Origin of the sequence: Corynebacterium sp. HMSC14B06 (genome assembly GCF_001807075.1) — a bacterium.
Classification (GTDB): Bacteria; Actinomycetota; Actinomycetes; order Mycobacteriales; family Mycobacteriaceae; genus Corynebacterium; species Corynebacterium jeikeium_D.
Genome location: NZ_KV787370.1, coordinates 1 through 57,671, shown reverse-complemented (window position 1 = coordinate 57,671; position 57,671 = coordinate 1). Strand labels below are relative to the sequence as shown.

Sequence of the window (57,671 nt, the reverse complement as noted above, 5' to 3'; positions counted from 1 at the left end):
GCGATCCGAAGGAATTCGACAAACTACTCGAACACGTTCGTTCTGGAGTCGCCTCAGAGGTGCGCCAATTGGTCGTCGGCGTTGCCCAGGCAATGCCTCGTTATGTCTCGGTGGTAAATCAGCTAAACAAGTGGGAAGGCGATGCTATTGACGATATGCGTCGCCAGCTGGAGTTCATGTTCCCTAAGGGCGCTGTGGCAAGGCACGGTTGGCAGCACCTACGACATTTGCCACGTTATCTCCAAGCGATGGAGATTCGGCTTGAGGAAATGAACCGTGACCCGGACCGTGATGCCGAACGTGAAGATGAGGTGACTGAGGCCCGCGAATACTTGGCGGCAAAGCTTCAGCAGCTGCCTAAGGCACGTTCGAATTCCGCGGAGGTACGGGATATTCAGTGGCTCATTCAAGAGCTGCGCGTCAGCCTTTTCGCACAACGGCTGGGTACCGCCCAGAGCGTATCCCTGACTCGAATAAAGAAACGTGTGGATAAACTGCGTTAGTTCTTTTTAACCTCGTTGCCATTAGCCTGCGGTCCTTTCCCCTTGCGCATGCTGGCAATCTCTTGCGCGAAATCGTCCGCGGAGGAAAAGGACTTGTACACCGAAGCGAAGCGGAGATAGCCAACTTCGTCCAGTTCTTTGAGCGGCTCAAGGATGGCAAGGCCGATATCGTTTGAGTCCACCCGGGGCGTGCCTTTCTCGCGGAGGCTCTCCTCCACTTTTTGTGCAAGTTTCTTCAGCTGAGACTCTGATACTTCGCGCCCCTGGCACGCACGTCGAACACCCTGGATAACCTTTTCGCGGTTGAATTCCTCAGGGATTCCATCCCGTTTAACGACCATCAGCTGCGAGCGTTCAATCGTAGAAAAACGTTTGCCGCAATTCAGGCATTCCCTTCGGCGACGAATCCCCATACCGTTATCTATCAACCGTGAGTCCAAGACTCGTGTCTGATCATGATGACAAAACTGGCAATACACGGTCTCCAGTCTACGTCCCACCCCAACACCGGAAACTGGAATGATTATTGCGCGGAGTAGGAAGCGTACGTAGACGTAAAGGTGCTTTCGACCGCCTCACTTTGTCCCTGTTCAAAGACCATGCTGCCGAAAACTCCGAAGAAAGCACCAAGCCCTAGAGCCCATACCGCCATCAGGCGAGTCAGGTTAGTGCCTGCGGATACATCACTACGATTGGACTGCTGCGCCCTGCTAACGGATAGAGACGGACGCCCGTAGTTGACCGAGACATGACTGGGCCGCGACCTGTCCCTCCGCATTCGCGCCGATGAAGCCCCATTTCGATTGCGCTGTGCAATACGTGCACGCTGACCGGGCCGAACGATGTGCTGTGTGCAAGACGCACTACGTTCACCCCACACCAACGGGGCTTTCCGTGTCGTCCGAGCAGGGAGCTCGGAAACTTGAGAAAAGTCAATATCAGATGTGCTGCTAACACCAAGTGCGGTTGAAACCGTAGACATCATGTTTTCTCCCTTTCCAACGTTGACTCTCCCACCGTTGCCGGCCTGGAGAGAATAAGAGTTGTACGACCGTTTCCCGACGCTGTGGAGACTATGTCCAAGGGCGGATGCGGAGAATCCGTCTAGACCCTTTCATCAAACGACTGTTCGAGTAACTTGTCATGTTCGATTTATAACACCATGTTCGAATATTGTCTACTGCTATCCGGATTTATTTTCGATTTTCGACATCATCACCGCCTCCGAGCACGGATAATGTACACGTTTTCTAAAGAATTCAAGGGCGCACAGTGTTCGATGCTCGACGATTCGAACAGTTTTGAGTTATGATTCATTCGAAAGAGTTTGAGAAGGGATGTTCCATGGCTCAAAAGAAGAAAGCGAACCCTAAAACACTCACCGATCGGCAGCGTCGGATTCTTGACGTCATTTCGGATGCCGTCGTACTTCGCGGATACCCACCGAGCATTCGAGAAATTGGGGATGCTGTGGGCTTGAATTCCACCTCGTCGGTGGCATACCAACTCAAGGAGTTGGAGAAGAAGGGCTTTCTCCGCCGCGACCCACACAAACCCCGCGCGGTAAACGTAAGGGATTCGAAGTCCTCCGCTGGCACTTTCACTCCGGTAAAGCCTGGGCCAAAGGCTACTGGCACCACCCAAACTCCCGAGATGCCAGAGGACATGCCAGAGCCAATCTTCGTTCCTATCGTTGGACAGATTGCGGCTGGCAACCCTATTTTGGCGGAGCAGCATGTGGAAAGTCACATGGCACTTCCGATGGAGATTACGGGCTCTGGTCAGCTATACCTACTCAAGGTCGTGGGTGATTCCATGGTTGACGCGGGCATTCTCGACGGAGACTGGGTGGTAGTCCGTTCCCAAGACGTGGTCGAACAGGGAGATTTCGTTGCAGCCCTGTTTGAAGATGAAGCAACAGTCAAGGAATGGCACGAAGACGCTGCTGGCAAGTGGCTCATGCCCCATAATCGCGCCTTTGACCCACTCCCCGCGGAGCACGCCAAAATCCTCGGCAAGATTGTCAGCGTCCTACGCAGCCTCTAATTTCCCACATTTTCGTTGCCCGAAACAGACATAAACGGGCATACTGGGAACAGATAGTAAAGCTGAAATTTCTTAACAGCTAAGGAGCGGGGAATGTACGCAGAGGAACGCCGCCGGAAGATTGCGTCTTTGACAGCAGTCGAAGGGCGCGTGACGGTCGCTGATCTTGCGGAAGCTTTCGATGTCACAGCAGAGACGATTCGCCGTGACCTAGCTCAGTTGGATGCAGAGGGCGCAGTTCACCGCGTACACGGTGGCGCTGTGGCTACTCGTTCTTTTCAGACTGTTGAGTTTTCAGTTGCCGCTCGAAAGAACGCGCAAAAGGACGCGAAGCTCTCTATTGCCCGCTGTGCTGCGGATTTTCTGCCTGACTCTGGTGGTGGAATTTTTCTCGATGCTGGAACTACCACCGAGGCTCTTGCAGAGCTGATGGTCCACTCCCCTGATAACCGCCGTTGGTCGGTTGTCACAAACTCTCTTCCCAACGCCATCACACTCGCAGGATCGAACCGCATTGAGCTTCAACTCCTTGGCGGCCAAGTTCGCGTCATTACTCAGGCGGTTGCTGGCGATACGGCACTCCGCACTCTCGCGGTTATGCGTGCCGATGTCGCTTTCATTGGTTCTAATGCCTTGACAATTGACCACGGTCTTTCTACTGCTGATCCGCAGGAAGCGGCGGTAAAGCGCGCGATGATTACGAATGCGCGCAAGGTCATCGTTATGGCGGACTCGACGAAACTTGGCCGCGACTTTCTCGTCAGCTTTGCAGCATTGGAAGATATCGACGTCGTGATTACAGATTCCTCTGCCCCGGAACAGTTCGTCAACGATCTCAGGGAGCAAGGTGTCGAGGTTGTGGTTGCTTCATGATCCTGACCTTGACTGTAAATCCGTCAATCGATCGACTTGCTCGACTCGATACGGAGCTCAAGCGAGGTGGCGTGTTCCGCCTACCAATGGCTGAGGACATGGCTGGTGGCAAGGGAATTAATGTGTCCAAGGCGTTGCACTACGCCGGAGAAAAGACGCTCGCGCTCTACCCGGCATCGGACTCCGGAAAATTCACGCGCCTGTTGGAAGTCTCTGGCATACCCCATGAAGCCATCAACACGACTAACGAAGCCCGCGTTAATCTCACACTCGCAGAGCCAGATGGGACGACCACCAAGCTCAATTCCCCTGGCATGACATTGACGAAAGCGCACCGTAGGCGTGTCCTGGAGAAACTTATCCACCATGCTAAACACGCCACGTGGGTAGTTTTCGCAGGTTCATTGCCCCCTGGTGTCCCCAGGGATTTTTACGTTCAATGCACCGAGGCGGTGTATTCGGTCAACCCGAATATTCGTGTTGCTATGGATACGAGCGACGGCCCACTGACTGAGGTCGTTCGCGCATTTCCAAAGGTGCGACCTTTTTTGATGAAGCCGAACGCCTACGAACTTGGTCAAATCATTGATCAGGACGGCGAAGAACTTGAGGCCGCTGCAGCCGAAGGGAACTATCTTCCCGTAGCGCAGGCTGCTCGTGCGCTGAACGAGCTTGGCGTTTCCGAAGTCCTGGCCACTCTCGGCGAAGCAGGGGCGGTGCTTTCAGTGAAGTCAGGCGGTTGTTTCGCTGCTACCTCCCCCTCGATAGTCGCTCAGTCGACGGTCGGTGCTGGAGACTGTGCTTTGGCCGGCTACGTTATGTCCCGCGAACGCGGTGATAGCTACCAAGATGCACTAACCACCGCCGTAGCTTATGGGGCGGCGGCAACCAGTCTTCCCGGTACGACCATCCCCTATCCAGAACAGGTTCACCCCGAGGCCGGCCGGTTATGGCAGCTCGACACTTAGCTTTTCGATGCCTAGATAAGGAGCATTAGAAAACCATGTCTTCTTCGGCAGATTTTTCCGCTATTGCATCAGACCTAGCCGATGAGTCGACAGTGTTCCTTGACCTAGATATCGGTCCGCAAAAGGAGAAGATCCTTAACTATCTCATCGCTAAAGCTGTAGAGACCGGCCGCGCCACCGACAGCAACGGCATCGTCGCAGCAGCCCTCGAACGCGAAGAGAAGGCCCCGACAGGTCTGTCGGGAGGGATAGCCATCCCCCACTGCCGCCATGAGGACTGGTCGAAGCCGACCCTGATGTTTGCCCGCTTAACCAGCGCTACAGAATTCACCACACCAGATGGGCCGGCGGACCTGCTCTTTTTCATTGGTGTCCCATCTAGTAACAGCGATGTCCACGTCGATATTCTGGCCGCACTCGCAAAAGCACTTCGCGATAAGGGGTTTCGCGCAGCTCTTCGCGGTGCTGAAAGCGATGAAGAGACTGCCCGGATCATTAGCGAGCACGTCACCAAAGCGCCTCGTCGGAAAGCGAAAAAACCTCCGGCGAAGACCAATATCGTCGCCATCACGGCCTGCCCCACGGGCATCGCACACACTTATTTGGCAGCCGAAGCGCTTACTGGCGCGGCAGAAAGCATGTCTGATGTCACACTAACTGTAGAGACGCAGGGCTCGGCAGGAACCCAGGAAGCCCCCGCAGAGGCAATTGCCCGGGCCGACGTGCTAGTAATCGCAGCCGATATTGGGGTTACGGGGCTTAAGCGCTTCAGCGATAAACCACAGGTCAAAGTGCCAATTCGTAAGGCAGTCAATGAACCTACTGCGGTTATTGAACAAGCGAAGGCAAAAGCAGAACAATCACGGGTTCGCGCCTACGACCGAAAGGCGCCGCAACCTAAGGATGACCACGACAAGGAGGCCGGTCCGCAAACCGGTACTACCGGCGCGGACCCTTCATCTGAGAGGGTACAAGCAACTACCAAGGTGGGGGCACATAAATCATCCTTAGGCGGTGACAAAGCCTTCGGACACTGGGTTCGTGATGCCATTATGACCGGTGTCAGCTATATGGTGCCGTTCGTGGCCGCATCGGGGTTGTTGATTGCGCTGGGATTCCTCGTCGGCGGTCATCAGGTTGGTGTAGTAGCTGACGCCGTGACTAGGGATTTGCGGCTGCCGGAGATTATCGGACTCGATGCCCCGATTGCTGTGCCGACAAAAGATCTCGGCACCGTGCTAATTGATCGTAGTGGGCTGTGGCTGTATCTCGGCTCGGCGCTTTTTGCCATTGGCAACCACGGCATGCAGGTCATTGTGGCTGTAATGAGTGCTTATATCGCCTTTGGCATGGCTGGCAGAGCCGGCATTGCACCAGGCTTTATTGGCGGTGCCATCGCGGTCACGGTTGGCGCCGGCTTCCTTGGGGGCCTGGTGACAGGCATCCTGGCGGGACTAGTTGTAGCCCTACTGTTGAGGATGAAAGTCCCGGACTGGCTGCGACCGCTGATGCCGGTTGTCGTGATTCCTATGCTCGGAGCTATGGCCGTTGGGCTCACCATGTACCTGCTGCTCGGGATGCCGCTGGCTTGGCTGATGACGGCTCTGCAGCAGTGGCTGCAATCACTGGATACGACGGCGGCGTTCCTGTTCGGTGGTCTTCTCGGCGCAATGATGTGCGTGGATATGGGCGGAATGATCAACAAGGCTGCTTATCTTTTTGCCGTCGCAAACATCGCCTCAGCAGATCCCGCATCATGGAAGGTCATGGCCGCTGTGATGGCGGCGGGCATGGTACCTCCATTGGCTACATCTCTGGCAGTTGTGCTCCGACCAAAGCTGTTCAGTTCGGCGGAGCGTCAAAACGGCAAAGCGGGCTGGGTGCTCGGTGCGGCCTTCATTTCAGAGGGAGTAATTCCCTTCGCCGCCGCAGATCCGCTACGTGTGATTCCGCCGATTGTGATTGGCGGTGCCGTCACCGGTGGCACCTCAATGGCTTTGGGTGCGGCCACACGTGTTCCGCACGGAGGTATTTTTGTGCTGTTTGCAATCGACAACCCTGTCGCATGGCTTACTGCAATCGTCTTGGGCAGCATAGTGGCAGCAATTCTCGTTGTGGCAGCTAAAAGCCTGTGGCCGCGGCAAGTCAGCACCGATAATCAAAACCTAGAAGCGGACGTTTCAGCGGAAGCGTAGTTTTTACCGCACCGGCTGGTTTATCCCAACGAGCATTTCTACGATTTTCAGCAAACATTCCCCAACCCATCCGGGCAACCTATTAAGCTCAGAAATGGCATCGAGGAAATCGAGAAGCAGAAAGGCAGGATGCCGCTCGCATGGTTACTCAACATGTCCACGTCGGCTCCAAGGTGGGTATTCATGCCCGCCCTGCAACGGTCATCGCTGAGCGTGCCTCCCGTTTTCAGGAAGAAATTCTGGTCGAGCTCCTTGACTCAGACGAGCCCGACAACGAACCGGCCGATGCTTCATCCTCGTTGATGCTCATGGCACTCGGTGCCGAATTCGGCGATGAAGTCACTGTGACCAGTAGCAACGCGGTTGCGGTAGAGAAAATCGCCGAACTCATCGCCCAAGATCTGAGCGATTAAAAAGCAAAAGAGCTTAACGACGAAACATCGTGGCAACGGTCACGTGGTTCCGTCGTTAAGCATTCGTGCGAGATTCTGCCCTGGACGGGTGGCCTACGAGCGGTTCTCGCCGATGCGGTTGTAGAGCCAGTTCAAAATTGGATAGCCGATAATAATGCCGACCGACCCCCAAGCAATGCCCTCCAGCGTCAGCGAACCAATGTCGAGGGTGAGGTTGCCGATACCCGCGATCAGCGCGGTAGCGGCAGCGGTGAGATTAACCGGGTTGTTGAAGTCGACCTTTTCGTCCATCCAGATGCGCACACCGAGCAAACCGATTAGGCCGTAGAGCACCATCGTTGCCCCACCGAGCACGCCGGTAGGAATGGTCAAGATGAGTGCGCCGAACTTTGGAATGAAAGCCAGTGCAATGGCGGTGAAAGCTGCCACCCAGTAAGCTGCGGTCGAATAGACACGGGTAGCGGCCATAACACCGATATTTTCAGCGTAGGTAGTGGTACCAGAACCACCAGCTGAACCGGCGATGGTGGTGGCTAGACCGTCTGCAATAAGAGCATCGCCAGCGATGTCATCGAGGTTTCGGCCGGTCATGGCAGCAACAGCCTTGACGTGACCGACATTCTCTGCGATGAGTACTACGATGACGGGCAGACCAATCAGCATCGCATTGAAGTGGAACTCCGGCGCGTGGAATGCGGGCAGACCGATCCAGGCGGCATTGCCGACAGTTTCTGTAGCCTCGGGCGAGAGATTTCCAGTGGCAGCGGCGAAGACCCAGCCGATTAGTACGCCGATAAGGACACCCAGACGGCTGACCATACCGCGGCCAGCGACGGTTGCGAAGACAATGGATGCCATCGTGACAAATGCGACCAACGGCTGAGTGGCGAAGTTCTCCGTGGCGGCAGGCGCCAGGTTAAGTCCGATGAGAGCGACGATGGCACCGGTTACTGCAGGTGGCATCACTGCATCGAGGACACGCTTGCCGGCGAACTTTACAACGCAGCCAACGAGCATGAGCGCGATGCCGGCGCAGAGCACGACACCGAGCTGAACACCAATACCCTGCGCCTGTGTCGCGGTCAGTGGTGCGATGAAGGCAAACGACGAGCCCAGGTAAGAGGGCAAGCGGTTTCGGGTGATTAGCAGGAAGACAATCGTGCCGATACCCGAGAACAGCAGTGTGGTATTGACTGGGAAACCAGTCAATAGCGGCACCAGAAGAGTTGCACCAAACATGGCAATGACGTGCTGTGCGCCAATGCCAATTGTACGAGGCCAATCGAGGCGTTCGTTGGGAGCCACCACGGCTCCCGGTGCAATCTTTCGACCGTCACCGTGAATATCCCAACCGAAAAGACGGCCACGTTCGGCGTTTTCAGCAGGCGGATTTGCGGAGGTTCCCTGTTGGGTCTCCGCGTCAGAAGTAGAATTCATGGTTGTAATGCTAGTGGATGCCCACCGCAGATCACGCCACGGATACAGCATTAAACCCAGGACTGCCGGAGCTCTTTGTCGCTCTCCCTATTCCAACTCCGCTCGCCCTATTCCGACTAGCCGTCGTTGCTACTATCCTCATTCGCGTCGGCCGAGAAGTCAGTATTCTCTGCAGGTTCGATGTGGTATGCCGACAGTTCATCCGCGAGGCTAGTGGGCAAACGCACATCCATCTGGGTGCCTTGCTCTGTCCATGTCTCCGACAGCACGGTCGCATCTTCGTGGAGCATGGAGACAATATTGCCCTTGTCATAGGGGATCAACATGTGGACGTGAGACTCCAGCTCATTGAGTGCAAGCTCGAGTCGGGTCTCCAGTTCACCGATCCCCTCACCCGTTCGCGCAGAGACAAAGACCGCATCATCGAGCTGGTGGCGCAGTTGCGCCAGAGTGATGCCATCGGCCTTGTCCACCTTGTTGACTACCAACAGCTCGGGCGGAATCTCGGCCTTTTCTTCCTCCGCGATTTCGTTGATGACTTTGTTGACAGCCTTAATCTGCTCCAGCGGGAATGGGTCAGAGGAGTCTACGACGTGCATGATGACGTCGGCTTCGAGCACCTCTTCCAAGGTCGAGCGAAAAGCTTCAATGAGCTGCGTCGGCAAGTGGCGAACAAATCCGACCGTATCGGTCATAATCACCGTGCGACCGTCGCGAAGCTTGGTGCGACGAGTCGTCGGGTCCAGCGTGGCAAACAGCGCATCTTCCACCAGCACACCGGCACCTGTCAGTGCGTTGAGCAACGAAGACTTACCCGCGTTGGTGTAGCCGACAATTGCCACGCGCGGCAGGTGTCCAGCCTTACGACGTGCGCGCTTGATCTCACGCGCAGTCTTCATGCCAGCCAATTCCTTGCGAATCCGCGCCATATCTTGGCGTAGCCGCTGACGATCGGTTTCGATCTTAGTTTCACCCGGACCACGCAGACCCACGCCGCCGTTGGAGCCCGCGCGACCACCAGCCTGACGCGATAGGTTGCCACCCCAGCCGCGCAGACGCGTGTACAGGTACTGCATCTGCGCCAGCGAGACCTGCGCCTTGCCCTCCTTGGACTTCGCGTGCTGAGCAAAGATATCCAGAATCAGCATGGTGCGGTCAATAACCTTGGCGTCAAGGCGATCCTCCAGCGCCACCAATTGGCCGGGAGACAGCTCACCGTCGCAAATAACTGTATCTGCGCCGGTAGAGGCGACAATATCGCGAAGCTCGTTGAGCTTGCCGGATCCCACGTAAGTACCAGGGTCCGGCTTATCACGACGCTGCAGCACCATCTCTAAAACTTCCGAACCTGCAGTCTCTGCCAGTGCGGCGAGCTCCTCCATCGCCACTTCGGCTTCCTGAAGGGTCCCGGATGTCCAGACACCGAGCAACACAACGCGCTCCAGTCGGAGCTGACGGTACTCGACCATCACCTCTTCGGATTCAGTATGTGCTACTGACCTGGTCAGCCGGCGCAGAGAGGAACGCGCCTCCAGATCCAAATCACCGACGGTAGGTTCCCTTTGCGTGCCGACGTCCGTTGCGAACGCATCCCCGGAGGCACTATCGGCGTTTTCGCCAGCATCGTTAGCGTCGATGAAAAAATCGTCCATCTCGTGCGAGGTGCGAGCTTGCTGCGACGTTTCGTCGCTGACCTCATCAAAGTTGTTGGAAAAATTCGTCATACTAGCTGCTATTGTCGCATGACAAGCCAAATTCTCCGCATTGTGTGCGGAGAATACCGAGCCGAAGCTCAAGACTTAGGCTGCAGAAGGTGGCCTGCGTGTCAGAACCAGTGCGACCGGACCACTCTTAGAACTACCACCAGTACACGTACCGCTGTCGGACATTCCGCAGTTGGAACAACCTCCGCCTGGGCACATGCCACCGAGGGATTCCCGGCGCAGTTGGCCGGTGTGTTCCATGCGGTCAAGGATGAGGTCTACCGTTGCTCGCTGCAATCCGGTGATTTCGCAAATCTTGCGTCGGGAGCTAATGCCCTGCGCAATTGCATCCTGAACGGCTTCTGAAGGCCGACGAGTAACCGTCGTATTCTTCCTGGCTCTAAAGAGTCCCACGGCGATAGCTCCTTTCCGTGTCGCGATTCTTGTTGGATCTGATTTCTAGTTCGCAAGTGTGACTTAGTAGCTTTGCCGAAGCTACTAGGAATCAACGAGGCTTTACAGGAACAGCTTCAACCCTTGGAAAACAATCACGGCCAGTGCCCATGCAACGACCAGCTGCGCTAGCAAACCGAAGCCCGTCCACTTCAAGCCGATCTCTCGACGTTGTGCCGCGAGCGTAGCCACGCACGGTGTGTAAGCCAGCAGGAAGATCATGTAGGCCCAGACTGCTGCCAATCCATGTCCATCGGATGCATTGTCAAAGTCACGTCGAATATTCTCCGCGAGCGGGCTGGAGGCCTGTTCGCTCGAATCGGAGTCGGTGACGTCCTCCACTGCATAGGTCTGTGCCCAGGTAGAAATGACGGCTTCCTTGGCCACAAAGCCCGTCACCAACGGACCTGTCAGAGACCATGTACCGAAACCTGCCGGGTTAAACACAGGAGCAATAGTTTCGCTGACTGCACCGTATGCGGAGTCCTGCGGTGCCAGGTCTTCATCGGCAAAGGAGTGCCCGGAGACAACCGGGATAGACATCAGAAGCCATACGACGATGACGGTGCTGACGATGATTCCACTAGCGGTCTGCAGGAAGCCCTTCAGACGCATCCACATCACAGATAGTGCCAGCCGTGCGGTCGGAAGCTGGTAGGTTGGCAGGTCAATGACCAGCGGTTCCGACGGCATGGTGCGCCACAAGGTCTTACGCAGTGCAAGGCCGGTCAGAACGATCAGCAGAATCGAGATCACGTACATAGCGAAGACGACTGTGCCCGCGTGTTCCGGGAAGAACACCGCACCCAACATGACATACACGGTTAGACGCGCCGAGCAGGAGGTAAACGGAACCAGTAGTGCCGTCAAAATGCGGTGGCGCGGATTACTCAGCACACGTGTTGCCGAAATCGCTGGCACGTTACAACCAAAGCCAACAATCAGCGGAATAAATGCCTTACCCGGAAGACCAATTGCACGCATGACACGGTCAGCCACCACGGCTGCACGCGCCATATACCCTGAATCCTCGAGTACTGCGAGGCACAGGAACATGAGTGCCATCAGCGGAACGAAGGTCAGCACCATGCCGACACCACCGATGATGCCGTTTACAAGCAGCCCGGTGACAATCGGATGGTCCCATCCCACCGCTTCTAATCCACGAGTAACCAAATCTGCGAAATTACCGGTAATAAGGGTTTCCAAACCGTCCTGCAACGGTGCTGCTACCGTCGTCGTGATTTGGAAGACTGCCCACATAACTGCCAGGAACACAATCGGTCCGAGCACCGGGTGAAGAACCACGTTATCAATGCGGTCGGAGAAAGTCTGGCGATCTTCCACCCCGCCCGTAGATGCCGCAACCGCCGCATCAATCGCGGCAAAGCGTGCGTCGTCCAGGCGTTCAATCGATTCACCATCGACCTGGCGAATCGGTGACGACACCGAACTACATCCGTCCAGAGCCGCTGCTACCGCGTCGGCCAACCGCGCCATTCCCGCTTTACGACGGGGATCCAGCGCCACCACCGGCATCCCCATAGCTGACTGCAATGCGTCCGGATTCACATCGATGCCCTTGGCCTTGGCAACATCTAGTTTGGTCAGAGCCAGAACGATGCGCTGGGGCTGTTCCGCCAATTCCGCGGCCATGTAGAGACCACGGCCCAGTGCCGTGGCGTCGACAACGACAACGACGAGATCCGGGCGTTCTTCTTCCGGTTTCTCGATGAGCATCTCGCGAGTGAGCTCTTCGTCCGGACTCATGGCATCCAGCGAGTAGGCACCCGGGAAATCGATGACATCGTACTCAGCGGCATCGGTCTTCCACGCGCCGCGGCTGACCTCTACGGTCGTACCAGGCCAATTGCCCATCTGCGCTTTCGCACCAGTCAAACTATTGAACAGTGTTGACTTACCGGAGTTCGGTGCGCCGACTACTGCGACAACAGGTGCACCATCCTTTGCTGGTGCTCCGCCACTGCATGCATGGCAGCTGGGCGTGGATGCGAATTTTCGCGTTGAGGAATCCGTAGGTGTTGTCATTGTTTACTTTCAGGAGGGAGGTGAGAAAAGAGATGTAGGGGACCTAACCCACGACGGACATCTTGTGCAGCGTGCTGGCATCGATGGCGTAGCGCGTTGCGCCAGCATGGACGATTCGCCCACCGCCGCTGGTGCTCCGTCCCACAGTGACACTCATTCCAGGGCGAAGCCCCAGTTGCGAAAGCCTGCGGCACAGGCGCTCATCCACATGCGACGCTCCCAGAGTGACGGTTACCCCCACCGGGACGTCGGCAAGCGACTGAATGTCATCCGACTGTTTTCGAGACCGCAATCCGAGCATGAGAAACCTCGCTTATATAGATAAGAATTAAGCTAAGCAAATCGTGTTTACGGAGATGAGCTTACTCTTAGGCATGCCTAAATGGAATAAACCGGGCACACCTAAGGAAAGTTATTTATGCCACACTTAATATTTGCCTATTTAGCGTGGCAGAATTGTTAGTCCCATCCGAATAGTTGCCGCGGCGTGGAGGAATGGTTCTAGGTACCCCAGAGCACAATGTGCTCACGTGCGATTCGTTAGTTCGCAGATGAAGATATGGGAAGTATCATCGAAAAGTATGACTACTGACTTGCGAAGCATTGGCATGGACTACCCCAGCTGGCGAGACGCGATGGAAGCCGCGATTGCCAGTGACAATCTGTCGGTCATCGGCGAGGTCCGCGGTGGCCAGCTGGTCCGTTTCGAAGATTCCTCTGGTGCGCGTCTGCACATCCTGGGTGTTGAACCATTTTCTACCTACGCCGGCTTCGCGGGCAGCCCGACCGTCACTGCCCATGTATCCAGCGTGGACGATGTCTTGGCGCTCGTGGAAATCGTCGAGGATGATCCCTCCTCGGATAACTTTGACAAGGTCATCGAGGTCGCTACCTGCCTGCTGTCACAGGGGCCAATGATTGTTGATGCCGGAACTCAGACTTTTGAGCATGTCGCGCTATCAGCTCTGGCAACTGATTTCACCCTCGACGCATCCGCTGAGGAGTACGAAAAGCGCACTGGGGCAACCCCGACAACATTGGACTTCGAAGGTGCTAAGGCAATTGTCGGAGATCAGGTCGGCAAGGCATCGCCTAGCGCAACCGTCAAACTGGCTGGTGTTATCAATAACTCCCGCAAGCATGTCAATGAGCTGACCGGCAAGAAGTTCTGGGTGCTCAACCTTGCTCTTCCGACCCCCATGGACGTACTTGTCCCCGGCGGCGACGAAGCTCCCCAGCCAGGTATGGTCGTCTCCGGCACTTTCTCACTGACCGGTGAGATCATTCCGCCTCAAGGTTGCGGAGGCGGCTGTGGCGATGGCGGCTGTGGTTGTGGCGACGGTGGCTGCGGCGGACACTAGTCCGCTAACTCCCCACCGCTTCCACTACCCCGCTAGGGCTCCTGCTGCACTAGCTACCAGTCACAGGGCTTCCAGCTCAATATCGCCGAGCGTGTGAATCACGCTCGGCCCGGTCAAGGTCGCCGAGAAGTCCCCATCCGCATTGCTGGCCTTGTGGACATCCACAGTCACCACACCGCCAGGCACCTTGACTGTCACAACCCCCTCAGTCCGGCCGGCATCGGCCAGCGCGGCAATAGCTGCCGCAACCGTACCGGTGCCACACGAGCGGGTCTCACCAACTCCACGTTCAATTACTCGCATGGACACCGAATCAGAGGCATCCAGCGGGGTGACAATTTCCACATTGAGGCCGTTCGGGAACATGGCTTCGTCGGCACGCACTGGCTTCGCGACACTACCCGCCGCTTCCAATTCCAGCTCCGCCAGAGCGGCGGCATTTAGGCCAGGCATGACGCAGGCCAAATGCGGATTTCCCACGTCGACACCAATCCCGGCGAATTTCTGGGCATTGTTGCCCGAACCAATGAACGCAGTAGCGAGGCCGAGGACTTCCGGCTGGCCCATATCCACCCCAACGACCGCGTGCCTGCGGCTGAGCTCATCAATCGAAACAGCGCGCAGCCCTGCTCGAGTGCCCACCCGCAAAGTTCCGTCGACGACACTGTCCGGGCTGTGAATCGCGGCAATATAGTGTGCAAAGACGCGGACACCATTCCCGCACATCTCGGCAATAGAACCGTCACTATTGCGGTAGTCCATAAACCAATCGTCGGCTTTAACGCCCTCCGGCAATGCCGCCAAAACACCGGCATCGACGAGTTTCCCCGCACGGGCAACCCGCAGGACGCCGTCAGCGCCAAGACCTCGCTGTCGATCGCACACTGCTGCGACCAGTGATTCGGTCAAATCAATCGACACCAAATCATCTGGAAAAATCAAGAAATCGTTTTGCGTACCGTGGCCTTTGGCAAATGAAACCATGCCCTTGATGCTAGCGGGAGGTCCGAATCTCTTACAGACCAAGTGCGGAAAACGCCTGTCCCGGCACGTCACCGGCAGCGTCTAGCCACATGATCCGATGATCACGGTTGAACCAGGAGCGCTGACGTCGCACATACCTGCGCGTACCAGTAATCGTGCGTTCACAAGCCGTATCCAGGTCGTAAACCCCATCGAAGTAGTCCAGCACCTGCGCATAGCCGATCGCGCGACTAGCGGTCACACCTTCGCGCAACCCTTGCGCAATCAAACTCTCAGTTTCTTCCACCAGGCCAGCGGCAAACATGCCCCGCGTACGCTGTTCAATCCGCGGATTTAGCCATTCCGCCTGCGTGCGCAACCCCAATATGCGAGTGTTCCACCGCGGTGGCTTATCAATCGACGGCTTCGACGCTGCAAAAGGTTTGCCCGTGAGCTCGATGACCTCCAGGGCGCGGACGGTGCGCCGCGGGTCATTGGTCTCAATAATTGCCGCCGCATCCGGATCAATCTCTGCCAGCCGATCATGCAACGCCGCCGGACCGATCTCGTCCTGCACTGTCTCCCACTTCGTACGTACTTCAGGGTCCGTAGGTGGGAACTGCCAGTCGTCCACCAACGCCTGCACATACATCATCGACCCGCCGACAAGGATGGGGACTTTCCCCCGCGCGCGAATGGCCTCAACATCCGCGACCGCCTCACGCTGATACGTCGCCACACTCGCCGGCTGCGTCACGTTCAGCACATCGAGTTGGTGGTGCGGAATCCCCCGCCGCTGGTCCACCGACAGCTTCGCTGTTCCGATATCCATTCCTCGATAGAGCTGCATCGAATCAACATTGACGACCTCACCGCCAAGCTGCTCCGCAAGTACCAGCCCCAAATCCGACTTTCCCGACGCCGTCGGCCCTACCACCGCAATCGGCACCGGCAAGCTCTCACTCTCGAAAGCCGTCACTACCCAGTTCACACTCCTGCACAAAAACTAAAAACGCGCGCTCTTACTTCGCAACACACCGCCAGCTGGCCACGTGGTAGCCGATTCCATAAGGCGCCCCGTCATAGTAAGAACGCTTTACGACGGTCAATCCAGACCCCTTCCAGCTTTCAGCAGCTTTACTCAGCTGCTGCCATAACTCGGCTGCGTACGCGCCGGGAGCTGGAAACACAATATTTTCCACGTTAATACTTGAGCAGTCCTGACCAGCAATCAGACTGCACAGCGCATCAACCTCCGCTGCACCTTCAATTACGCCGACCGGGGAATCGTCCGCAAGGCCGAATGCGCCGTCGACAAGCACAAGCAGACGCGTGTGACCGGCAGCGAGTGCCTCAGCGATAGAGTCGAAGCACGTTGCCTGAATGACGCGGCCAGTGGGTCCTTCAGAATTCCGTCGCGCGTAGTCTTCGATAAGCCAGCGTCCCAGCAGCTCAGGTAATTCGGTTCCGCCTGACACCGTGACATCAACCCCATACGGAGAAAAACTGCCGGGTGCGCTGGTCTGGTGCGGGGACTTCGCCTGCATCCTGCCAGTGATAATAGCGACCGCGCCGGGCTCCCCGGGTTCGTCATCTGTCCACAGCGTCGCGACGGTTTCACGGGCATGACGGCGCAATTCCGTGGCGATAGGTGCAAAACCACCCAGCTCCTCGACGATGAGGAGCGCACGCGGAACGATAACAAGCCGAGGCAAACGCGAATTCACGTCCTCAACGCTACCGTGAGGGGCTAGTCGATGCCTTAATCCGGCGGTGTTACGCGCGCTGTGCCAAAATTTTTGGGATACTCGAGCACATACCGTAAGTGTTTGATGGCAGCCGTGTCGCGCGGCAGTTCTGCATGAAGATTGGAAGAGGTTTACCCACTATGACCGGTACCAGCAATTCCCCTAAGCCAGGTCCACGCCCGGGTCCACGTCCGGGACCTCGACCAGGCTCAATGCCGGCTCATCGTAAGGCCCCTGGAGCTACTCCAGCGCCTGCGGGGTCGGCCGCTGTGGCACATGCCGTCCACAATGATCCAAAGAAGTTTGGCCGCATTGACGAAGACGGCACTGTTTGGCTGGTCACCAGCGCCGGCGAACGCAATATTGGCTCCTGGCAGGCTGGCACCGTAGAAGAGGGTTATGCCCACTACGGCAAGCGCTACGAGGATCTGGCCACCGAGGTCGAGCTACTGGAATCTCGTGTAGTCTCCCACCCGCAGGAGGCAAAGACCATTTCTCACAACGCAGTTGAACTGCGTGAGAGCCTTGCCACCGCCACGGTCCTCGGCGATATCGATGCGCTGGATAAGCGCCTTGCAGAGGTCATTGCCACCTCCCACGTCGCAGAGGAAAAAGTCGCTCACGACAAGGCAGAGCGCCGTAAGAACGCCATCGCACGTAAGGAAGAGCTCGCCGCAGAGGCCGAAGAGCTCGCAGAGAACTCCACCGAGTGGAAGGTCGCCGGCGACCGTATCCGCGAGATTCTCACGGAGTGGAAGCAGATTCGCGGCATCGACCGCAAAACTGATGATCAGCTCTGGCGCCGTTACTCCCGCGCGCGTGATTCTTTCAACCGCCGCCGCGGTGCCCATTTTGCGGAACTGGACCGCAACCGTGCGGCTGCTCGCCGCGTTAAGGAGGACATCATTGAGCGAGCTGAGGCCCTGAAGACCTCCACTGATTGGGGTGGCACCGCTGCTGCCTTCCGTGACCTGATGGCTGAGTGGAAGGCCGCTGGTCGAGCCCCGCGCGAGGTCGATGACAAGCTGTGGGCGCAGTTCAAGGCCGCCCAGGATGAGTTCTTTGGTGCTCGCAACGCGGTCAACGAAGCTCGAGACAGGGAGTTCGAGGAAAACGCTGCGGCCAAGGACGCACTGCTGGCTGAATACGAAGACCGCATTGATCCGTCCAAGGGCCTCGATCACGCTCGCAACGAACTGCGTCAGTTGCAGGAGAAATGGGAGGCCATCGGCTTTGTGCCGCGTGGTCGTGTGCGTGAGTATGAAAACCGCATTGGCGCACTGGAAAAGCGCGTCTCCGATGCTGCCGATTCGCAGTGGCGCCGTACCGACCCCGAAGCACAGGCTCGCGTCCAGCAGTTCGCCGACCGCGCAGCGGAGTTTGAGCAGAAGGCCGCCGAACTCGAGGCGAAGGGCAAGGCTTCTCAGGCAGCCAAGGCTCGGGAGCAGGCCGAACAGTGGCGACAGTGGGCAGAGCAGGCCGCGGAGACTCTCAAGGAGCTCTAACAGAAGCTAGTTGTGTGTCGGGGAAGCATGTTCTCGCTCTCCGGCTTCCTCAACCGAATCTGGCTCAGCTGGGCGCTGGCAACGCGTCGATGGTTAAAAGTAAGGGGCTCTCTTCCGGAGTGGAAGAGAGCCCCATACTTACTGCGCTAGTTAAAAAGTCTCACTACTCGTCGCTGACCTGTTCGTCCTTTTCGCCGGTCTGCTGAGAGACATTATCCGCGCTACTGCCCTGCTGGACACGATTGCGTCGGCGAGCGCGTTCACGGCGGTCGTCGACGACCTCAACATCCGTAGTCGTATTCGGGGTCAGGCCCGCCCGCAGGTAAACCTGCTGCGCGCGCAGTACCGGATCGGTGTCAGCGTGCTTGCGACGTTTCGTCGCGATTGCGAGCTGCTCCTTACTACGTCGGAAAGCGATGAAAGTCACGGAGATGGCCAGTAGAAAACTGCAGAAAATACCGAGCATCAGGCCGAAGGAAATACCCTCGCCGGCCAGTTCCTGTGGACGAGACTGACGCATCCAACCAGCGAAGACTGAGTAGACCATCTGAATACAGGCAAAAAACCAGGTGACGAATGCGAGAATCGTCGTCCGCGTAATCAGCGTGGCAATAGCTAGCAAGACACCTACCACCACGAGAATGGAGTAAATTCGCTCCGGTCGAGTCGTGAAGTACTGATGCGCAACATCCGTATCCAGCAACACATCAAAGCCCAAAACAACGCCCGAGTGCGGAAGGAAGAAACTCGTAATGAGGCCGATGACGGCAACCATCATCGGAATCACCGCACGGCCGAGGTCCAGCTCGCCAGCGGCCTTGCGCTCCTGAACCCGCAACGCCTGCGCGGATTCCACCGACTGCTCGCTAGTGGATTCCATATCACTTTCCGGCGAAGCCTTGTCACTACTCACAGCCGCATCCCTCACTTACACTCGTTTTCTCCGGGCGTCCAATCTTTGGCAAGCCCAGACCAACTCCAATCGGAGCGGTCGTCGGAGTCTGACCGACCTCTACATTATCCCCCGCCTTAGTGCGGCGGTGTGTGAGCACACCGGAGTCAGCAATGAGGAAGTGCGGTGCGGAGTCGGTCACACGCACTGTCACGTAATCACCTGGGCGAATCTTGCGGTCGACGACGCCTGGTTCGCTTTCCGACGGGCTGAAGTGCACCAGGCGGCCATCCCGACTCCGACCTGACATGCGATGAGTCTCCGCATTTTTACGCCCATCGGACTGGCTGACCAGCAGCTCAACTTCCCGACCGACGAGCTTGGCGTTTTCTTCCTCGGAAATACGCTCCTGAAGCGCTAGCAGCCGACCATAGCGTTCTTTCACAACCTCTGGTGGAACCTGATCAGTCATGGTCGCCGCCGGAGTTCCCGGGCGAGGCGAGTATTGGAAGGTGAACGCCGAGCTAAAACGAGCCTTTTCCACCACGTCGAGAGTTTGCTGGAAGTCCTCTTCGGTCTCGCCTGGGAAACCGACAATGATGTCAGTGGTAATGGCCGCGTCCGGCATTTTTTCCCTAACCTTCTCCAGAATTCCCAGGAATTTCTTGGTGCGGTAGGAACGGCGCATGTCTTTCAGCACTCGGTCGGAACCGGACTGTAGTGGCATGTGTAGCTGATGAACCACATTCGGTGTCTCCGCCATAGCGTCGATGACATCATCGGTGAACTCAGCTGGGTGCGGAGACGTAAAGCGCACGCGCTCCAACCCCTCAATCTGGCCGCAGGCGCGCAACAACTTGGAAAAAGCCGAGCGGTCGCGTTCCATGTCAGGGTCGGCGAAGTTAACACCATAGGCGTTGACATTCTGTCCGAGGAGGGTGACGTCAGTAACGCCCTGCTCCACGAGTGCCTGTACCTCAGCGAGAATCTCGCCCGGACGACGATCGCGTTCCTTACCACGCAAACTGGGGACGATGCAGAAGGTGCACGTGTTATTGCAGCCTACGGAAATACTCACCCAACCTGCGTAAGTGGATTCACGCTTGGCCGGCAGCACCGAGGGAAATTCTTCCAGCGCGTCCTTAATCTCGACTTCAGCCCGGTCATTATGAGCGGCGCGTTCCAACAAAGCTGGCAACGAACCCAAGTTATGCGTGCCGAAGACTACGTCCACCCATGGGGCCTTCTTTACGACGACGTCCTTATCCTTCTGGGCCAAGCAGCCACCGACGGCAATCTGCATGCCTGGGTGAGCATCCTTGACCGGTTTGAGCTGTCCCAATGTGCCATAGAGGCGATTGTCCGCATTCTCTCGAACGGCACAGGTGTTGAAAACGACCAGATCAGGATTATCGCCTTCTGCAGCCGCTACATAACCGTTTTCTTCCAGCAAGCCAGACAGTCGTTCCGAGTCATGGACGTTCATCTGACAACCGAACGTACGTACCTCATATGTGCGAGGCGAAGACTGCTGCTGAGAGTTCAAAGAAGGGGTAGTCACGGCAGTTTAGGTTAGCTGTTTATGGCCCATTTCCCCAATCAGCGACCCCTTTAAACCTGACGGGTCCGCAGCCGGCGTGCTAATCCGGCGTGCGGTGGCACCGGCGCTAATCTGTGTCCTCTTCGAGTTCCCGGTATCGCTCTTCTAACTGATCCCGAGCAATGCTCATGGACAATTCAGAGGGGAAACCGCGCCGCGCCAGCACACCGACGACTTTGCGTAAATCCTTTTGCTTGGAGTTGAAGTCAGGTGCCACTGTTTTAATAGTGGCCGCTTTCTTCGCCGCTAGCTTCCGGGCGACTTCTTCTTCCGCGTTGTGCGTAATCTGCTCCAACGCATCTGCACGAAGAGAAGCATCAATGCCTTTTTCCTGCAGCTCCCGGTTCAAAACCATCTTCGACTTGCCGCGACTGGCAAAGCGCTGCCGCACCCATTCGGATGCGAAAAGCTCGTCATTAACCAATCCACTTCGGGTCAGGTCATCAACGACTTCTTCAATCATCGAGGTTGGAAACTCCTCGACTGCCTCGAGCCTTTCTACGAGTTCCTTGCGGGAACGCATTCGCTGATCGAGCAAGCGCAGTGCCTTAGCACGAATCGGGGCCTTGGATTCCTCACGACCCGCATCGTAGAGCGAACCACCGTCAGCTTCCGCAATCTGCTGAGCAAGCTTTTCGATAGTCTCCCGCACATCGCGGCCGTTACGATCCTCCACGGTCCTCTCTTTTCGTGTGTCGCGGCACTACGCCGTGAGCTAGCTAGTCTTCCAAATCATCGAAGTCGATGTCCGGCACGACATCGACAGGGGCATCGATATCGGTCTCATCCTCGACCTCCGCGAATTCCCCGACACCGAGCTTCTTCTTGATCTTGACTTCGATTTCCTGGGCAATTTCTGGATTCTCGCGCAGGTGCATACGAGCCTTTTCCTTGCCCTGACCCAACTGATCGCCCTCGTAGGTAAACCACGAACCGGACTTCTTGACAATGCCGTTATCAACGCCCATGTCAATCAACGAGCCCTCACGCGAAATGCCCTCGCCGTAGATGATGTCAAACTCTGCCTGCTTGAACGGCGGCGACACCTTGTTCTTGACTACCTTCAAGCGCGTGCGGTTACCCACCGCATCCTGGCCGTCCTTCAACGTCTGAATTCGGCGTACGTCACAGCGAACGGAAGCGTAGAACTTCAGTGCTTTACCACCCGTGGTGGTCTCAGGAGAGCCGAACATGACGCCAATCTTTTCACGCAGCTGGTTAATGAAGATGGCAGTGGTGCCGGTGTGGGACAGCGCACCAGTCATCTTGCGCAGCGCCTGACTCATCAACCGCGCCTGCAGGCCAACGTGGGAATCGCCCATTTCACCGTCGATTTCAGCCTTCGGAGTCAACGCGGCCACCGAGTCAACCACGATGATGTCAATAGCACCGGAACGCACCAACATATCTGTAATCTCAAGTGCCTGCTCACCGGTATCTGGTTGGGATACCAGAAGGTTGTCCGTATCTACTCCAAGCTTGCGCGCATAAACCGGATCCAGCGCATGCTCCGCATCAATAAATGCGGCAATACCGCCCTGCCGCTGCGCCTCTGCAATAGCATGCAGTGCGACTGTGGTCTTACCTGAGGATTCTGGACCATAGATTTCTACGATACGACCACGCGGGAACCCGCCCAGGCCCAAGGCCACGTCGATAGCGATATTGCCGGAGGGAATAACCTGAATTGGAGGACGATTGTCGTCCCCCAGGCGCATAACTGCACCCTTACCAAAGTCCTTCTCAATGTTCGCCAGAGCTACATCGAGCGCCTTCAGGCGATCATTGCCCTGGTTCGAAGCCGTAGCCTTCTTACGAGCCATAGTTCGTTGTTCTTCCTCATTGTCATTGTCGCGGTCATTGTCGCGTACGGTATCGGGTTCTGGAGCCGTACTCAGAGAATGTGTCTCCCGATTTTCATCCAAAACAGAAACTTCGCTCACACTTAATTAGGCGCGAAACTAGCCGTTCCGGTTCCAAATTGGTCCGCGACACCTCTACTGCCGGTTACACCCGGAAGTTATACCGAATCAGACGGATTGACTTCATCAGCACTTTCGATAATATGCGAAACCCTGTTCGAATGGCAACGACACGCAAGAGCCGTCGGCAAGCATTCACCGTCGTCTACGCCGGAACCTATTCGTCAGGACCGTACCAGCGGTCTTCAGGAATATCGTGTTCCCTACACAGCGCCCACCAGATATCCCGAGGTTCGACCCCGTCCTCGAGCAGTTCCGCGGGAGTTTTTCCATATTCCATCAGTACGTGGGAATGCAACAGCCACGGGCCGTGCTGAGGCCCAAATTCGTGGTTGACGAAGTTGTGAAAATCGGCCAATCGCATGAGACCAACGTACAAGATACCTGTCACTGATACCTACCTGGGCGCCTTTTTGCATAGACGAATCCCCGGCCCCCTGCCTGAACAGTGCTCAACTCAGGGGTTTAAGATGAGAGCTGTGAATAATTCCAAGGTGTATGACCTCACTATTATCGCTGCTTTCGCAGCACTAATCATCGTGCTCGGCGGCATTGCCATTCCCGTTGGCGGCCTCGGCGTGCCAATCGTGCTACAGAACATGGGCATCGCACTGGCCGGGATGATTCTCGGATTCAAACGTGGCGGCCTCGCCACTACCCTGTTCCTGGCTGTTGGTCTCGTGGGTGTCCCAAACATGGCGGGCTGGAAACCACTTCTCGCCGCACTCCCCGGCCCTACCGTGGGTTACATTGTCGGCTATTTAATTGCCGGTTTCGCAATCGGCGCGATTGCCCAGCAAGCACCACGGGCGAAGGTTTCACGAATCAGCGTCTTCATCGGCGCAGGCCTCGTCGGAGTTCTACTACAGTACTTCTTCGGATCTGTCGGATTGACTTGGCGTATGGGACTTAGCTTCACCGACGCACTGATTACCAACGTCCCGTTTATCCCAGGCGACGTGGCAAAGGTTGTCGTAGCCGCGCTTATTGCTACTGCCGTACTGCAGGCTTTCCCTGATTTGCTTCCCGACGCTGCCAACCGTAAGCAAAGTCGTTTGGTTAAGGAAGCAGCCACCTCGGGCAATTAACCCCACAGAATTAGAAAGGGTCTCGAGTCGCACTATGCCCACCATCGCTTTTGACCGCGCGTCCGCAACCTATTCGGGACGCCAGATACTGAAGCCGACCACGCTAACTCTCACAGAGAACCGCATTGGCATTATCGGCGAAAACGGTGGCGGTAAGTCCACGCTGGTGCGACTCATTAACGGCCTGGGCCCGGTCACTGGTGGCACGGTCACGTATGAGGGCATGAATGTCGCAAAGCAGGCAAAGGCAATTCGCAAGAATGTCGGCTTCATCTTTTCTGATGCGGATAACCAAATTGTGATGCCGACAGTCGCAGAGGACATTGCCTTTTCACTACGCAAGCGAAAACTGCCAAAGGATGAGCGCAACCAGCTGGTGCAGGAAGCTCTTGAGCGATTTGGGCTCGCCAATCATGCTGACGCCTCGCCACACTTGCTCTCGGGTGGACAAAAACAGCTACTGGCGCTGGCGGCAGTGTTAATTCTTAATCCCACGACCATTATTGCCGATGAGCCCACTACGCTCCTCGACTTGCGCAATCGTCTCCACATTCGGAGTATTTTCGCCCAGCTTGAGCAGCAAATTATCGTGGTCACTCATGATCTGGATTTTCTTATGGACTTCGACCGGGTTATCCGCGTAAGCGCAGGAGAAATCGTCGACGACGGTGCGCCGAAGGAAGTTATTGACCGATACGTCAGCGATATGACTCGTGCGGAAGAAGGCCGCTCATGATTCATCCAGCCGATGTCCCGTTAGGGCTTTACCTAAACCATAAGTCGCCTGTGCACAGGCTCCCGACGGCCCCCAAACTCATCATTGTCATCGCATTTTTATTGCTCACCGGGATTCTCGTGGATACCTGGCTAGGCGGGGCGATTGCCCTGGCAATTATCACCCTTGCTTATGCGGTGGCCAAGGTGCCACCAATGGTTGCTTTCCGACAGCTCCGTGGAGCCGTCATCATTTTGGCGCTGCTTTCGCTTCTCCTGTGGTGGCGCGCCGGAGGTGAGCAAGCGCTGACGACCTTCCTCGCGCTTCTCGCCGCAATCGCAGCGGCAATATTGCTAACGCTGACGACCCGCGTCAGCGACATCATGGATACTTTGACCACTGCGATGCAGCCGTTCGCCCGTTTCGGCCTACCAGTCGACACCATCGCGCTCGCACTATCGCTGACGCTGCGTATGATTCCGCTTCAGGTTATGGCCGCTGCCGAGGTACTGGAAGCTCGAAAAGCACGAGGGGCTGCCGGCTCAATCATTGCCTTCGGCGTACCAGTAGTCATCCGAACCATTAATCGCTCGAAGGCAATGGGTGATTCGCTAATCGCACGTGGTGAAGGTGAGTAGGAGAATTAATTGCCCTCACGCAGCTGGCGCATGCGCTCAGCAACAGCAGGGTCAACGTTGGAGGCAGCGCTTCCCTCGATGGACTTCTGAGCCTCGCCACCAGAGAGCTCGTTGCCACCGTTCATTTCTGCGCGGATTTGCTCCAGGCGAGAGTGCCCAGCAAGCTGAACGCCTGCGGCCTCTACCTCAGCCATACGCCCCTGAACCGAGTTCTGAGCTAGCTCGGCCTGACCAAGAGCGTTAGCGTAACGACGCTCAATCTTGTCACGAACCTGATCCAGATTAGGTGTAGCCCCCGAAGAAATCTGATTCATCGACTGCAGGGACTCAGAGACTTTCTCCTGCATCTTTGCTTGCTCCAGCTGGCTGAGGAGCTTTGCGCGCTCCGCGACCTTCTGCTGCAGCTGCATGGAATTACGCTCGACGGCCTTCTTAGCCTGAGCCGCCTGCTGCAGCGACTGATCGTGCAGAGCCTTCAAATCTTCTACCGACTGCTCAGCAGTAACCAACTGAGCTGCGAAAGCCTCAGCTGCGTTCTCATACTCCGTAGCCTTGGCAGTATCCCCCTCAGCACGAGCCTTGTCAGCGAGCTGCAATGCCTGACGAGTGTTCCCCTGCAGCTTCTCAATCTCAGCGAGCTGACGGTTAAGGCGCATTTCCAGCTGGCGCTGATTACCAATCACCGCCGCTGCCTGCTGCGATAGTTCCTGGTGCTGCCGCTGGGCATCCTCGATAGCCTGCTGAATCTGCACCTTCGGATCAGCGTTTTCCTCAATCTTGGAATCAAAAGCGGCCATCAAGTAATTCCACAGCTTTACAAATGGATTAGCCATAGCGTCCCATACACCTTTCTTATTGCAACTACCTCAAAGCAGGTCTGTGCTTATCGCGCACCCAATCTTAACTAAAGCCGAGCGTCTTCGGGTGCTAAGTACCGGAGCAATGGAATGAAATTCCACCGCCGCAACCAATTTCTACATCGCTGCCAATTCTGGGCTCGCCGAATGCAGGGCCATCGCTGTGGCTGCTTCCATCATCAAATCCGACACCGTCACACCAAGCGCCGCGCATACCGACGCCAGCAGCTCAGATGAGACTTCTTTCCGTCCACGCTCAAGCTCAGACAAATAACCAGGGCTAATAGCCGCATTTTCAGAAAGCTCACGCAGCGTCTGTCCACTGCGCGAACGGATATCACGCAGCGTCTCCCCCAGTGCCTCTCGCAGGAGTGGCTCACGGGATTCTCCCCGTTCCGCCAAATCCTGTGCCGTTAACTTTGCAACCGATCCAGGCTGCTCCCCTACAGCCACCCGCGCCGACGGTGCTGTGGCATCCATGGAAGCTTCGAAAGCGGCAGCGCTATCTACCTCTGGGTAGCGAATGGTCATAAGTGCAGTATTGTTGGTCATCACTTTCTCTAACGCTTTAGAAGGCCGACCTGTTCCCAATTTTCAAAAATTCTACTCACCGTCGAGATTCTGCAACAACAGTTCTAACGCCAATACCACTGCTTGACGACGAATCTCCGCGCGCGACCCCTCTTTATTCACCGGCAACCTAACAGCAGTTACCCCATCAAGGTACGAAACTCCCGGCGGTTTCAGACCACACCAGACTTCACCTACTGGGTGCCCATCCTGCATCGCTGGACCAGCAACGCCAGTTAGCGAAATCCCCCAGTCCGCCACTGCTTTATTTGCCACTCCAAGTGCCATATACCGGGCCGTCAACTCGGACACGGGGCCATATGCGGCCAAAGCATCCTTTGGCACGTCGGCAAGCAACGCCTTCGTGTCAGTGGCGTAAGTGACCACGCCACCGCGGAGAACGGCGGAGGCTCCCGGTACGGAGGCAACTGTAGCGCAGAGAAGACCTGCGGTAAGTGATTCTGCGGCTGCAAAAGTCTCGCCACGAGCCGTAAGCGTTTGGACGAGTTGAAGCGAAACGCCATCGACACCGTCAGCGTTTTCGTCGCTCTGGGCGAGGCGTTCGACTGTGTTCACAGCTTTACCCTCCACTTAATTTCTCTACGAGACCTTTCGCGCATCCACAATGTACTGGATACCAGTACCGACGGTGACGACAATGGCGGCAACCATCACAATCCAGGACGGCCAGAACAACCAGTCCACTGGCATCAGGAAGAGCCCCACTGCTACAGACTGCAGGACCGTCTTTATCTTGCCGCCCCGAGAAGCCGGAACAACACGCCCCTGACGCAGGGCGAACATACGCCAGATGGTGATGCCACCTTCGCGAATCACGATGATGACAGTCACCCACCACGGCAGAATGTCGATGATGTTCATACCAATCAGCGCAGCCAGCATTAGAGCCTTATCGGCAATCGGATCGGCAATCTTGCCAAAGTCGGTAATGAGGTTACGGCTACGTGCGAGGTGCCCGTCCAACTTGTCAGTCGCCATCAGAAGCGCGAATACGACAAACGACCACCAGCGCCAATTGGTGGCTTCGCCGCCCTCCTGAAGAAGTACCCACAGGAACACCGGTACTCCGAGGATGCGAAGCACGGTCAGGAAATTGGGCAAGTTCCAGTTGGAAACACGGCTTGTATCAGCACTTGGAGCAGTCACAGTTGTTACCTTATCTCACAATCGTGTTCGATTAACGCCCAGGCTCGTTCTTACCGGTGTGTGAACCGTTAGTTTCGCTTCCGGCCGACGTTGACCCCTCACTGACAGAAGTAGAGGAGGCGTGAGAGCCGAGGCCATCGCGGCTTCCATCATCATCGTGGTGAACACGCGGAAGGGCAATCGCACCCATGTTTTCATCACGCTTGCTCTTGAGCCACGATGCCAGGACAGTCACCACCAGAACGATGACGATGACCGCCAGCGACGCCCAGGTCGATACTTCAGGCACCGACACGTTCTCACCGCTGTTGATAAACGGCAGGTTGTTTTCATGCAGTGCGTGCAACAGCAACTTCACACCAATAAAGGCCAGGATGACACCCAGGCCATAAGCCAGGTACACCAAGCGATCCAGCAGACCGTCGAGCAGGAAGTACATCTGTCGCAACCCCATGAGAGCAAGGGCATTTGCAGTAAAGACGATATATGCCTCATCCGTCAGGCCGTAGATAGCCGGGATAGAGTCAAACGCAAACATCACATCGATAAAACCGATGGACACCAGCGCGATGGCAAGTGGAGTCAAGTAACGCTTGCCGTTTTCCTTAACAGTCAGCTTGTCCTTGTTGTAATGGTCCGAAATTGGGACGATTCGACGCAGCCATTGAATCAGCTTCATATCCGACGGATCGGGTTCCGGCTTATCGACGGCTTCGTCGTACACCGTCTTGATAGCCGTGTAAATCAGGAAGATTGCAAACAGGTAGAAAACGTCAGACCACTTGGCAATAACTGCCGCACCAGCCCAAATGAACAGGCCTCTGAATACCAGCGCCATCGCAATACCGAACAGCAAAACCTTTTGTTGGTACTGGCGCGGAATCTTGAATGCGCCGATGATGAGTGCAAAGACAAATAGATTGTCTACGCTGAGCGCCTTTTCGGTGATATAGCCCGATAGAAACTCAATGCCTCGGTGGTGATCCCATAACAACCACACCATTCCGCCGAAAATTAATGCCAAGACTACGTAGAAAGCGGTCCAGATGCCGGCTTCCTTCATAGTTGGGTTATGCGGCGTGCGAACGTGTGCATAGAAGTCAAAGGCGATAAAACCCATGACGACCACAATGGTGATAATCCATACCAATGCGGGGACATGCATATTAAAAAAAGACCTCCGGTCGTGCGAACATGAACCGGAGGTCTCTCCTGCTTCTGCCATAGTGGCAAAAGTGACGGCACCGGGATTCGATGTGCGCAAGACGAGTCTGTGCGTCCAATCCGTGCTGACGATAACCGTCACGGGCTAGCGGAAAACATCCACTTTTACCGGGGATACTCCCCTCCACGTGTGCCGACTATACACGCAATCAGAAACGGCGGTAAGGCTGGGTCGTCCTACGCCATAGACTGATTCGGATCAGCGTCGACTACGTTTACTTCTTCCTTAGGAGCATCCTCCGGGTTTGCGCCCTTGATCATCCACTTAATGGTTTCGAGCTCCTCTGGCTTGACCAGCACCTCACGTGCCTTAGAGCCCTCTGATGGCCCGACCACTCCGCGAGTTTCCATCAGGTCCATCAGTCGACCAGCCTTGGCAAAGCCGACTCGCATCTTGCGCTGCAACATCGAGGTCGACCCGTGCTGTGCGGTGACCACCAGCTCGACTGCCTGAAGCAAATCTTCCAGGTCATCTCCAATATCGGGGTCAATGTTGCGCTCAGCCTCAGCGCTCTTATCCTCTGTGACCCCCTCGGTGTAATCCGGCTCGGCCTGTGCCTTAGCCGCATCGACTACTGCCTGAATCTCCTCGTCTGTGACGAAGGCACCCTGCAGCCGTCGCGGCTTGCCTGCACCCTGTGGAATGAACAGGCCATCGCCCATACCAATGAGCTTTTCAGCACCTCCCTGGTCAAGAATGACGCGGGAGTCCGTGAGTGACGAGGTAGCGAATGCCAATCGCGATGGCACGTTCGTCTTAATCAAACCGGTGACCACATCCACAGACGGACGCTGCGTAGCCAACACCAAGTGGATACCGGCGGCACGGGCCTTCTGCGTGATGCGCACAATCGCATCTTCGATATCGCGGGGTGCGGTCATCATCAGGTCTGCCAGCTCGTCGACGACACAGACAATGTACGGGTACGGACGGTACTCGCGTTCCGAGCCAAGTGGCGTCGTAATCTCACCGGACTTGACCTTACGGTTGAAGTCCTTGATGTGACGGACGCGGGCGGCCTTCATGTCCATGTACCGCTGTTCCATCTCTTCAACCAGCCACTGCAGAGCCGCCGCGGCCTTCTTCGGCTGAGTGATGATTGGCGTAATCAGGTGAGGAATCCCCTCATATGGAGTCAGCTCGACCATCTTCGGGTCCACCAGAATCAGGCGGACATCCTCCGGGGTCGCACGAGTCAGCAGCGAAACCAACATCGAATTTACGAACGCGGACTTACCCGAACCGGTCGAACCGGCAACGAGAAGGTGCGGCATTTTCTGGATGGAGTACGAGATAAACTCGCCCTCAATATCCTTACCGAGCCCAATCAGCATCGGGTCATCGTTCGCAACGGTTTTGGGCGCGTTGAGTACGTCGGCAAGCCGAACCATCTCACGGTCGTTGTTCGGTACCTCGATACCAACGGCTGACTTGCCCGGAATCGGAGTCAGTAGGCGGACATTGTCGGTCGCTACCGCATAGGCAATGTTGGACTGGAGGTTCGTGATCTTCGAGACCTTCACGCCCGGGCCAAGCTCGACCTCGTAGCGAGTCACCGTCGGACCGCGAGAGAAACCAGTCACCGCAGCGTCGACCTTGAATTCTGCGAATACCTCAGTAATCGCTTCAATCATGCGGTCGTTCGTCGCCGTACGTGTCTTGGGGCGCTCACCTGGGATCAACAAGTTAGTCGATGGCAGGTGGTAGTCAGACTCCGGCGTGCATGCCGACGAAGCGGACGTACCCTCGGCGTCCTTTTCCAATTCAGACTTCGGAGTTGTGGCCGGAATCTTAGAGGCATCGATGCCAGAACGAGCGGCAATGGCATCCATGGTGCGGCGCGTAGCCTCAGAAACCGCATCCCGCGAATCGTCGACAGACGACTCGCCCTGCGGGGCACTCTCCGGCGCTACGGTCTCAGACTGAACGGGCTGTTTCGGAGCTCGGGAAGCGGAAACACGATTGCGTTCGCTGCTGCTCGCTGCAGCAGCCTCCTGCGTCGGGTACTCGGAGTACTCGTCATACTCCTCGTCGGCAGCGTGGTAGTTCGTGCCCCCGACAGCCGGAATAGTCGATTCCGTTTCGGCGGTGTCCCGATGCACAGCATCCGACTGAGTTTCCTCCACGTACTCAGCCGCCGGAAACGCCGGCTCCACCGGGGAGACTCGGTTGGAGTGCTGTGCCCCATGCCGGACATCAAACACTGTGGTCTTTGCCGAATCGTAGTCGACATCCTCAACCTGACGGGCAGGTCGCGGAGCCTGTCGAGTCCTCTGCGGCTCTTCGTCCAAAAGATCGTAGAGATTACCGTCAGCATCCGGTTCGTCGTAAGGCGCGGGTTCGGGTGCAGACATACGGCTATCCGCGCCACGGCGAGGAGCTCGGTAAGCAGAGCGATCGGTCGAACGCGACGAGGAATGATGCGTGCGGCCGCTGTGGCTTGGGCGACGCTCGATTAGCTGCGTCGGCTGGTCAAAGTCCTCATCGGCATATGCGGTATCGGAATCCCAGCTCGCACGACGTTCCAGCATGTCATCGACATTGCCGTAGGGATCGTCCGATTCCGGCTCGTCGCCGGCACGACGCGAAGACCACTCGGAAAAGTTGAAGTATTCCTTAGTGGCATCGATAAGCTGGCGCACCGTCGCGCCAGAGAGCACCAGAGCGCCGTAAAAAACGATACCCAGCAACAAAACCACGGCGACCCACGAGGTAAACCCGGCTGCTAGCGGCGAACCGATATAACCACCAATTGCGCCACCAGCTGCACGTCGCCCCTGCCAGTCCGCAGGACGACCCGAGCCGATATGCACAATTGCGAGCAGCCCCACCACGATCAGCGAAGCTCCAGTGATGGTAGGTGTCAGACGTTCACGGCGCGGCATAGCATCCAGCATCATTAATACGGAAACAACACCGAGCAGCACCGGAAGTACAAAAGCGCCGATACCAATGAGCGTGCGCACTGCCGTTTCAATGAACTCCCCCACTGGCCCTGCCAGGTGGAACCATGTCGAGCCAGCGAGCACAATCGCCAACGCCAGCACGAGTAGTGCGAGGCCATCCTTCGATCCCGGTTCGCCACCCTCATCGAAGTCTGCGTCGAACTCGTCAGCTGGCACGGAGGCCGGTGCCGGCGGTTCAATTACATCGTCATAGCCACTAGCTGCTTTACGACGCTTCCTACGGGGCTTCGTCGAAAAATCGGCGTCACTTTCGCGCCGCGACATATTCTCCTCTTCATCTCGCTTATTTTTGCGACCGCCTACCCGACGGGCAAGACCGGCCACGCCGCGGGCAGTTTCAGTCCAGGCGCTGGCCAAGCTATTGCCCACGAACGACATGGCGCTAGGAGTGCGCTCGAATTCCTCCGTGGCACTGTGCACGGGGTATCGCCGCGTGGCATCTGTCTCCGCAGAGCGGGAAGATCCACGACGATTGTCAGTTCTGGTTCGGCTGGTCGCAGACATGACCATAACCTTACAGCTAACACCGGATCGTTTTCACATTAGTCACACGCGTGTCATTGTTTAACAGGCGGGCTGCCACGACTGTCCAGAACTGAGAACGTGATCTTAAAGGCTGTTGCGCTTGATGCCCGATTCATCGCCGTCGATGGTGACGCGTACCTCGTCACGGCCATAGAGCCACAACACCAGTTCCCCGACGCTTCCGCGGACAGTCACAACCGGAGCCCCCTTAGCACTGTTGTCGATTAGGGTCACCGCAACCCCGTCGTCGCGCATTAGCACCACGGTCGAGGTCGAACCGCGCAACATCATACGGCCGGCAGTAGTGACCAGGCGCCACAGGTCTGAAACTCCGGAGGGTGGCAGCTGACGAACGGTCCAACCTTCCTGGGCACGACGGACGTCCTCGTGGTGAACGAAGTTCTCCGCAGTGTTGACATAGCGGTCTGCCCAGTTCATTGGATTCCATCGCGGAGCACCACTGCCCCACTTCCCCACCACTTCGACGTAGGGCATTCGATTGACCTCAGCGGTAACAGCAACGAGGCGTTCCGAAAGCGCCTTGACGAACATCCCGCCAGCGGCATCCAGACGGTTTTCGCGAATGTAAAGGTGGTTGGCCAAATCCCGGGTTGTCCAGCCCTCGCACAAGGTCGGTGCGTCGGGGCCGACGCTGAGCAGTAGATTAGCTAGGTCTTCACGTTCCCGTTCAGCAAAAGTCATAGCTCCAGACTAGACCAGGCACGGAGAAGCCCGCATCCACACGGCTTTAGGTGGATGCGGGCTCTTACGCTAAACGACGCTCTAGAAACTTAGATGCTTTCGCGCGACTCCTTGATTTCCTCATCGGTGACCTCTTCGGCTGCCTCTGAGGACATCGGCACGATGGTCGGAACAACCATCGGACTGCGACGCCATTTCTGGTTAATGACGCGCTCGGTGCGGCGACGAACTTCCTGAGCCATACGGTATGGATTGTTCTCGCCACTGCCAGCCAGGTCAAAGAGAGTATCGTCAACGACCTGCTCGACGGTTGCGAGCACTTCCTTGGCGTCGTCCGAGTAACCGCGAGCCTGAGCCCGCGGCTTCTCCAACGGACGACCAGTGCGGTTATCGATGACGGCTGTGACGGTGATAAGACCACCTTCACGCATTTCAGCACGGTCTGCCAGCACGTCAGCGTCGACGTCACCCATGGTGACGCCATCAACGTAGAGGTTACCGACCGGAACCTGGCCAACTACACGAGCGCGGCCGTCAACGAGGTCGACAACCACACCGTTCTGAGCGAGGACAACGTTTTCTGGCTTCACGCCAGTGGACACAGCCAGTTCCTTGTTGGCACGAATGTGGCGCCACTCACCGTGAATTGGCATGACATTCGACGGACGGGCTGCGTTGTAGAGGAACAGCAGCTCGCCAGCAAACCCGTGACCGGAGGTGTGAACCTTGGCATCCTTGCCAGTGATAACCGTGGCACCAATCTGGGCCAACATGTTGATAACGCCGAAGACCGCCTCTTCGTTACCCGGTACCAGCGAAGAACTGAGGATAATCAGGTCGCCATCACGGACGGTAATCTGACGGTGCTCACGACGGGCCATGCGAGACAGCGCAGCCATTGGCTCACCCTGCGTACCGGTAGTCACCAGCACGACCTTGTGGGGCGCCATGCGAGCGGCCTCGTTCATCTCCACGATGGTGTTCTCTGGCGCGGTCAGCAGACCCAACTCCTGCGCGATACGCATGTTGCGAATCATGGAGCGGCCGTTGAACGCGACCTTTCGTCCAGCCTTGACAGCTGCATCGATAACAGCCTGAACGCGGTAGACATTCGACGCGAAAGCCGCAACGATAACGCGCTGCTTTGCGTCCATAATCAGACGACGCAGGGTCGGAGCCAACTCCGCCTCGGAACCGGAGAAGCCCGGGATTGTGGCGTTGGTGGACTCACACAAGAAGAGGTCGATTCCCTCATCACCGTAGCGGCTCAGCGCCGGCAGGTCAGTCGGCTTTCCGTCCGGCGGGGTCTGGTCCATCTTCACGTCACCGGTGTGGACAACCATGCCAGCTCCGGTCTTAATGACGATGCCAAGGCACTCCGGAATCGAGTGGTTGACGTTGAAGAAACGCAGATCGAACGGACCACGCTGAATGTGGCTGGTGTCGTTGACCTCGATGACCTTCGGGCGCTGACGGTGCTCCTGTGTCTTGGCCTGAATCAGTGCCAAGGTAAAGCGGGAAGCAATAATCGGGATGTCCGCGCGCTGCTTGAGCAACCAAGGGATAGCACCGATGTGATCCTCGTGACCGTGGGTGACCACGAGAGCTTCCACGCGATCCCACTTGTCTTCCATGTAGGAGAAGTCAGGCAGAATCAGGTCAACACCCGGCTCATCCGAGCTCGGGAACAGCACGCCACAGTCGACGATAATCAGTCGGTTTTTGTACTCCAACACGGTCATATTGCGACCGATTTCGGAAATACCACCCAGCGCGACCACACGCAGACCGTCCTTGGGGGCCTTCGGCGGCGCGGGCAGACGTTGCGTCAAGTCTGCACCCTGCATCGACTGCACTACGTTACGACGGTTGCCGCCACGCCCGCCACGGCCACCCCGCGAATTATTTCCGCGGTTACCGCCACGGCCACCGCGACCACCACGAGAACCGCGGTTGGAAGAATTCGACGAACCTTGGGACTTCTTAGCGTTGCCGGCGTTCTTACGATCACCGGAACGCTGCGAGGACTTCGAGCCGTTCGAGTTAGCTCGACCTTTGTCGGAGCCCTTGGATGCAGAGTTCTTGGACTGCTCTGCTGCAGCCACGTCAGACTCGGAAGGCGGACCGGCCTTACGAGTTACCTTGCGGGCGCGATTGCGTCCTTCAGCCACTACAGAACACCTGCCTTCCGCATAGCTTCTTCAAGCACCTCAAGCTGCTGGTCATTTGCTGCAATTTGCGGCAAGCGTGGATCTCCTATCTCAATGCCCTGCAGACGCAGAGCGGACTTAGCAAAACTTACACCGCCAAGTGCAGCCTGAGCGGCAAACAGCGGAGTCATCTTCGCGTGGGCTGCCTGCGCACCAGCAAGGTCACCCTTGTCAAAACAAGAGCGCACCTCGGCCAGCAGCTGCGGGGCTGCATGTCCAATAACGGAAATGAACCCGGTGGCGCCAATCGACAGCCACGGAAGGTTCAGCACATCGTCACCGGAGTACCACGCCAAATCAGTATTAGCGATAATGCCGGCGGCAGCTCCCAAGTCCCCCTTAGCGTCCTTAACAGCCTGGATTCTCGGGTGCTCCGCCAACCGGTAAATGGTATCAACTTCAATCGGAATAACCGAACGCGGCGGAATGTCATACAGGCACACCGGAGCCTCGGTTGCGTCGGCCACCGCCGTAAAGTGGCGGTACAGGCCCTCCTGGGACGGCTTGGAGTAATACGGCGTGACGACGAGCAGCGCATCCGCGCCCGCCTCCACAGAAGCCTTTGCCAGCTCAATGGACCCGGCTGTGTCATTGGTGCCGGCACCGGCCACAAGCTTGACCTTATCGCCCATCTCTGCGCGGACAGCTCGGAGAAGCTCGAGCTTTTCCTCAACGGTCGTAGTAGGCGACTCGCCAGTAGTACCGGCCAGAATGAGTGCATCGCAGCCGCCGTCTACAAGATGCCCAGCGAGCTGCACACCTGCCTTGACATCGAGGTTTCCGTCCTTATCAAAAGGGGTCACCATAGCTACGGCGACAGTGCCGAAAATGTCAGCACCGCGAGTTGACGCAATTCCTGTGCTCATTGTTGACTACCTTTTCTTAAAAATCTCAATCGACTATATCTTCACACTGTACGTGCGATTACCCCTCGAAGGCGTAAGGACTCGACGCGACGACCGACCCATCCTTCAGAGTGTTGATCTCAAAATCCCCAAAAGCAACAGGAGCGCAGCGCTGCAGCTCCCGCAGACAAGCCACTGCCAACTCCCGAATTTCGGCATCGGCATGCTCGGTCGCACGCATCGAAATGAAGTGGCGCCAAGACCGGAAATTACCAGTAACCACGATTCGAGTTTCGGTGGCATTGGGCAAAACCGCCCGGGCTGCCTGGCGTGCCTGCTTTCGCCGCAAGATAGCGTTGGGCTCATCGGCCCACTTCTCTTCCAGTGCGTCTAATAACTCACCATAGGCGAAACGGGACTGATCAACCGCGCTTTCGAAAACTCGCAACAGATCCGGGTCCTCCGCAATTGCGGGAGGAACCACAACATTGTTGGAACTGGTCGGCACAAACCGCTGCGACAACTGCGAAAAGGAAAAGTGACGGTGCCGTGTGAGTTCATGTGCACACGAGCGCGACAGCCCACGGACATAGATGCTTGCACTTGCGTGTTCAAAAAGTGAGGTGTGGCCTACCTCGAGCACATGCCGCAGATAGCCCCTATTGGTCGCTGTCCGTGGATTGGGCTTGTCCCACGTTTCATAACAAGCCCGGCCAGAGAACTCAATTAATGCTTCCCCACCGTCGGCATCGGTATCAAAGTCGATGTCCTCAGGTGGGAAGAAATTGGTCGAGGCAATCAGTTGCGCCTTGAGAGTGACGTTTTCAGACATTTTCAGTGAACTCCTGGCAATTACAGTCCCAGGAACGGCTCCAGTCCCACAGTCAGGCCCGGAAAATCCTCAATTTTACGCACGCCCAGCAGCACACCCGGCACAAAGCTGGTGCGCGAGTAGGAGTCCTGCTTGATGGTGAGCGACTGTCCTTCAGCGCCGAAGATAACGGTCTCGTGTGCCACCGAACCGGTCATACGGACTGCGTGCACCGGAATGCCCTCGACATCGGCGCCGCGAGCACCATCCAGAGTCTGCTCAGTGGCATCGGGCTGCTCCCCCATGCCTGCTTCCTTGCGAGCACGGGCAATAGCCTCAGCAGTGTGGATAGCGGTGCCCGAGGGGGCATCCTTTTTAAAAGGATGGTGCATTTCGATAACTTCAGCGGACTCGAAGTACGGAGCGGCTAGCTCTGCCATCTTCATGGTCAATACTGCGGAGATTGCGAAGTTCGGTGCAACAAGGACATTGGCGGCACCGTCGGCGTCGTCAAGCCAGCTCTGCACCTGATCGAGGCGCTCCTTGGTAAAGCCCGTGGTACCCACGACGGCGTTGATACCATTCTTAATGCAGAACTCAAGATTGCCCATCACAGCGTCGGGCTGAGTAAAGTCAACAATGGTCTGCACACCAGCGGTGACAAGTTCATTCAGGTCATCGCCCGAGTCGAGACCCGCTGCCAGCTCCAAATCGTCGGCGGCTTCAACTGCCTCGCAGATGGTGGACCCTACCTTGCCCTTGGCGCCAAGTACGCCGACCTTGATATTGCTCACAGCTCTCTTGTCCTTTCCCAACGGGTTCATCTCTATCCCTTACCTTAGAATGTGTTGGGCAACTTGTGTGCCAATGCCCCCGTCGGCTTTGCCGTTTTGTCGGCTTACGATGGGGATTTTCTTGCGCTAAGCCGCAACATCTTAGAAAATTACTTATTTCAGTACCTATATCTAGAAAGTGACTTCTCTTGGTTTCTGAATCTGAAGATTCCGAATTGAGCCCAAGTTCGGAAGCAGCACAGGCCAAAGCGCCGAAAAACGCTTACATGGCCATTTATGTGCTACTAGCTGCGGCATTCATGGCTATCTTGAACGAGACGGTCATGAGTGTCGCAATTCCCGTCATCAAGGCGGACCTCGGAATCAGCGCAGCTACCGCAGGCTGGCTGACAACATCGTTCCTACTGACCATGGCAGTTGTCATTCCGGTCACTGGATTTCTCATTTCGGCAGTGCCGTTCCGCATTCTTTTCGCGGTCAGTCAAGGACTATTCGTCGTGGGCACTCTCATCGGTGCTTTCGCGCCAAACTTCGCGATCGTTCTGCTCGCACGCATTGTCCAAGCGTCCGGTACCGCAGTGCTGCTGCCGCTGCTGATGACCACGGTGCTCAACGTAGTACCGGAGCATGAGCGCGGGCGCATGATGGGACGAATGAGCGTGGTCATCGCTGTCGCGCCTGCTATCGGACCGACCATCTCCGGTCTCATTCTGGAGATTGCCAATAACAATTGGCATGCGCTTTTCGACACGATGTTGCCGCTCGGCCTAATTGTGCTGGTAGTGGGCGTCATCCTCGTTCCCAATATTGAGGAAAACTCCGCGAAGCCCATCGATATCCTCTCGGTGTTCCTCAGTGCCGGCGCATTCGGCCCGCTGGTGTACGCGCTGAGCCGCGTAGGCGCAGAGTTTTCGCTTATCGACGGAATCCTGTGCGCAGTCGGCATCGTGCTGTTGGTGTTCTTCATCATGCGCCAGCGCCGTTTGGCACCGCACAACCGAGCTCTGCTGGATCTTCGAACCTTCCGCACAAAGAGCTTTAGGCTGTCCACAATCATTCTGACCATTGGTTTCATGCTGATGTTCGGTGTGATCATCATTTTGCCGCTCTACCTCAATCTGCGAGGTGTCGACGTCAAGACTATTGGTTTGATTGTGATGCCTGGTCCACTGGTTATGGGTCTGATGGGACCGGCTGTCGGCCGGCTCTTTGACAGCTATGGTCCGCGCCCACTGGCAATTCCCGGCTCCATTGTCCTTGCCCTCGGTCTTTTCGGGCTCGGCTTCATCTCAGCATCGACTCCGCTATGGTGGATTGTCGCCTGCCACATCGTCCTTGAGATTGGCCTGGGGCTGCTGTTTACTCCGCTGTTCACATTCGGTCTTGGTGATCTTCCGAAGCGCCTCTACCCGGATGGCTCAGCAATCATGAACACGCTACAGCAGGTTGCCGGCGCTGTCGGTACCGCACTGTTTGTGGCGCTGTCAGCTGTTATTGCCACTGGCCTGTCCGGCACTGGTGCAGCAGCTCCTGCCGCCGACGACTTGATTCGTGGCTATAGCATTGCGATGTTTACCGCCGCGGGATTTGCCGTGGTGCTAATCTTCCTCACCACGCTGCTCAAGCCGCAGCGGAAGAAGATTGCATTACAGTAGCCCCCCCCCCAAGACCGGGGGGGGAATACCGCCTAAACTAGGCGGCTTGCTCCCGGCCCGGGATTTCCAACGAAAAACTCCGGTTCCGGCATTCCTCTGTCACGGAAGGCCGACGCAACTGCATTCGCTGCAGCACTGACACGGTCGTGTGGCAGCAGCGCAATGGCACTGCCGCCAAAGCCACCGCCAGTCATTCGGGCACCAAGCGCCCCCTGCTCAAGCGCTACGTCCACAGCAAGATCCAGCTCTGGACAGGAAACTTCGTAGTCATTCCTCAGCGAAAGATGGCTTGCCACCATCAACGTGCCAAAGGCCTCGAAGTCCCCCTCGGAAAGCTTTTCAATCGCCTGTGCCGTCCGGTCAATTTCGGTAACAACGTGACGTACTCGGCGCGCCACGGTATCAACCCATTGATCCCTATCTGCCTCAGCTGGGACGTTCTCCTTCGCCCAATTGATAGCAGCACCAACTGCATCATCCAGACCGCGGAAATCAGATACCCCAAGACCATTTGTCACGGCATCGATGATTCCGCGACGCGTCGCATACTGACCATCCGAGAGACTATGCCGAACGTTGGTGTTGATTACCAAAACCTCTAGGTCCTCGTCTGCGAAAGCAGCCTTTACAAGCTGGTCAGAACTCTTCGCAAAATCAATGACCAGTGCGTGGTTTTCCTTGCCCTTGATGGAAATACGCTGATCCAGACCGCCGGTAGAGGCACCAATGACCTCATTTTCTGCGCGGATAGCCGCCTCAACAATTCCCTGCTGCTCTTCATCGTTTGGTGCGCGCCCGTGGACGAGCTCAAAGGCTGCAACGCCGACAGAACACTCCAGAGCGGCGGAGCTGGAGAGCCCGGAACCGATCGGAACATCGGAGGAAATCGCAATGTCAAGGCTTGGACAATCCGCGGGCAACAGCCCTGCCTCACGCATAGCCCAGATAGTGCCAACTGCGTATCCCGTCCAATTTGCAGGAGAGTTCGGACCGACATCGGACATTGCGATAGCAACCGGCTTGTCACCGTCTGCGGCGTCGTCCTTGTCCATCAAGTCCGAAACAACTCGCACTGTCCACGAGTCACCAGCAGCCTGGGCACCCACCGCTGCGAAAGTACTCTGTGCCAACGCGAATGGCAGACAGATACCACCGGCATAATCGACATGCTCGCCAATCAGGTTGACTCTGCCTGGGGCGCGGAAGACGCCCTGTGGTTCCGAACCGAAACTGCGGCGGAATTGCTCAGTTACGTCAGATACCGCCTGTTTATGGGAGCGAGTGGGAAGCCAGCGAGTCTGGCCAACTTCCCGGAAGCGGTCAGCGATTGCCTCCGGGGTCGTGTCCGAAATCCAGGCTCCTTGCCCGGACTCTGAACCCGCGAGGAACTTCATGCGTCCTGCAGAGCGCATCATGGAATAGAGCTGCAGGTGGAGGCGGCCAAACTGGTGATCCTCGCCTACCGGAGCTTGGTTCCATGCTGCGATGTACGGCGTTTTGTCGATGCCGGAGAAGAATCGGTCAATACGTCGCAGCAGGTCAAGGTACATTGCTGTCAGTTCGTCCTTCTCCGCATCGGTCAGCTCCTGAAAACTACCGACAGCGCGGTTAGCCATAATCATGACTTCGACTGGCCACTTAGCTGCAGCTGGGACGAATGCGGTGAAGTACTCCCCTTCTGCGATGATCCGTCGACCTGAAGCCTTTTCGGCCTCCAGGACATCCTCAAAGAGGTCACGACCGGTGGTTTCGAAGTGGGCTTTCGCGCGTGAAACAATGGCTGCCGCACGTGGGGGCAGATACGGGTACGAGTAAATCTGCCCATGAGGATGCTGCAGCGTTACCCCAATTTCCTTGCCCCTGTTTTCAAAGGGGAACACCACCCTCACACCTTCGAGCTTGCTGAGTTCCGCAGTGCGGTGCGCCCACGCTTCAATAACGGTGCGAGCACGAGTAAAGGTCAGATCCCGGAAGGAGTCCGAAACATTCGGGGTAAAGCAGACAACCTCGCACCGAGCCAAGGCCGGCTTCCGCGGGAAAATCTCGGCGCCGTCGACAGTTTGGGCAAAGTCATCCGGAACTTCCATGTGCATGGAAAGCGAAGGGAAGCGGTTTTCAAAAACCACCACGTCGTAGTCACTGGCAGGCACCTCTGTGGGAAGTTGTTCCGGCAGCGTCGGAGCTAGTGGGTTCTCACCAGCAGGAGGCATAAAGGTGCGGTTCATGCGGTGCGCCGCGTAGCAGTACCAATCACCTGTCAGCGGATCTTGGCGCAGCTCCGACTCCGTAATCGCCTGTGGCAAATCACGTTCGTCGGTTAACTTTCGAGTCTTTTTGCCCGAGACATAGTCCGGTTCATCGTCGAAGTAGATTAGCTCGCGACCGTCGGCAAGCGTAGTGCGCGTTACCGAAAAAGCGTGAGAAGGCTGGTCATCGGTTGTCATTTTTACTCCTTATGATTCTTCGACAACCGTTGGGCGCAGTTTTGCCCAGGCATAGAAAACGATTGCAAAGAGAAGCAGGGCTATGCCGCTGTACAGGTTATACATCGGCTCTTTGGCAACACTGGTCTCCGGGTTAACTCCAGGATCGAGGAACAGCCACGACAGCAGCAAAATGATGCCGTAAAGACCAAGCAGCGCCCCAATGACATTGCGAATGTCAAAGGCACCTGCTTTCTTATTACCGGTGCTGATAGTCGCTTCTACAGTTGAATTGTTGTGTGTCCGTGACATGATTTCTCACTAGCTCCTATGCGAAAACGATGTTAAGAACTACGGCCATCACCAGGCACAAAATACCCAGCGGAACAGTTCGCTGTAACAATGGCAGCTCTGCCTCAGCAGCGTCTGTGAAGTGAGCCTTCGGCGTGACGGACTTGACGAAGCCCACCAGCTCCTCATCGGGTTTCGGCGTTGTCATGAGCGAAACGACCACAGCCACCACAATATCGACGACGAATGCCACGGAGGCGGCAGCGAACGCAGTGCCTTGCCCCGGCAGCTCAAAGATGGTTGCGCTTGCCGACGTGAACTCGGAGATGTACCAGTACAAAATCGCAGCACCCGTTCCTGCGAGCAGAGACGTCCAACCTGCTGTCGGCGTCATGCGCTTCCAGAACATACCGATAAGGAAGGTAGCGAACAACGGTGCGTTGAAGAAGCCGAATAGCGTCTGCAGGTAGTCCATGACGTTGCCGAAATTATCGGCAATCAATGCGGTGAACACTGCGATGCCGGTCGCGCCAATGGTAGCGATACGACCAACCTTGAGGTAGTAATCATCTGCTCGATTTTTGACGACGTAGGTCTGCCAAATGTCGTAGCTAAAGACTGTGTTGAACGCGGAGATATTCGCCGCCATACCTGCCATAAAGGCTGCTAGTAGCCCTGCAATAGCGATGCCCAGCAGGCCGTTGGGAAGCAAATCTCTCATTAGGTACAGAATTGCGTCGTTAGGCTTGGCAGTCTGATCCATGATGGGTGCGACAGTCGCGCCGGCGATCATGCCCGGCAGCACCACGATGAACGGAATGAACATCTTTGGAAACGCGCCGATAATTGGAGTCTTGCGTGCGGCCGACAGCGAATCGGCTGCCATGGATCGCTGAACCTCCACGAAGTTCGTTGTCCAATAGCCAAAGGACAGCACGAATCCCAAACCGAATACCAATCCGATGACTGAAACTACCGGGTTGTCAAAACCAGAAATATCCGTGCCCGGCCAGGTGTGGAAGTGCGATTCAGTGGCAACTTTTTCCTTAAGCCCCGACCAGCCGCCGACGCTGTGCAGACCGATTAGAGTCAGTGGCATTAGAGCTGCGACAATCACGAAGAACTGAAGTACCTCGTTGTAAATCGCTGCGGACAGTCCGCCCAACGTGATGTAGGACAGCACAATGACTGCAGCGACGACCAATGTCAGCCACAGTGGCCAGCCGAGTAGCGCATTGACCACTTTGGCCAGCAGCAAAAGGTTGATACCCGCGATGAGCAGCTGCGCGACGGCGAATGAAATCGCGTTGACAAGGTGCGCTCCGGGACCAAAACGACGCAGCATGAATTCTGGTACTGAGCGAACCTTGGAGCCATAGTAAAAGGGCATCATGACAATGCCCAGGAACACCATGGCGGGAACCGCACCAATCCAGAAGTAGTGCATGGTCTGGAAACCGTATTCCACACCATTTGCGGACATACCGACGATTTCCACTGCGCCTAGGTTGGCTGAGACGAACGCCAACCCTGTCACCCAAGCCGGCAGTGAGCGCCCAGAGAGGAAGAAGTCAATGGAGCTGGACACTTTGGCTCGTGCAGCCCAGCCAATGCCTAGGACGAATAGGAAGTATAGGGCAACAATGGAGTAATCCACCCATGATGCCTCGAGCCGTAGGGCTGATTGCGCCACTATCACGACGGCCTCCTCACAATTAGGGAGTCAAAACGTATTCAGGAAATGCACGAATTGGGATTTCTTTTTCTCGGCACCTGGCTGGTGCACGCCCATCAAGGCCGTGAAAGTGGCTCGACCTACCCCGAAGTGTGGGGCCAGATAGCCACTATCCGGAACAAAAGGAAGACCTATTCTTTTACATTCGTCCCCAAGTGTATTTTCCATTCTTAATTCCAGGTGAATTAATTAAGAAGGTTTTAACCCGATTGAGGGGGCTGCACTCTTCTGCGCTGGGAAAACTATTTTCCGCCCGTTTCCGCGCGCAGTCCCATGGCAAGAGTTGTTGTCTCTCCAGCCTGAACTCGCAGCAAACCGGTACCGGAGCGTAGCGCATCCGGCGGACATGTCATTGGCTCCACCGCAATCGCATTCCCGTGCCCAGGAAATCCTTCTCGTCGTCCAGCGTCGGCAACATAGACCTGGAAGAAGCGGAATTCATCATCGGCCCAGAGCACAGCACCCTTGCCATTTGGTCCAACCAAATGTGCTTCACGACGGCACGGTGAGTGACTCCCCGCTGCCTCCGCGGCAGCAAAGAAGCAGTGATCCAGCCACAGTCCATCCAGGGATACCCCCTCTCGAAGGCTGGGAACCACTGTCTCCGCTGGCACCGCTGGGCCGGCGGGCAAGTTTCGAATTGGCTCCAGTGGCAGGTTGTTATCAACGGGCAACCGTAGTGTGCAACTGCCGAAGTCAGCGCCCAACGCGCTTAAATAGGGATGCCAGCCCAGACCAAACGGGCACTCCCTATCGCTGCGATTATGCACTGTGAACTCCGCCGATAGGCCATCTGCAGACGTGACTTGCCAGCGCACGGTCATACCGAGTTCCCAAGGCCAGCCCGGTTGCGGCTCAACTTCCACGCCCAAGGTGACGCTGCTGTCATCAGAATCGACCACAGACCAAACGCGATCTGCAACAAATCCGTGAATAGCATTCGCCCGGGACGGCTCCGAAATATCTAGTCGATGGACTTCCCCATCAAAGATGAATACTCCGTCAGCGACCCTGTTCGGCCACGGAGCCAGGAGCGTACCTGCGGACAACGGTGGATTGAACCCTTTGGGATAGTCAGTCAGCAGTGGCAGGCCACAGTACTCCAGTGATCTCGGTCCACCACCGAACTGGGAAATACTTGCGACATAGCCACCGGCCGCAATGTCGATGAATTCATGATCGTGCGCGACAAGTTGCATGCGCAAATTACCTTCCACGTGGGTTCGAAAATTAATCCCTTCGAAACCCGAGATTAACCCAAAACAAAAGCGCGGTTAGGTCAATTTGTGACCTAACCGCGCCATCGCTACACGCGTTGTTGGAGGCTACCTAAAGCACATCCTCCGTCGCCAAGCATTAATCGTCTTCGACCGGAACCAGCGAGATCTTGCCGCGGTTGTCGATATCAGCGATTTCGACCTGAATCTTGTCGCCGACATTGATGACATCCTCGACCTTCTCGATGCGCTTGTCGCCACCGAGCTTGGAGATGTGGATCAGACCGTCACGGCCCGGAGTCAGGGAGACAAAAGCACCGAAAGCGACAGTCTTCACGACAGTGCCCAGGTAGCGTTCGCCGACCTTCGGCAGCTGCGGGTTAGCAATGGCATTAATCTGCTCGATTGCAGCGTCCGCGGCCTTACCGGAAGTTGCCGAGACAAATACGGTGCCGTCGTCCTCGATAGAGATATCAGCACCGGTTTCCTCGGTGATGCCGTTGATGGTCTTGCCCTTCGGACCGATGAGCTCACCGATCTTCGAAGCCGGAACCTTAACGGTGGTGATCTTCGGAGCGAGACCACTCATCTCGTCCGGAGACTCGATGACCTCAGCCATGGTGGACAGGATGGCCAGACGTGCATCACGAGCCTGGGACAGAGCATCGGCCAGAACCTTCGACGGAATACCGTCGAGCTTGGTGTCCAGCTGCAGTGCGGTAATGAAGTCCGCAGTACCAGCGACCTTGAAGTCCATGTCACCGAATGCGTCTTCGGCACCGAGAATATCGGTCAGTGCGACGAAGCGGTTCTCACCGTCAACCTCGCCGGAAACCAGGCCCATGGCGATACCGGCAACCGGAGCCTTCAGCGGCACACCGGCGTTGTACAGCGACAGAGTCGAAGCACAGACCGAGCCCATGGAGGTCGAACCATTGGATCCAAGAGCCTCGGAGACCTGGCGAATGGTGTACGGGAATTCCTCGCGGGACGGCACGACCGGCAGCAGAGCGCGCTCAGCCAGTGCCCCGTGACCAATCTCGCGGCGCTTCGGAGAGCCAACACGACCGGTCTCGCCGGTGGAGTACGGCGGGAAGTTGTAGTGGTGGATGTAGCGCTTGGAGGTAACAGGAGTCAGCGAGTCAATCTGCTGCTCCATCTTCAGCATATCCAAAGTGGTGACACCCAGAATCTGGGTCTCGCCGCGCTCAAACAGCGAAGAGCCGTGGGCACGCGGAATCAGACCGACCTCAACGCCCAGGTCACGAATGTCGGTGACACCGCGACCATCGATGCGGAAGCCCTCAGCCAGAATCTTCTCACGGACAATCTGCTTCATCACTGCGTTGTATGCAGCGCGAATCTGCTTAGATGCAGCTTGCTCGTCGACATCATCGGATACGAAGCGCTCCAGCAGCTGCCCCTCGACGTCCTCCATGTACTCATTGGTGGCGTCATCTCGTTCCTGCTTACCCGGAATGGTGAGCAGCTTGGCCAGCTTCTTAGCGGACTTCTTCTCGACTGCGTTAAAAATCTCATCGCTGTATGCCGGGAACAGCGGGAACTCCTGCGTTTCCTTCGCTGCGCGCTCAGCCAGACCCTTCTGTGCCTCACACAGAACCTTGATGTGCGGCTTTGCTGCCTCGAGGCCAGCGGCGACGATGTCCTCGGTCGGCGCCGGTGCACCGTCAGCAATACGCTTGACGACGGTCTCCCCTGCTCCGGCCTCCACCATCATGATGGCGACATCTTCGACGTTCTTGCCGCGACGCTTGCGGGTGACGATACGGCCAGCGACGACCATCTCGAACAGAGCCTGCTCGTGCTGCTCCTCGGTCGGGAAAGCGACCCATGCACCCTCTGGGTGCTTGTCATCAGCAACAAGCGCGATGCGGACGCCACCGACAGCGCCGGAGACCGGCAGCCCGGAAAGCTGAGTTGCAGCTGACGCGCCGTTGATTGCGACAACGTCGTAACGGTCCTTCGGATCCCAGGACATGACGGTGACAACAACCTGTACCTCGTTGCGCAGGCCCTTGACGAAGGTCGGACGCAGCGGACGGTCAATCAGACGACATGCCAGGATGGCATCGGTAGACGGGCGGCCCTCACGGCGGAAGAACGAACCCGGAATCTTGCCCGCAGCGTACATACGCTCTTCAACGTCGACGGTCAGCGGGAAGAAATCAAAGCCCTCGCGGGGCTGGTTGGAAGCGGTGACGGTGGACAGGAGCATGGTCTCCTCGTCCAAGTAGGTGGTCACCGAACCATCGGCCTGACGAGCCAGCTGGCCCGTTTCAAAGCGAATGGTGCGGGTGCCGAAATCACCATTGTCGATGGTGGCAACGGCCTCGGTAATACCGAAATCCTCATCAAAGAAAAATTCAACAGCCTTGCTGTTGGCCATAGGTTTCTTACTCCTAGAAATAGCGGCGATCATCGATGTCGCCTGTAAAAGATCGAATGAACTTCGTTTGCGTCACGCATTCTACCAGCTAACGCGGAAAGTTCTCGTATTGGACGGATCGGAGATCTCTCACTGCATCTGGGTTCTTGCACCTACGCGGGGTTCTAGGAGTTTGCGGGGCGGGGGGCACTTATCGATGACTTTTCTTGACTCATCGATGGTTTACCGTGTCTTATCGACGAATTACCGTGTCTTATCGATGGTGCCCCGGCACTTATGCGCACGCTTTCGATCAGCCCCTCCACCTGTCGATGAGGTATTCACTTGTGGCCACGCTACAGCGCATCGATGAGTGAATACCACAACGACAAGTGATCAAAAAAAAGACCCGCCGTGAGCTTCCATCCAATGGAAACCCAAACGGCGAGTCTAAAAAGCTTAAAAGCCTTGAATTAACAGAGCAACTTACACCAATGAAGCTCTGACAAACAGGACCTTAAGGAGAACCTTAGCGACGCAGACCCAGGCGCTCGATCAGCTTACGGTAGCGCTCAACGTCGTTGTCCTGCAGGTACTGCAGCAGGCCCTTGCGGCGACCGACCAGCAGCAGCAGACCACGACGGGAGTGGTGATCGTGCTTGTGGAACTTCAGGTGCTCGGTCAGCTGACGAATACGTGCGGTCAGCAGTGCAACCTGAGCCTCCGGGGAACCGGTGTCGGTCTCGTGCAGGCCGAACTCCTTGAGAATCTCAGCCTTTTCTGCAGTGTTCAAAGCCATGTAAATCTAACTCCTTGAATCAAATTATGGTCGTTTTTTCAGTCCACATTCTCGGCTTTCCCGGAACCAAACAGCGTCTGGCAACTGGTTCCTCGCAACTGCTTGTGGACCGCAGTCACAGCCGACGTTTTACTTTAACAGCTAATCGGTCTTAGCCAAAATGGCTTCGGTGTCTGCCACGTCCTGGTTCATCCGGTCAATGAGCTCCTCGACCGAGTCGAACTTCTCCATGCCGCGAATCCGGTCGACAAACTCAACCTGCCCAGCGGTGCCGTAGAGGTCCGCATGACGGTCAATCACGTAGGCCTCGACCGTTCGATCAGTGTCTCCAAAGGTCACATTAGTGCCCACCGACACGGCCGCTGGGTAGCGCACCCCAAACTCGATATCGCCCTTCGGGTCCGGCTCCGGGCGGGCTGCCGTCGGCTGAACCGTGAACCATGCCGCGTAGACACCATCAGCCGGGATTGCCAGGCCCTCAGCGAAGTCAATATTGGCGGTCGGAAAGCCCAGCTGCGCTCCTCCACGCCCCTGACCTGGAAGAACATCACCATCGACACGGTAGAAGTACCCGAGACACGAGGCGGCTGCGGACACCGCACCGTCGGCAAGCAAACCGCGAATACGTGTCGACGAAACACGTTCGGTCGAGTCCGCGGCAGTGACGTCGAGAAGGTCGACGATGGTGACGTCGACCCCACACTTACAGCCGTGCTCCGGCATAGTCTCGGCGGTACCTGCGGCCTTCTGCCCATAGGTGAAGTTCTGGCCAACGAAGACGGCCTGTGCATTCAGCTTGTCGCGGACAACGGTGCGTACAAAGTCTTCTGCGGGGATGCTGGAGAAGTTCTTGTCGAAAGGCACGACAAGCATGGCATCGATTCCCTCCGCTTCTGCCAGCTCGGCGCGACGGGACACGGTGGACAGTGCCGGCGGCACCTTATCCGGGGCAAACAGCGCTACGGGATTGGGATCGAAAGTCATCAACAGCGACTTCACGCCACGAGCGCGAGCGTCACTGACCGCAGCAGCTATCAGGCGCTTATGCCCAAGATGAATACCATCGAACACTCCGATGGTTACGACCGTGTCCCCCAGGTCTTCGGGTGCATTGTCCAAGCCATACCAAATCTCCACAAAGAGCCAGTGTAACTGGTCACCGTTTAACACACCGCATATAGCGCAACATAGGATTGCGTCTATGACCGACTTCGATCCGATTGCAGACTCCGGCATTGTTATCGTCGACAAGCCCCAAGGCTGGACAAGCCACGATGTAGTGGGCAAACTCCGTCGCATCTTCCGCACCAAGAAGGTCGGCCACTCCGGTACCCTCGACCCAATGGCCACCGGTGTGCTCGTCCTCGGCATCGGCCGCGGCACCCGTTTCCTGCCACATGTCCACGCCGACACGAAGTCCTACCAAGCCACCATTCGACTCGGCGCTGCCACGCTTACCGACGACGCCGAAGGCGAGTTGCTCTCCGAATCCTCGGCGGCATCGGTGACTGATGAAATGGTTCGAGCGGAAATTGCGAAGTTCACCGGCACAATCATGCAAAAACCCGCGGCGGTATCAGCGGTGAAGATTGACGGTGTCCGCGCCTACGAGCGCATCCGCCGTGGTGAGAAGGGCGATATCCCTGCGCGCCCAGTGACGATCACCCGCTATGAGGTTCTGGACATCCGCCACGACTCCGATCCTTCGCGCCCCGGGGAGTGCATCGATATCGACGTGGAGGTCGACTGCTCTGCCGGCACTTTCATCCGCGCCCTAGCTCGTGACTTGGGGGATGCACTGAGAGTCGGTGGTCATCTCACTGCTCTGCGGCGTACTGCCGCCGGCGTTTTCACTATTGATGAGGCGTTGACTATCGACGAGCTCACGGCGAAGGCCGAGCAGTTCGACACCGCCCATCCAGAAATTGCGGAGATGCGACGCCCAGTCCCGGAGCGCGCCGCTTCCTTGCTGCCGATGAGTCTGGACGAGGCCTGCCTGCGTTGCTTTGATACCCGCGAAATTACTGAACAGCAGGCGGCTGATTTGGCTCAGGGCAAGTGGCTGGAGCCGATCGGAAAACCTGGAGTCTATGCGGCGGTGTCACCAACGGGAAAGGTTCCGGCGCTGCTCACAGAATCTGGCAAACGGGCTAAGACGGTCTTCGTGGTGCGCCCGGCCACGCTGTGACTACCTCTCAAGGATTTTAAGACTGCTCGAGCCACACCGCGGTTGCAACGATGCCTGCACCGCGAGCCCAGAAGCCTTTTACTCCGCAGAAGGCGTCGGGAATCTCACGGTGAAACGTTAGCTGTAAAGGTCCGCCTGTGAGTCCTCGGGAAAAACCTCGCGCTGCTATCCGTTTCTTTCGCAGTTGGACGGAGACTTCGTCGAAGTCTAGCCACTGCCCGACTATCGGCTCCCAGAGTTTGTACATTGATTCCTTGGCGCTAAATTGCACCAGCGGGTCAAGGCGTGCTTCGTCAGTGCGCAAGACTGCCTCGATGATTCCTAACTCTAGAGTCTGCTCGACCTCGACATCGATGCCAATCCCCTGCAGCTGTTCAGCGCTCGCGGACACGGCTGCCACGGCCCCGTCGCAATGGCTAATTGACCCCACGACTCCTCGCGGCCACAGCGGCGCTCCGGTGGTCGACATGCCAATCCCATGTGGGGCAGGCTCTCCTAGCCGTTGCACCGCCTCATGCGCAGCGAGGCGCCCTCGGGTGAAATCGCGGATTCGAACAGGTGCTGCACCATCAGACAGCCTGAACTCAGCGCTACGGAGCTGCTGCAATTCCGCATCACTAAACGGACGCTCGGCATTGGAGTCAATAACTAGCCGGCTACGGGCGGGCAAATGCCTGGCCAGGTACTCCTGGACGTCGACAAGCACACTCATGCGCTGATGCCGTACCATTTCTCTCCACGGAAACGGGTAGCGACAAAGATGAGTCGCAGAATCATGAAGGCCAAGAGACCGCACCACACGCCGGTCAGCCCCCAGCCAAATGCCTGCGCCAGCCAGACCGGTGGGAGGAAACCGCACAAGACCGCGCTAACGGTGGCGTTACGGAGGAAGGCTGCGTCGCCGGCGCCGAGCAAAACGCCATCGAGCGCAAAGACGACACCGCCGATAGGAATCATTGCGACAAGAATCCACCATGGCCCTGCGGTGACTGCGTCAATCACGCCTGTGGCGTCGGTAAAAATGCGGACGATGCTGGCATTACCCACTGCGAAGACAACCGCTAGGCCGAGGGCAATGACGCTTGACCAGACAGTAACTCGCTTGCCAGTCCAGCGGGCAACAGACGTGGAGCTACCTCCCAACGCTGCACCGACGAGCGTCTGTGCAGCAATGGCTAGCGAGTCGAGCACCAACGAGATCAGGTTCCACAGTTGCAGCATGACCTGGTGTCCACCGAGCGTGGTCGGCCCAACGCGGCCAGCAACCGCTGCGGCAGAGAGGAACGCTACCTGGAAGGACAAGGAGCGAACGATGAGATCGCGGCCGAGGACCAGCTGGCTTTTGATAATGGCGCCATTCGGGCGCATGGAGAGCTTGCGGCTAGAGCACTCTTTGAAAAGACGGCGGAGGAACAGCCCGCCGGTAATCAATTCGCCGAAAAGAACGGCCATCGCAGAGCCCTCGAGACCGAAGGCGCGGACCAGCGGCACAATCACAATGGCGGCCGGAACAAGGCCTGAGAGCACATATAGCAGCGGCGCGCGGGTGTTTTGGATACCGCGCAACCAACCATTTCCAGCCTGCGCAATCAACGTCAGCGGAATGGCGAAGGCAGCAACTCGCAACCACTGCCCGGCATCATGAGCGACCTCCGGATGAGGAGCTAACCAACCGGTAAATACTGGTGCCAACCCCACGATGATGGCAAAGAGGCTAAGGCCCACAAAGATGGCGACCCACGTCGCTTGCAATCCCTCTTCAACCGCCTCGTCCACGTTGCCCCTGCCAAAGGCTCGCGCTGATCGGGCGGTCGTGCCGTAAGCCAAGAAAGTGAGCTGCGTAGTTACCACGGAAAATACCGTCGAACCAGCGGCAAGCGCCGCAAGCTGGACAGCTCCAAGCCGACCAATGACAGCCGTATCCAGCAGCACATAGAGTGCGGGCGCGGCAAGAACACCCAACGCTGGCAGCGCCAGCGAAACGATTGCGCGAAGGCTGACATCTGACTTCGCACTGTGCCCGGTTCGCTCTATGCCAGTTTGCTCAATCTCAGTGCGCTCCTGAGTTTCTCGCGAGTCCGACAATCCCCTAGGCCTCGCTCGTGCCTCGGCGTGCCTGGGCTGCGACATCGCTGGTGTCCAGGATGGCCTGCAGCAGCTCATCCTTGCTGCACTCCCGAGTCAGACCGGCGGCACGCTCGTGGCCACCGCCGCCAATTTCCAGGGCGACCTGGGAGACATCGACAAGCTCGCGAGAACGCAGCGAGACGGCCCACTGGTTTGGCTCATACTCCTTAAGCACGGCACAGACGTCGGCCGCATTAGTCGTACGCACAATGTCCACGACCGATTCAATCTCATCGTGGCCAACTTCGGCGGTCTGGTCGTGCTCAATGACGACGTGGATTAGGCCAGCGCCGTCGCCCCACTCGGGCACCAATGTCGCGGTGGAAAGCACCTTGCCCAGGAATGGAAGGTAGGAAAACGGATGTTCTTCCAGCAGCTGTGCACCAATCGTGCGCGGATTGAGCCCCTTATCCAGCAGGCGCGCCGCTGCAGTGTGCATGCGGGAATGGCCGAACTGGAACGATGCGGTGTCCGTCAACAGCCCTGCATAGAGAGCATGAGCCATCGGCGTGGTCAGCTTGATACCCCAGACACCAAAGAAGTCCAGGAGCACCATGGTCGAGGACTCTGCGCGTTCGTCAACCATGTTGACGGACCCAAAGCGAGTGTTGGTCGCGTGATGGTCAACATTGATAACGCGGTCGGAGGCCATCACGCGATCTTCCAGCGCACCGAGGCGCCCCGGGCTTGCGCAGTCGACAGTCACCCACGTGTCAATGTCTTCATCCAAGTCCGTGTACTCGACAAATCGCTCCCATCCGGGGATGGTCAGCAGCGACTTGGCTGGCAAATCGCTCTCACCGTAGCTGGCTACAGCCGAAATGCCACGTTGTACAAGAGCCATGACCATCGCAGATGCGGCACCAATCGCATCCGCATCGGGGTGAACATGGGCAATGACGCCGACCTTCTTGGCGTCGGCAAGCATATCCTGCATCTGCTGAATCGGCTTGGACATGCGGCGATTAATCGCCTGGGAAAGCTGGTGAGCTGCCTGCTCCTGAGCCTGCGGAGAAGTTGTCACGTGGGTGCCCCTTTCATCGATAGATGTGGCCGGTGGAGAGTTTTACTCCTCGTCGCGGTATGGGTTGGCATCGCCTGCGGGCTTTGCGTTTCTAGCCTGCTCAGCCAATTCCGCGTCGCGCGCGCGAGTCTTATCGAGCAGCTCCTCAAGGTGCGCGGAAATCTCCGGCACGGTGTCAACCTCAAAAGCCAGCGTCGGTGTGTAGCGCACACCGGTGCCACGACCGACCAGGGAACGCAGCTGCCCCTTCGCCTTTTCCAGCGCTGCTGCTGCCGACTCGTAGTCCGGTTCCTCGTCGAGCGTACGTCCGCGCACAGTGTAGAAAACTGTGGCGTCGTGCAAATCGCCGGTGACGCGGCAGTCGGTGATAGTCACAAACTCCAGCCGCCGGTCCTTAATCTCACGCTCAATTGCGCTGGCGACAATCTCCTGAATACGCTTGGACAGCCTGCGCGCGCGTGCTGGATCTGCCATTTTTGGCTACTCCCTATCTATCTCTACCTGTGCGTAACGATTCGTAGCTAGACCCCATTTAGCGTGGGGCCTGAAGTGCCCCTTCGCTGACAAAGACCCATTTGGGATCCGGCAAAACGGTTCAATACAAAGGACTGCTAATACTAACACGCAAAACACTACTCAACTTCGAACCGCATGTTTCGCGACTTCGCCCGCACCCGTTTACCGAGTGCAGCCAATTGCTTCGCCGCACGCTCGCCCTTTGTTATTAACCCATTAATCATCACGACAACACTGCCACCACCATCGATGTCATCGACGGCATGGGGAGTCGCTACTACGGAATTGCGCAGCTGAAACGCAGCCTACCCGTACGCTCTTAACGGCGCTCCACGAAGTTGTACATCGGTAACCCATTAACATGAGAGCAGTCAGGCAGTGAATCCATCACACTGTCCTGCAATGGTGTTTCTCCCTCGATGCCGAAAATCCATTTAACCGCAGCATTGCCTAAATCCAGCGGATGGAAAAGGTAACTTACCTCACCATTTTTATCCTTGGGCGCCGCGCTGCCATGGGTTTGTTCCCATTCAGCCACATCCGTCGGATGTAGTACCTCGACGTGTTCACCGTTAGCGAACGGTACCTCGAAATCCAACAGTCGTCCAGAGCTGAAAAACCGCTGCATGTCAAAATCATAGTCTTCGCAGCTTGCTGCTAATTCCCTGGTAGGAGTCTTGTAGTGGCAGAAATCGACAACACTATTGATGCACAGTGACCAACTCTCGCGAGGATCGTTCGCCAACGCTGGGTCCTCAATAAGGTCGTATACGTCGTCGGTCCCGAAAAGCAGCGTTGGCCCAAACGCTACCGCGTGGAAGTACCAATTATGACCATCCTCAATGGTTTCTTCGGAATCAAAGGCGAATTTCCCTGGCCAAATCTTGTCCAATTGCGCAAGAGTCTCCTCTGCGCTCGCAGGAGGATAATTCAAAATATTCGTTCGCGGCAGTTCATCTGAGAGTGCAAAGAGATTAGTTTTGAAGCCCATAACGAACACGATACGCAAAAAGGCGCTCCCCGAAGGGAGCGCCTTATCAAAGTTCACGCAGTGTTTAGCTTACGTTGCTACGTGCGCGGAACCTCGACCATCTCGTAGACCTCGATAACGTCGTCCACCTGGATGTCCGGGTAAGACAGCACCATACCGCACTCGTAACCGGCTGCGACCTCGGTAGCATCGTCCTTCTCTCGCTTCAGCGACTCGATAGTCGCCGAATCCGTAATGACGTTGCCGTCACGAACCAGGCGAGCCTTCGCGTTGCGGCGGACCTTGCCGGACTCGACCATACAGCCGGCGATGAGGCCAACTGCGGAGGACTTGAAGATGGCGCGAATCTCTGCACGACCAATCTCCTTCTCCTCGTAGACCGGCTTGAGCATGCCCTTCAGAGCAGCCTCAACATCCTCGATAGCACGGTAAATCACCGTGTAGTAGCGGATGTCAACGCCCTCAGCGTTGGCAACCTCTGTGGCCTTACCCTCGGAGCGAACGTTGAAGCCGATGATGACGGCGTCAGACGCAGCAGCCAGCGTGACGTTGGTCTGAGTAACAGCACCGACACCACGGTCGATGATGTTCAGTGCGACCTCGTCGTCGACCTCGATCTTGAGCAGGGCTTCTTCCAGTGCCTCGACGGTACCGGCGTTGTCGCCCTTCAGGATCAGGTTGAGGGTGTTGGTCTCCTTCAGGATCTCGTCCAGGTTCTCCAGGGAGACGCGCTTGCGACGACGTGCTTGCAGCGCATTACGACGACGTGCGTCGCGGCGGTCTGCAATCTGGCGGGCCGTACGATCCTCGTCAACAACCAGGAGGTTGTCACCAGCACCCGGTACGGAGGTCAGGCCGAGCACCTGAACCGGACGGGAAGGACCGGCCTCATCGACGTCGTTGCCGTACTCATCGACCATGCGGCGAACACGACCATATGCGTCACCGACAACGATGGAATCACCGACGCGCAACGTACCGCGCTGAACGATAACGGTTGCCACCGGACCACGGCCACGGTCAAGGTGAGCCTCAATGGCGACACCCTGAGCGTCCATATCCGGATTGGCGCGCAGATCCAGCGAAGCATCGGCAGTCAACAGCACTGCTTCGAGAAGCTGATCGATGTTGAGACCTTGCTTAGCGGAGATATCGACGAACATAGTGTCGCCGCCCCACTCTTCGTCAGTGAGACCGTATTCAGTCAGCTGACCACGAATTTTCTGCGGATCTGCAGTTTCTTTATCAATCTTGTTGACTGCAACGACAATCGGCACATCAGCGGCCTTGGCGTGGTTAATAGCCTCAACCGTCTGCGGCATGACGCCGTCATCAGCTGCAACAACCAGAATCGCGATATCGGTCGACTTGGCACCACGAGCACGCATGGCGGTAAACGCCTCGTGACCCGGGGTATCCAAGAAGGTAACCTTGCGCTTCTCACCGTCGAGCTCCACCGGCACCTGGTAGGCACCGATGTGCTGGGTAATACCACCGGACTCGTGGCCACCGACGTTGGCCTTACGAATCGTGTCCAACAGGCGCGTCTTACCGTGGTCGACGTGACCCATCACAGTTACCACTGGCGGGCGCTGCTCCAGGTCCTCATCGTCGCCCTCGTCCTCACCGAACTGGAGGTCGAAGGACTCGAGGAGCTCGCGGTCCTCATCCTCAGGCGAGACGACCTGGACCTTGTAATCCATCTCGTCGCCGAGCAGCTGCAGGGTCTCGTCGGAGACCGATGCAGTTGCCGTCACCATTTCGCCGAGGTTGAACAACGCCTGGACCAGCGATGCTGCATCGGCGTTAATCTTCTCAGCGAAGTCAGACAGGGATGCACCACGTGCGAGGCGAATGGTCGTGCCCTTACCGTTGGGCAGCTTAACGCCGCCTACCACGGATGGTGCCTGCATTGCCTCGTACTCGTTGCGCTTCTGACGCTTCGACTTACGTCCGCGACGCGGGGCGCCTCCTGGTCGCCCGAATGCACCTGCAGTTCCACCGCGACGTCCGCCGCGACCACCGCGCGGTCCGCCACCCGGGCCACCCGGGCCGCGACCACGGCCGCCGAAGCCACCGCCACCGCCACCGCGGCTTGCCTTTGCAGGCATCTGCCCCGGGTTCGGGTGCGAAGGCATCATTGCCGGAGTCGGACGATTGCCGCTCGGCTTATTACCGCGGCCCTGTCCACCCTGCGGGCGAGGGCCACCCTGGCGTGCTCCCGGCTTCGGGCCCGGACGGCCGTTTCCACCCTGCGGGCGAGGGCCACCCTGGCGTGCTCCCGGCTTCGGGCCCGGACGGCCGTTTCCACCCTGCGGACGCGGCATGTTGGACGGCCGCGGTGCCGGACGGGAGGATCCGCCGGTCGAGAATGGGTTGTTCGCCACACGCGGTGCGCGTGCGCCTGGCTTCGGCCCTGGCTTCGGGCCAGCAGGCTTCGGCGGGCGTGGCATTTCTTGTCCCGGCTTCGGCGAACGGGACGGTGCAGCTGGCTTGGCACCCGGCTTTGCCGCCG

Annotated in this window: 50 protein-coding genes and 2 pseudogenes (1 of these 52 running past the window's edge); 13 read left to right on the top strand and 39 right to left on the bottom strand. The window is 57.1% G+C overall.

Annotation, left to right across the window (positions count from 1 at the left end; genetic code table 11):
* Positions 1 to 503 carry the 3' portion of an ATP-dependent RNA helicase HrpA gene (hrpA, locus tag HMPREF3130_RS04865; RefSeq protein WP_016422631.1) on the top strand. Its footprint begins 3,517 nt before the window's first position, so only the last 503 of its 4,020 coding nucleotides appear in the window; its start codon lies off the left edge, out of view; it ends in the stop codon at positions 501 to 503.
* Here the strand turns inward: hrpA and nrdR are convergent.
* Complete coding sequence (gene nrdR, locus HMPREF3130_RS04860) at positions 500 to 982, bottom strand: transcriptional regulator NrdR (RefSeq protein ID WP_042388651.1); 483 nt, start codon at positions 980 to 982, stop codon at positions 500 to 502. The genes hrpA and nrdR overlap by 4 nt on opposite strands.
* Before the next feature lie 865 nt (positions 983 to 1,847).
* Between nrdR and lexA the strand changes: the two genes are divergently transcribed.
* The 5 genes from lexA (at position 1,848) to HMPREF3130_RS04835 (ending at position 6,998) form a co-directional block, all read left to right on the top strand.
* Entirely contained in the window at positions 1,848 to 2,549 is a 702-nt protein-coding gene (gene lexA / locus HMPREF3130_RS04855; protein WP_016422629.1) for a transcriptional repressor LexA, read from the top strand.
* A gap of 93 nt (positions 2,550 to 2,642) precedes the next feature.
* Positions 2,643 to 3,422: a DeoR/GlpR family DNA-binding transcription regulator gene (locus tag HMPREF3130_RS04850; protein WP_016422628.1), complete on the top strand. Its 780-nt coding sequence runs from the start codon at positions 2,643 to 2,645 to the stop codon at positions 3,420 to 3,422.
* Positions 3,423 to 3,430: 8 nt separating this feature from the next.
* On the top strand, positions 3,431 to 4,390 hold the full coding sequence (locus HMPREF3130_RS04845; protein WP_308813174.1) for a 1-phosphofructokinase family hexose kinase: 960 nt from the start codon (positions 3,431 to 3,433) through the stop codon (positions 4,388 to 4,390).
* Between the two features lie 35 nt (positions 4,391 to 4,425).
* Entirely contained in the window at positions 4,426 to 6,585 is a 2,160-nt protein-coding gene (locus HMPREF3130_RS04840; RefSeq protein ID WP_016422626.1) for a PTS fructose transporter subunit IIABC, read from the top strand.
* Between the two features lie 140 nt (positions 6,586 to 6,725).
* Positions 6,726 to 6,998, top strand: coding sequence for an HPr family phosphocarrier protein (locus HMPREF3130_RS04835; RefSeq protein ID WP_016422625.1), 273 nt, complete (start codon positions 6,726 to 6,728; stop codon positions 6,996 to 6,998).
* Positions 6,999 to 7,091: 93 nt separating this feature from the next.
* Here the strand turns inward: HMPREF3130_RS04835 and HMPREF3130_RS04830 are convergent, their stop codons facing one another.
* The 5 genes from HMPREF3130_RS04830 to HMPREF3130_RS04815 form a co-directional block, all read right to left on the bottom strand.
* Positions 7,092 to 8,435 (bottom strand): uracil-xanthine permease family protein, encoded by a 1,344-nt coding sequence (locus HMPREF3130_RS04830; protein ID WP_224433128.1) that lies wholly within the window; start codon positions 8,433 to 8,435, stop codon positions 7,092 to 7,094.
* Between the two features lie 116 nt (positions 8,436 to 8,551).
* On the bottom strand, positions 8,552 to 10,159 hold the full coding sequence (hflX, locus tag HMPREF3130_RS04825) for a GTPase HflX (RefSeq protein WP_016422623.1): 1,608 nt from the start codon (positions 10,157 to 10,159) through the stop codon (positions 8,552 to 8,554).
* A 75-nt stretch (positions 10,160 to 10,234) separates the two neighbouring features.
* Positions 10,235 to 10,552, bottom strand: a complete 318-nt coding sequence (locus tag HMPREF3130_RS11215) for a FeoC-like transcriptional regulator (RefSeq protein WP_016422622.1) — start codon at positions 10,550 to 10,552, stop codon at positions 10,235 to 10,237.
* 102 nt (positions 10,553 to 10,654) lie between these two features.
* Entirely contained in the window at positions 10,655 to 12,640 is a 1,986-nt protein-coding gene (gene feoB / locus HMPREF3130_RS04820; RefSeq protein WP_069358734.1) for a ferrous iron transport protein B, read from the bottom strand.
* Between the two features lie 43 nt (positions 12,641 to 12,683).
* Positions 12,684 to 12,941 carry a FeoA family protein gene (locus HMPREF3130_RS04815; RefSeq protein ID WP_016422620.1) on the bottom strand — a complete coding sequence of 86 codons (258 nt, stop codon included), beginning with the start codon at positions 12,939 to 12,941 and terminating at the stop codon, positions 12,684 to 12,686.
* 280 nt (positions 12,942 to 13,221) lie between these two features.
* Here HMPREF3130_RS04815 and HMPREF3130_RS04810 point away from each other — a divergent pair, with 280 nt between their 5' ends.
* Positions 13,222 to 14,001: a hypothetical protein gene (locus HMPREF3130_RS04810; protein ID WP_016422619.1), complete on the top strand. Its 780-nt coding sequence runs from the start codon at positions 13,222 to 13,224 to the stop codon at positions 13,999 to 14,001.
* Between the two features lie 60 nt (positions 14,002 to 14,061).
* Here HMPREF3130_RS04810 and dapF read toward each other — a convergent pair whose 3' ends face one another.
* From dapF to HMPREF3130_RS04795, 3 genes are all read right to left on the bottom strand, one after another.
* The gene (gene dapF / locus HMPREF3130_RS04805; RefSeq protein ID WP_016422618.1) at positions 14,062 to 14,985 is read right to left on the bottom strand and encodes a diaminopimelate epimerase; all 924 of its coding nucleotides are present in this window, start codon (positions 14,983 to 14,985) and stop codon (positions 14,062 to 14,064) included.
* Between the two features lie 31 nt (positions 14,986 to 15,016).
* Entirely contained in the window at positions 15,017 to 15,919 is a 903-nt protein-coding gene (miaA, locus tag HMPREF3130_RS04800) for a tRNA (adenosine(37)-N6)-dimethylallyltransferase MiaA (RefSeq protein ID WP_042389282.1), read from the bottom strand.
* A gap of 67 nt (positions 15,920 to 15,986) precedes the next feature.
* The gene (locus HMPREF3130_RS04795; RefSeq protein ID WP_016422616.1) at positions 15,987 to 16,691 is read right to left on the bottom strand and encodes a class III extradiol ring-cleavage dioxygenase family protein; all 705 of its coding nucleotides are present in this window, start codon (positions 16,689 to 16,691) and stop codon (positions 15,987 to 15,989) included.
* A 161-nt stretch (positions 16,692 to 16,852) separates the two neighbouring features.
* Here HMPREF3130_RS04795 and HMPREF3130_RS04790 point away from each other — a divergent pair, with 161 nt between their 5' ends.
* Positions 16,853 to 18,217, top strand: coding sequence for a DUF349 domain-containing protein (locus tag HMPREF3130_RS04790; RefSeq protein ID WP_016422615.1), 1,365 nt, complete (start codon positions 16,853 to 16,855; stop codon positions 18,215 to 18,217).
* A 163-nt stretch (positions 18,218 to 18,380) separates the two neighbouring features.
* Here HMPREF3130_RS04790 and HMPREF3130_RS04785 read toward each other — a convergent pair whose 3' ends face one another.
* The 5 genes from HMPREF3130_RS04785 to HMPREF3130_RS04765 form a co-directional block, all read right to left on the bottom strand.
* Positions 18,381 to 19,130: an Rv2732c family membrane protein gene (locus HMPREF3130_RS04785; RefSeq protein ID WP_016422614.1), complete on the bottom strand. Its 750-nt coding sequence runs from the start codon at positions 19,128 to 19,130 to the stop codon at positions 18,381 to 18,383.
* Entirely contained in the window at positions 19,123 to 20,670 is a 1,548-nt protein-coding gene (miaB, locus tag HMPREF3130_RS04780) for a tRNA (N6-isopentenyl adenosine(37)-C2)-methylthiotransferase MiaB (RefSeq protein WP_042388645.1), read from the bottom strand. Before miaB ends, HMPREF3130_RS04785 begins: the two co-directional genes overlap by 8 nt.
* 106 nt (positions 20,671 to 20,776) lie before the next feature.
* Positions 20,777 to 21,385: a regulatory protein RecX gene (locus tag HMPREF3130_RS04775; protein WP_016422612.1), complete on the bottom strand. Its 609-nt coding sequence runs from the start codon at positions 21,383 to 21,385 to the stop codon at positions 20,777 to 20,779.
* A 43-nt stretch (positions 21,386 to 21,428) separates the two neighbouring features.
* A complete protein-coding gene (gene recA / locus HMPREF3130_RS04770) occupies positions 21,429 to 22,532 on the bottom strand; it encodes a recombinase RecA (protein ID WP_049170952.1) in 1,104 nt (367 codons plus the stop codon).
* Between the two features lie 316 nt (positions 22,533 to 22,848).
* Positions 22,849 to 23,055: a DUF3046 domain-containing protein gene (locus HMPREF3130_RS04765; protein WP_042389280.1), complete on the bottom strand. Its 207-nt coding sequence runs from the start codon at positions 23,053 to 23,055 to the stop codon at positions 22,849 to 22,851.
* 106 nt (positions 23,056 to 23,161) lie between these two features.
* Here HMPREF3130_RS04765 and HMPREF3130_RS04760 point away from each other — a divergent pair, with 106 nt between their 5' ends.
* From HMPREF3130_RS04760 to HMPREF3130_RS04750, 3 genes are read left to right on the top strand one after another with little or no spacing between them, the layout of a single operon-like run.
* On the top strand, positions 23,162 to 23,779 hold the full coding sequence (locus tag HMPREF3130_RS04760) for a biotin transporter BioY (protein WP_016422610.1): 618 nt from the start codon (positions 23,162 to 23,164) through the stop codon (positions 23,777 to 23,779).
* A 34-nt stretch (positions 23,780 to 23,813) separates the two neighbouring features.
* Positions 23,814 to 24,515, top strand: a complete 702-nt coding sequence (locus HMPREF3130_RS04755) for an energy-coupling factor ABC transporter ATP-binding protein (protein WP_016422609.1) — start codon at positions 23,814 to 23,816, stop codon at positions 24,513 to 24,515.
* Positions 24,512 to 25,132 carry an energy-coupling factor transporter transmembrane component T family protein gene (locus tag HMPREF3130_RS04750; RefSeq protein WP_016422608.1) on the top strand — a complete coding sequence of 207 codons (621 nt, stop codon included), beginning with the start codon at positions 24,512 to 24,514 and terminating at the stop codon, positions 25,130 to 25,132. The genes HMPREF3130_RS04755 and HMPREF3130_RS04750 overlap by 4 nt, the downstream gene beginning before the upstream one ends.
* Positions 25,133 to 25,137: 5 nt before the next feature.
* Here the strand turns inward: HMPREF3130_RS04750 and HMPREF3130_RS04745 are convergent, their stop codons facing one another.
* The 11 genes from HMPREF3130_RS04745 to dapB form a co-directional block, all read right to left on the bottom strand.
* Positions 25,138 to 25,965, bottom strand: coding sequence for a PspA/IM30 family protein (locus tag HMPREF3130_RS04745; RefSeq protein ID WP_005509356.1), 828 nt, complete (start codon positions 25,963 to 25,965; stop codon positions 25,138 to 25,140).
* A gap of 141 nt (positions 25,966 to 26,106) precedes the next feature.
* Complete coding sequence (locus HMPREF3130_RS04740) at positions 26,107 to 26,541, bottom strand: helix-turn-helix domain-containing protein (protein WP_016422607.1); 435 nt, start codon at positions 26,539 to 26,541, stop codon at positions 26,107 to 26,109.
* A gap of 51 nt (positions 26,542 to 26,592) precedes the next feature.
* Positions 26,593 to 27,135, bottom strand: coding sequence for a CinA family protein (locus HMPREF3130_RS04735; protein ID WP_016422606.1), 543 nt, complete (start codon positions 27,133 to 27,135; stop codon positions 26,593 to 26,595).
* Between the two features lie 24 nt (positions 27,136 to 27,159).
* Positions 27,160 to 27,726, bottom strand: a complete 567-nt coding sequence (pgsA, locus tag HMPREF3130_RS04730; RefSeq protein ID WP_016422605.1) for a CDP-diacylglycerol--glycerol-3-phosphate 3-phosphatidyltransferase — start codon at positions 27,724 to 27,726, stop codon at positions 27,160 to 27,162.
* A gap of 31 nt (positions 27,727 to 27,757) precedes the next feature.
* Positions 27,758 to 28,891 (bottom strand): TerC family protein, encoded by a 1,134-nt coding sequence (locus tag HMPREF3130_RS04725; protein ID WP_016422604.1) that lies wholly within the window; start codon positions 28,889 to 28,891, stop codon positions 27,758 to 27,760.
* A 236-nt stretch (positions 28,892 to 29,127) separates the two neighbouring features.
* Positions 29,128 to 32,421 carry a DNA translocase FtsK gene (locus HMPREF3130_RS04720; protein ID WP_070429461.1) on the bottom strand — a complete coding sequence of 1,098 codons (3,294 nt, stop codon included), beginning with the start codon at positions 32,419 to 32,421 and terminating at the stop codon, positions 29,128 to 29,130.
* A gap of 105 nt (positions 32,422 to 32,526) precedes the next feature.
* Positions 32,527 to 33,144, bottom strand: coding sequence for a TIGR03085 family metal-binding protein (locus tag HMPREF3130_RS04715; RefSeq protein ID WP_070429436.1), 618 nt, complete (start codon positions 33,142 to 33,144; stop codon positions 32,527 to 32,529).
* Positions 33,145 to 33,233: 89 nt separating this feature from the next.
* Positions 33,234 to 35,315, bottom strand: coding sequence for a ribonuclease J (locus tag HMPREF3130_RS04710; protein WP_070429435.1), 2,082 nt, complete (start codon positions 35,313 to 35,315; stop codon positions 33,234 to 33,236).
* On the bottom strand, positions 35,315 to 36,220 hold the full coding sequence (dapA, locus tag HMPREF3130_RS04705) for a 4-hydroxy-tetrahydrodipicolinate synthase (protein ID WP_038628744.1): 906 nt from the start codon (positions 36,218 to 36,220) through the stop codon (positions 35,315 to 35,317). The genes HMPREF3130_RS04710 and dapA overlap by 1 nt, the downstream gene beginning before the upstream one ends.
* 58 nt (positions 36,221 to 36,278) lie before the next feature.
* The gene (gene thyX / locus HMPREF3130_RS04700; protein WP_070429434.1) at positions 36,279 to 37,031 is read right to left on the bottom strand and encodes an FAD-dependent thymidylate synthase; all 753 of its coding nucleotides are present in this window, start codon (positions 37,029 to 37,031) and stop codon (positions 36,279 to 36,281) included.
* 20 nt (positions 37,032 to 37,051) lie between these two features.
* Positions 37,052 to 37,834, bottom strand: a complete 783-nt coding sequence (dapB, locus tag HMPREF3130_RS04695; protein ID WP_070429433.1) for a 4-hydroxy-tetrahydrodipicolinate reductase — start codon at positions 37,832 to 37,834, stop codon at positions 37,052 to 37,054.
* A 236-nt stretch (positions 37,835 to 38,070) separates the two neighbouring features.
* On the opposite strand from dapB, the gene HMPREF3130_RS04690 reads away from it, so the two are divergent.
* Positions 38,071 to 39,459, top strand: coding sequence for an MDR family MFS transporter (locus HMPREF3130_RS04690; protein WP_246815108.1), 1,389 nt, complete (start codon positions 38,071 to 38,073; stop codon positions 39,457 to 39,459).
* A gap of 32 nt (positions 39,460 to 39,491) precedes the next feature.
* Here the strand turns inward: HMPREF3130_RS04690 and galK are convergent.
* The 8 genes and pseudogenes from galK to HMPREF3130_RS04655 all read right to left on the bottom strand — a co-directional run.
* Positions 39,492 to 40,703 (bottom strand): annotated as a pseudogene (galK, locus tag HMPREF3130_RS11490) (galactokinase); the annotation flags it as partial.
* 54 nt (positions 40,704 to 40,757) lie between these two features.
* Positions 40,758 to 41,903 (bottom strand): annotated as a pseudogene (gene galT / locus HMPREF3130_RS11485) (galactose-1-phosphate uridylyltransferase); the annotation flags it as partial.
* Positions 41,904 to 41,912: 9 nt separating this feature from the next.
* Entirely contained in the window at positions 41,913 to 42,194 is a 282-nt protein-coding gene (locus tag HMPREF3130_RS04680; protein WP_049170832.1) for a hypothetical protein, read from the bottom strand.
* A gap of 16 nt (positions 42,195 to 42,210) precedes the next feature.
* Complete coding sequence (locus HMPREF3130_RS04675) at positions 42,211 to 43,872, bottom strand: sodium:solute symporter family protein (protein ID WP_172954607.1); 1,662 nt, start codon at positions 43,870 to 43,872, stop codon at positions 42,211 to 42,213.
* A gap of 278 nt (positions 43,873 to 44,150) precedes the next feature.
* Entirely contained in the window at positions 44,151 to 45,107 is a 957-nt protein-coding gene (locus tag HMPREF3130_RS04670) for an aldose 1-epimerase family protein (RefSeq protein ID WP_049170826.1), read from the bottom strand.
* A gap of 157 nt (positions 45,108 to 45,264) precedes the next feature.
* Positions 45,265 to 47,562 carry a polyribonucleotide nucleotidyltransferase gene (locus tag HMPREF3130_RS04665; protein WP_172954647.1) on the bottom strand — a complete coding sequence of 766 codons (2,298 nt, stop codon included), beginning with the start codon at positions 47,560 to 47,562 and terminating at the stop codon, positions 45,265 to 45,267.
* Between the two features lie 478 nt (positions 47,563 to 48,040).
* A complete protein-coding gene (gene rpsO, locus HMPREF3130_RS04660) occupies positions 48,041 to 48,310 on the bottom strand; it encodes a 30S ribosomal protein S15 (RefSeq protein WP_016422594.1) in 270 nt (89 codons plus the stop codon).
* Between the two features lie 141 nt (positions 48,311 to 48,451).
* Positions 48,452 to 49,447 carry a bifunctional riboflavin kinase/FAD synthetase gene (locus HMPREF3130_RS04655; RefSeq protein ID WP_042388641.1) on the bottom strand — a complete coding sequence of 332 codons (996 nt, stop codon included), beginning with the start codon at positions 49,445 to 49,447 and terminating at the stop codon, positions 48,452 to 48,454.
* Between the two features lie 64 nt (positions 49,448 to 49,511).
* Here HMPREF3130_RS04655 and truB point away from each other — a divergent pair, with 64 nt between their 5' ends.
* Positions 49,512 to 50,498, top strand: a complete 987-nt coding sequence (truB, locus tag HMPREF3130_RS04650; protein ID WP_070429431.1) for a tRNA pseudouridine(55) synthase TruB — start codon at positions 49,512 to 49,514, stop codon at positions 50,496 to 50,498.
* Positions 50,499 to 50,514: 16 nt separating this feature from the next.
* On the opposite strand, the gene HMPREF3130_RS04645 is transcribed toward truB, so the two are convergent.
* The 6 genes from HMPREF3130_RS04645 to infB all read right to left on the bottom strand — a co-directional run.
* Complete coding sequence (locus tag HMPREF3130_RS04645) at positions 50,515 to 51,228, bottom strand: 4'-phosphopantetheinyl transferase family protein (protein ID WP_168157911.1); 714 nt, start codon at positions 51,226 to 51,228, stop codon at positions 50,515 to 50,517.
* Positions 51,207 to 52,583, bottom strand: coding sequence for an MATE family efflux transporter (locus HMPREF3130_RS04640; protein WP_016422590.1), 1,377 nt, complete (start codon positions 52,581 to 52,583; stop codon positions 51,207 to 51,209). The genes HMPREF3130_RS04645 and HMPREF3130_RS04640 overlap by 22 nt, the downstream gene beginning before the upstream one ends.
* 4 nt (positions 52,584 to 52,587) lie before the next feature.
* On the bottom strand, positions 52,588 to 53,649 hold the full coding sequence (locus HMPREF3130_RS04635; RefSeq protein ID WP_016422589.1) for a DHH family phosphoesterase: 1,062 nt from the start codon (positions 53,647 to 53,649) through the stop codon (positions 52,588 to 52,590).
* A gap of 42 nt (positions 53,650 to 53,691) precedes the next feature.
* On the bottom strand, positions 53,692 to 54,123 hold the full coding sequence (gene rbfA / locus HMPREF3130_RS04630) for a 30S ribosome-binding factor RbfA (protein ID WP_016422588.1): 432 nt from the start codon (positions 54,121 to 54,123) through the stop codon (positions 53,692 to 53,694).
* A 361-nt stretch (positions 54,124 to 54,484) separates the two neighbouring features.
* Positions 54,485 to 55,213 carry a hypothetical protein gene (locus HMPREF3130_RS04625; RefSeq protein WP_016422587.1) on the bottom strand — a complete coding sequence of 243 codons (729 nt, stop codon included), beginning with the start codon at positions 55,211 to 55,213 and terminating at the stop codon, positions 54,485 to 54,487.
* Positions 55,214 to 55,233: 20 nt separating this feature from the next.
* A partial coding sequence (gene infB, locus HMPREF3130_RS04620) for a translation initiation factor IF-2 (protein ID WP_083304789.1) occupies positions 55,234 to 57,671 on the bottom strand: 2,438 nt, incomplete at its 5' end.

What these genes read in the sequence shown, in the direction of transcription:
- dapF (WP_016422618.1), bottom strand. Translation starts at nt 14,985, where the DNA reads ATGGTTTCATTTGCCAAAGGCCACGGTACGCAAAACGATTTCTTGATT.
- HMPREF3130_RS04750 (WP_016422608.1), top strand. Translation starts at nt 24,512, where the DNA reads ATGATTCATCCAGCCGATGTCCCGTTAGGGCTTTACCTAAACCATAAG.
- HMPREF3130_RS04815 (WP_016422620.1), bottom strand. Translation starts at nt 12,941, where the DNA reads ATGCTCGGATTGCGGTCTCGAAAACAGTCGGATGACATTCAGTCGCTT.
- thyX (WP_070429434.1), bottom strand. Translation starts at nt 37,031, where the DNA reads ATGTCTGAAAACGTCACTCTCAAGGCGCAACTGATTGCCTCGACCAAT.
- HMPREF3130_RS04835 (WP_016422625.1), top strand. Translation starts at nt 6,726, where the DNA reads ATGGTTACTCAACATGTCCACGTCGGCTCCAAGGTGGGTATTCATGCC.
- HMPREF3130_RS04790 (WP_016422615.1), top strand. Translation starts at nt 16,853, where the DNA reads ATGACCGGTACCAGCAATTCCCCTAAGCCAGGTCCACGCCCGGGTCCA.
- HMPREF3130_RS04830 (WP_224433128.1), bottom strand. Translation starts at nt 8,435, where the DNA reads ATGAATTCTACTTCTGACGCGGAGACCCAACAGGGAACCTCCGCAAAT.
- HMPREF3130_RS04760 (WP_016422610.1), top strand. Translation starts at nt 23,162, where the DNA reads ATGAGAGCTGTGAATAATTCCAAGGTGTATGACCTCACTATTATCGCT.
- HMPREF3130_RS04680 (WP_049170832.1), bottom strand. Translation starts at nt 42,194, where the DNA reads ATGTCACGGACACACAACAATTCAACTGTAGAAGCGACTATCAGCACC.
- feoB (WP_069358734.1), bottom strand. Translation starts at nt 12,640, where the DNA reads ATGACAACACCTACGGATTCCTCAACGCGAAAATTCGCATCCACGCCC.
- hflX (WP_016422623.1), bottom strand. Translation starts at nt 10,159, where the DNA reads ATGACGAATTTTTCCAACAACTTTGATGAGGTCAGCGACGAAACGTCG.
- rpsO (WP_016422594.1), bottom strand. Translation starts at nt 48,310, where the DNA reads ATGGCTTTGAACACTGCAGAAAAGGCTGAGATTCTCAAGGAGTTCGGC.
- HMPREF3130_RS04755 (WP_016422609.1), top strand. Translation starts at nt 23,814, where the DNA reads ATGCCCACCATCGCTTTTGACCGCGCGTCCGCAACCTATTCGGGACGC.
- HMPREF3130_RS04690 (WP_246815108.1), top strand. Translation starts at nt 38,071, where the DNA reads ATGGCCATTTATGTGCTACTAGCTGCGGCATTCATGGCTATCTTGAAC.
- dapA (WP_038628744.1), bottom strand. Translation starts at nt 36,220, where the DNA reads ATGAGCACAGGAATTGCGTCAACTCGCGGTGCTGACATTTTCGGCACT.
- HMPREF3130_RS04745 (WP_005509356.1), bottom strand. Translation starts at nt 25,965, where the DNA reads ATGGCTAATCCATTTGTAAAGCTGTGGAATTACTTGATGGCCGCTTTT.
- recA (WP_049170952.1), bottom strand. Translation starts at nt 22,532, where the DNA reads ATGGCTCGTAAGAAGGCTACGGCTTCGAACCAGGGCAATGATCGCCTG.
- HMPREF3130_RS04720 (WP_070429461.1), bottom strand. Translation starts at nt 32,421, where the DNA reads ATGTCTGCGACCAGCCGAACCAGAACTGACAATCGTCGTGGATCTTCC.
- HMPREF3130_RS04725 (WP_016422604.1), bottom strand. Translation starts at nt 28,891, where the DNA reads ATGCATGTCCCCGCATTGGTATGGATTATCACCATTGTGGTCGTCATG.
- lexA (WP_016422629.1), top strand. Translation starts at nt 1,848, where the DNA reads ATGGCTCAAAAGAAGAAAGCGAACCCTAAAACACTCACCGATCGGCAG.
- HMPREF3130_RS04715 (WP_070429436.1), bottom strand. Translation starts at nt 33,144, where the DNA reads ATGACTTTTGCTGAACGGGAACGTGAAGACCTAGCTAATCTACTGCTC.
- rbfA (WP_016422588.1), bottom strand. Translation starts at nt 54,123, where the DNA reads ATGGCAGATCCAGCACGCGCGCGCAGGCTGTCCAAGCGTATTCAGGAG.
- HMPREF3130_RS04670 (WP_049170826.1), bottom strand. Translation starts at nt 45,107, where the DNA reads ATGCAACTTGTCGCGCACGATCATGAATTCATCGACATTGCGGCCGGT.
- HMPREF3130_RS04740 (WP_016422607.1), bottom strand. Translation starts at nt 26,541, where the DNA reads ATGACCAACAATACTGCACTTATGACCATTCGCTACCCAGAGGTAGAT.
- HMPREF3130_RS04810 (WP_016422619.1), top strand. Translation starts at nt 13,222, where the DNA reads ATGACTACTGACTTGCGAAGCATTGGCATGGACTACCCCAGCTGGCGA.
- HMPREF3130_RS04765 (WP_042389280.1), bottom strand. Translation starts at nt 23,055, where the DNA reads ATGCGATTGGCCGATTTTCACAACTTCGTCAACCACGAATTTGGGCCT.
- HMPREF3130_RS04840 (WP_016422626.1), top strand. Translation starts at nt 4,426, where the DNA reads ATGTCTTCTTCGGCAGATTTTTCCGCTATTGCATCAGACCTAGCCGAT.
- HMPREF3130_RS04645 (WP_168157911.1), bottom strand. Translation starts at nt 51,228, where the DNA reads ATGGTACGGCATCAGCGCATGAGTGTGCTTGTCGACGTCCAGGAGTAC.
- truB (WP_070429431.1), top strand. Translation starts at nt 49,512, where the DNA reads ATGACCGACTTCGATCCGATTGCAGACTCCGGCATTGTTATCGTCGAC.
- HMPREF3130_RS04850 (WP_016422628.1), top strand. Translation starts at nt 2,643, where the DNA reads ATGTACGCAGAGGAACGCCGCCGGAAGATTGCGTCTTTGACAGCAGTC.
- dapB (WP_070429433.1), bottom strand. Translation starts at nt 37,834, where the DNA reads ATGAACCCGTTGGGAAAGGACAAGAGAGCTGTGAGCAATATCAAGGTC.